We start from the raw sequence: 57,487 nt of genomic DNA, 5'->3' as shown, positions 1-57,487 counted from the left end.
GGAGAGGTCCTGCTTGCCCGTCGGGTCGAGCCCGTACATCGCCTCGTAGATCTTGCGGACCGCCGGCCCGGACGCCCCGGAGCCGGTGCCGCCCTGGGAGATCGTCATGACGATGGCGTAGTCCTCGGTGTACGAGGCGAACCACGAGGTGGTCTGCTTGCCCTGGACCTCGGCGGTGCCCGTCTTGGCGTGCATCGGGATCTGCTTCTGCGGCCAGCCGCCGAAGCGCCAGGCGGCGCTGCCGGTGGTGGCGACGGAGGCGAGGGCCTCGTCTATGTCGTCGCGGGTCTTCTCGTCCATGGGCAGCTTGCCCCGCACCTTCGGCGCGATCTCCCGGACGGAGGTGCCGTCGGCGCTCACGACCGCCTTGCCGATGCTGGGCTGGTGCAGTGTGCCGCCGTTGGCGATGGCCGCGTAGACGGAGGCCATCTGGATCGGCGTGACGAGCGTGTCGCCCTGACCGATCGAGTAGTTGATGGCGTCACCCTCGCGCAGCTGGTTGCCCTGGCGGCAGTTCTCGTAGGCGATCTTCTCGGCGAAGGTGCCGTTCTTCTTGCCGTCCCGGCACCAGGCGGCCTTGTTCGCCTCGAAGAAGTCCTGCTTCCACTTGCGGTCGGGGACCCGGCCGCTCACCTCGTTGGGCAGGTCGATGCCGGTGGGCTTGCCGAGCCCGAACTCGTGGGCGGTCTTGAAGAACCAGTCGTTCGGGGTCTTCTTGGGGTTGATCCCGCCGTCCTTCTTCCACTCCTGGTCGGCGATGGAGTAGTAGACGGTGTCGCAGGAGACCTCCAGGGCGCGGCCGATGGTGATGTCGCCGTAGCCCTGGGACTCGAAGTTGGTGAAGGTCTGGCTGCCGACCGAGTAGGAGCTGGGGCAGGGGTAGCGGCCGTTGAAGGGGTATCCGGCGTTCACCGCGGCCGTGGACGAGACGACCTTGAAGACGGAGCCCGGTGCCGCCTGGGCCTGGATGGCCCGGTTCAGCAGCGGGTAGTTCGACTCCTTGTCGGTCAGCCCGGCGTAGTCCTTGGCCGAGATGCCGCCGACCCAGGCGTTGGGGTCGTAGGTCGGGTTGGAGGCCATCGCCACGACGCGGCCGGTCTTGGCCTCCATGACCACCACGGCGCCCGAGTCCGCCTCGTAGTTCCGGCGGGTGTTCTTGTCGTACGTCTTGCGGGCCTCGATCATCGCGTTGTTCAGCTCGCGCTCGGCGACGGCCTGCACGCGCGAGTCGATGGAGGTGACGATGTTCGAGCCGGGCTGCGCCTTGTCGGTCTGGCCCTGGCCGGTGACGCGGCCGAGGTTGTCCACCTCGTAGCGGGTGATGCCGGCCTTGCCGCGCAGCTCCTTGTCGTACGTGCGCTCCAGGCCGGAGCGGCCGACCTGGTCGGAGCGCAGGTAGGGCGAGTCGGAGTTCTTCGCCTTGGCGATCTCCTCGTCGGTGACGGGCGAGAGGTAGCCGAGCACCTGGGAGGTGTTGGCCTCGTCCGGTGCGGCGTAGCGGCGCATGGCGGTGGGCTCGGCGGTGATGCCGGGGAAGTCCTCGGCGTGCTCGTGGATCTGGAGGGCCTGTTCGGTGGTGGCCTCGTCGCTGACCGGGATGGGCTGGTAGGGCGAGCCGTTCCAGCAGGGCTTGGGGGTCTTGGCGTCGCAGAGCCGGACCTTGTCGATGACCTCTTGGGGGTCCGTGCCGAGGACGCCGGCGAGGCGGGTGAGGACGGCCTTGCCCTTGTCCTTCATCTTGAGCAGCTCGGTGCGGTTGGCCGAGACCACGAGGTGGGTGGCGTTGTCGGCGAGGGGGACGCCGCGCGAGTCCAGGATGGAGCCGCGCACGGCGGGCTGGACCACGCGCTGGACGTGGTTGTTCTTGGCCTCGTCCGTGTACCCCTGGCCATTGCGTATCTGGAGGTACCAGAGCCGGCCGCCCAGGGTGAGCAGCAGCGAGAAGACCACGATCTGGATGACGACGAGCCGGTTCTGGACCCGAGGGGTCCGGCCGGTCTCCGGTATGTTGCTCAACTCGATCTCCCCCGGACGCATGCCGTACGCCCGGATGAGTCTAGGGGGTGGCTCACGGATCGGGCCGGGGGTCGCGGCCCGGCGGACCCTCGCGGTCCCCTAGGGCCTGTCGTCACACTCCCGTCGTCGCCCGGAGGGCGGCCACGCGGCGTCTGGTGCGTGCTCTCGGCGTGCCGGGGGGAAGCCCTCGTACTGGACGTACCCGGGATTCCGCCCGGTGCGGCGAGAGCGCGTGCCAGGCGTCGCGGGGCAGACGGGAGTTTGACGACAGGCCCTAGAAGGGGAAGCGGCTCCGGCCGTGCTGTACCGAGATCCACTTCTGCGTGGTGAAGGCCTCGACGGTGGCTTCGCCGTTGAGGCGGCCCAGGCCGGAGGCCTTCTCGCCGCCGAAGGCGGCCAGCGGCTCGTCCCCGATCGTGGAGTCGTTGACGTGGATCATCCCCGTCTCGATCCGCTGCGCGAAACGGACGCCGCGTTCCACGTCCCGCGTGTGCACGGCCCCGCTCAGCCCGTACGGGGTCGCGTTGGTCAGCCGTACGGCCTCGTCCTCGCCGTCGAAGACCACCAGCAGCGCCACCGGGCCGAAGATCTCCTGGCCGAGCAGGGGGGAGTCCTCGGGGAGCCCGGCCAGTACGGTGGGCTCGACCAGGTTGCCGCGCGTAGATCCCCGTACGAGCGCGGTCGCGCCCGATTCCAGGGCTTTGTCGACGAGCGCGGTCAGGGCGTCGGCCTGGAAGGAGTTGATCAGCGGGCCGATCTGGGTGTCGGCCTCGTGCGGGTCGCCCGTCTTCAGGCCCCGTACGCGGGCGGTGAACTTCTCGGTGAACTCCTCCGCGACCGCCGCGTCGACGAGGATCCGGTTGGCTGCCATGCAGACCTGGCCCTGGTAGACGAACCTGCTGAAGACGGCCGCGTCCACCGCGTAGTCGAGGTCGGCGTCATCGAGGACGACCAGCGCGCTGTTGCCGCTGAGTTCCAGGACGGTCCGCTTGAAGTGGCGGGCGGCGACCGCCCCGACGTGCCGGCCGACCCGGTCCGATCCGGCGAAGGAGATCACCTTGGGGACGGGGTGCGTCAGGAGCGCGTCGCCAATCTCGGCTATGTCGGTGACCAGGACGTTCAGCAGGCCCGCCGGGAGCCCCGCGTCCTCGAAGATCTTGGCGATGACCCCGCCGCCGACCACGGGGGCGTTCTGGTTCGGCTTGATCACCACTGCGTTGCCCAGCGCGAGCGCCGGGGCGACCGACTTCAGGGTGACGAGGAAGGGGAAGTTGAACGGGCTGATCACGGTGACGACGCCGACGGGCAGGCGCTGGACCCGGTTCTCCTTGCCCTCCACCGGCGAGGCCAGGATCCGGCCCTCGGGGCGCACGGCCAGCTGGAGCGACTCGCGGATGAACTCCTTGGCCAGGTGGACCTCGTACTCGGCCTTGGGACGGGTCCCGCCGAGCTCGTCGATCATCGCCTCGACGATCTCCTTCTCGCGCTCCTCGGTGATCCGCAGGGCGCGCTCCAGGACCGCGCGTCTGATGTACGGGCTGGTGGCGGCCCATTCCTTCTGCGCGCGCTCGGCGCCGAGGTAGGCCTGGTCCACCTGCTCGACGGTGGCCACGGTGATGGCGGCGAGCTTCTCACCGTTGTACGGGTTGACGTCGATGATGTCCCACGAACCGTTGCCGGCCAGCCATTCGCCGTCGATGTACTGGTGAGCGAGGTCGCTGAATATGGACATGCCATCCCTTACTGCGAGCGCGCACCCGTGCGCTGCACCGGAGACCGATCGGTCGTCATGCACTGATCAGACGTCATACTACGTGCGAATCAAGACAGTTGAAGGAGGCCACGGAGAAGATCCCTGGTCCGGTCGGGGTCGGGGCAGTCGGCCTGAAGTCGCTGCATCGCCCGCTCGTACTGCCCCACTTCCTCGTCCTTGTCCAGGTAGAGGGCACTGGTGAGCTGTTCCAGATAGACGATGTCCTGGAGGTCGGACTCGGGGAAGCGCAGCAGGGTGAAGGCTCCGCTCTCGCCCGCGTGGCCGCCGAAGGAGAACGGCATCACCTGCAGCTGGACGTTGGGCCGCTGGGAGACCTCGATGAGGTGCTCCAGCTGGCCGCGCATGACGTCGCGGTCGCCGTAGGGGCGGCGCAGCGCGGCCTCGTCGAGGACGGCGTGGAAGACCGGGGCGTTCTCGGAGACCAGGACCTTCTGGCGCTCCAGGCGCAGCGCGACGCGGCGGTCGATCTCGGCGCGGGTGGCACCGGGCATGCCGCGGCTGACGACGGCGTGGGCGTAGGCCTCGGTCTGCAACAGGCCGTGCACGAACTGCACTTCGTAGATGCGGATGAGGGAGGCGGCGCCCTCCAGGCCGATGTAGGTCTGGAACCATCCGGGCAGCACGTCGCCGTAACTGTGCCACCAGCCGGTGGCGTTGGCCTCGCGGACCAGGCCGAGGAGGGACTCGCGCTCCGTGCTGTCCGTGACTCCGTAGAGCGTGAGGAGGTCCTCGACGTCTCTGGCCTTGAAGCTCACCCTTCCCAACTCCAAGCGGCTGATCTTCGATTCGGATGCGCGGATCGAGTAGCCGGCCGCCTCACGGGTGATGCCGCGGGATTCTCGGAGTCGCCTGAGCTGGGAGCCCAGGAGGATGCGGCGCACCACAGAACCGCTTGCTTCTGCGGTCACTAGTACTGCCCTCCCCATCGCATTGGCGTGCGCGTGGTGTGCGCGTGCGTCGCGGGGCCCCCGTACCCCAGGGGCCGCAGTCTGCCACCAAAACGCATCGGCCCGTACTCGTTCTGTAACGGAATTCGGCGTCCCGGAAAAGAAGTCCGTAAGTATGCGTAGGAAGAAATGAGCAAGAACCGTCACGGGAGCGGACAGGTCCGGCGCGTGCACGTGCATCTGCCCTTGCATCCGGCTCCGCCATTCGGAACGATGGTCCCCGCGCACCTGCGTGCACTTCGCGCCGGCGCACGGACCCACCCCGCAGTTCTTTCTGGACGGACACGACCGCTCCGTCCGCGAATCCCGGGAGTGCCTCGCATGGGGACGAATGGATCGACCATGCTCGAGCCGTTACGGCAGGGGCTGCCCCCGGTCGACCCCACGGCTGTCTCCGGGTCCGCTTCCTGCGCTCTGCCCGCCCGGTTCGAGGCGGTGCGGGGCGCCCGTACGTTCACCCGTTCCACGCTGTCGCAGTGGGGGCTCGACGAGCGCTTCGACGACGTGGCGCTGGTCGTCTCCGAGCTGGTCACCAACGCGCTGCGCCATGCCCTGCCCGAGGACTCGCGGCGGACGGCCGCCGAGGCGGAGCCGCCGGTACGGCTGCACCTGATGCGGTGGAGCACCCGGCTGGTGTGCGCGGTGCGCGACCCCAGCGAGGACCGGCCGGGCGGGGCCTTCTCGCCGGAGCGGACGGACGAGAACGTCGACCTGGAGTCCGGGCGGGGGCTGTTCCTGGTGGACTCGTACAGCGACAGCTGGGGTTGGCACCCGCTCGCGGGACGGCTGACCGGCAAGGTGGTCTGGGCGCTGTTCCTGCTCCAGGACTGAACCCGGCCCGCGCCTACGGCTTTCGGCCGTACGGGCGGGAGCCGCACGGCAATCGGCCGGGAATGATCGTTGCGATCATTCCCGGCCGCTGCACGTGCATGGCTTGATGGGTGCGCCGTTCCGTCAGCCGATCAGGTGATCGAACTCGCCGTCCTTCACGCCCAGGAGCAGGGCCTCTATCTCGGCCGGCGTGTACACGAGCGCCGGTCCGTCCGGGAAGCGCGAGTTGCGCATGGCGACGTCGCCGCCGGGCAGTTTGGCGAACTCCACACAGGAACCCTGTGAGTTGCTGTGCCTGCTCTTCTGCCAGGTCACTCCGTCGAGTTCTGCAGCTGCCATCCCGTTGTACGCGTGGTCCACAGGAAGCCCCCGATAGTGCAGATGTCAACTGCACCGGATCATAGCTGTGTTCATGAGCGCATGCATGGGCAGATGCACGTGCACGCGGGGTGCTCCCGCGATCACACACAGGCCCGGACGAGGGCCGGCCGGGGTCCGGTTGCAGCTCACCCTCACGGGCGAACTCAGGGCCTGACGGGGCATTTCAGGGGCGGAGGGCTTCCGACACCTCGTCCAGCGAGCCCAGGAGCTGGTCGGCGGCTCCGCGCAGCACCCCCGACGCGGGGGCGTCCCAGTCCGCCAGCACGGCCCGCACCCCGTCCCAGCACGGGACCCTGCGCTCGCGTACCGCCTGCGCGCCCGCCTCGGTGGCGGTGCGCAGCGCCTCGGCGAGGGCGGCCGCGCCCGGGACCGGGTCGTGCGCGCGGTCCGGCAGGTGGGCCTCCAGCAGCATGGCACCCCGGCCCAGGGCGGCCAGGGCGTCCCCCGCGTCGTCGGCGGCCGCGTGGGAGAGCCCCCGGTGGCGCACCGGTTCGCCGGCTGCCCGGGCGACCGCCTCCTGCCAGGCCAGCCGGGCGTCGCGGGCGGCCAGCAGGGCCTCGCGCACCTCGGCGCGGCGGGCGCCCGCCGGGTCGGCGTACTGACCGAGGACGGCCGCCGCGTACCGCCCGTCGGCGGCGATCCAGTCCGCGAGGCGGGTCCGCAGCCGCGGGGTCTCCCAGGCCGGGTACAGGGCGTACGCCACCATCGCGAGCAGCCCGCCGACCAGGGTGAGGGCCACCCGGTCGGGCACGGTCTGGTCCCAGCGGACCCCGCCCATGCCGAGCAGGAAGACCACGTACGCGGAGACGAAGGCCTGCGCCACGGCGTACCCGGTGCGCATCAGCACGTACATCAGGCCCGCGCTGACGACCGCGAGGAGGCCGGACAGGTACATGCCGGGCTGCGCCAGCTGCACGATGCCGGTGGCGACGGTGACCCCGACGAGGGTGCCGCCGAAACGGGCGACGGCGCGCGAGTACGTCTGGGTGAAGTCGGGCCGCATGACCATCACCGAGGTCATCGGGGCCCAGTAGGCGTGCCCGAGCGGCAGCGCGTGGCCGATCAGGTAGCCCGCGCAGGCCACGGCCGTCACGCGCAGGGCGTGCCGCAGGACCGGGGACCCGGGGCGCAGTTCGGCCCGTACCGACTTCAGGACCAGCGGCACCAGGGCGGGCATCGTGGGCCGCAGCATCGACTCCCCGGGATCGGCCGTGCGCCCGGACCGCGGCTGGGCCGTCTCCAGTACGTCGTCCAGCAGGGCGGCGAGCCGGCGTGCGGCCCGCAGGGGCGCGCCGGTGAGGAGGTCCGCCGTGTCGGGGGACTTGAGGACCGCCAGGGCCGGCGCGGGGAGGCGTACGGGATCGCCGTGCCGGATCGCGTGCGCGGCGCAGTCCAGCACCGCGGCGGCCGCGGCGAGCAGTTCGCGCACCCGGTCCCGCGCCGGACCCTCGGCGGGCGCCCCGACCGCCGGGTCGGCGAGCGAGGCCAGCACCGGCCGGATCCGCTCCGCGAGCCCCCGCGCGCCGTGCAGCTCGGCGGGACGCCGCCGGGCCTGCCGGGGCGTGACCGTGGCGGCCGCCCGCGCCCGCATCAGCGGCTCCGGGTCGAAGGGGGCGACCGGATCCTGCCGCAGCCGGCGGGCGTAGTCGGCCTCGGCGGCGAGCGCATCGGCGAGGGCGTCGCGCTGGGCGCCCCAGCGGCGGACGGGGAACAGCACGATGAGCAGCGCCTGGACCACCCCGCCGGCGGCGATCATCGCGGCGTGCCCGGCGGCCTGCGGGACGGAGGTGGGCAGGGTGACGGTGATCAGCATGATCGCGACGTTGCCGGAGGCGATGATCCCGGCGGTGGGGCCGGCCGCCCAGAGCAGGCTCGCCAGGAAGGTCCAGGCGGCGAGCAGCGCGAGGAAGAGGACGGTGTGCGAGGAGCCGACGAGGTACCCGACGAAGGTGGAGACGGCCAGGGTCAGGCCGGAGGCGAGCGCGAGGACGGGGCGCGGGCGCCAGCTCTGCTGGAAGGTGGCGATGGCGGCCATGAACGCGCCGAAGGCGGAACTGGCCGCCGAACCGGGGCCGAGGAGGGCGAGCCCGGCGCCGATGACGAGGGCGAGCCCGGCCGCCGCGCGGAGCGCGACGAGGGGTTCGAGCCGGGCCCGCTCGACGGCCATGCCCGAGCGGGCGGAGGCCTTCAGCGCCCGAAACCAGCCCATGCCGCCGAGCGTACCGTTTCTTCCTGATTGATCCGCTTCTGAGCGGATCGGTGTCGATCACCGCATGGGCAGACGACGGAACCCGCCACGGTGGTGTGGCGGGTTCCGTCGTCTGGGTGGTCAGCGCGGGGGCGTGGGGAGCCCCGCGGTAGAGGTCACGATTACTCCTGGTTCAGGTTGGACTGGTTGGTGTCGCCGTCGCCCTGGTTGACGTTGGCCTGGTTGGTGTCGCCGTCACCCTGGTTGACGTTGGCCTGGTTGGTGTCGCCGTCACCCTGGTTCACGTTCGCCTGGTTGGTGTCACCGTCACCCTGGTTCACGTTGGCCTGGTTGGTGTCGCCATCGCCCTGGTTCACGTTCGCCTGGTTGGTGTCACCGTCACCCTGGTTGACGTTGGCCTGGTTGGTCTTGCCACCGCCCTGGTTCACGTTGGCCTGGTTGGTCTTGCCGCCACCCTGGTTCACGTTCGCCTGGTTGGTCTTGCCACCGCCCTGGTTCACGTTGGCCTGGTTGGTCTTGCCACCGCCCTGGTTCACGTTGGCCTGGTTGGTCTTGCCGCCACCCTGGTTCAGGTTGGCCTGGTTGGTCTTGCCGCCACCCTGGTTCACGTTGGCCTGGTTGGTCTTGCCGCCGCCCTGGTTCACATTCGCCTGGTTGGTCTTCTTACCGCCCTGGTTCACATTCGCCTGGTTGGTCTTCCCACCACCCTGGTTCACATTCGCCTGGTTGGTCTTCTTACCGCCCTGGTTCACATTCGCCTGGTTGGTCTTCCCACCACCCTGGTTCACATTCGCCTGGTTGGTCTTCTTACCGCCCTGGTTCACATTCGCCTGGTTGGTCTTCCCACCACCCTGGTTCACATTCGCCTGGTTAGCGCCGCCGTCACCCTGGTTCAGGTTCGTCTGATTGACGTCCCTCACCACGCTCGGCGCAGTCTTGGCTGCCTGGGGAGCCGCCTGGGCGCCCGCCACTCCTGCGGTTCCGGCGAGCACTGCAGCAATGAAAGAGGCGCCGATAATGCGGGGGATCTGAATGCGGATGTTGACAGACATGTTATTTCTCCTTGAGTGGGGCCGAGATTTCCATTCACCTTCGGTGCGGCGACTCGGCGGTTTATCTGTAATCAGATTGGCCCACCACGAGAAGCGAGAAAAGCGACGCACATTCGGGGCTTGACAGGCTCCACAGGAGAACTAAAATCCCGCGGCCTCCGGGCATCGGCCGGGAGTCGGAAAGGCGGCCCAGAGCCGGAACACGCCGCTGCCCGGCAGGTCGTAGGCGGGATCTGACCTGCGCGATAACGTCTGCGCCCGTCAGGTCCCAGCCATACCGGTCCGTATGCACCACGGGCGCAACCGGCCGGCCGCACACCGCCACCCGCCAGGCCGTGTGCCCACTTCGCACCACATGCCGGAGGATCCTCGATGAATCAGCGTTCCTGGACTCACGCCCTCGTTCTGGCCGCGGCAAGCGCGGCGCTGACCGGCGGCCTCGCACTCCCCGCCTACGCAGCCGCCCAGCCCACCGACTGCACCGGCCTGTGCAGCACCACCGCCCACGCCCCCGGGGAAAGCGGCGCTCTGAGCCAGACGCTCCGCACCACCCGCAGCCGCGCCGTCACCCAGGCACTCCGCGCACCCCTCAGGCAGGTGGCCCTGGACCAGAAGCTCCGCACCCTCAGCCACGATTCCGTGGCCCGGACGCTGCGCACGGCCGGAGCGGGCTCCGCCGCGCCCGGCAGCCGTGCCGGGGCCGGCGGCGGCAGCGCCGTCGCCGGCAACGCCGCCACCGGCTATTTCGGCGACTGCGCAGGCATCTGCACCATCACCACCGGCAACGTCCAGAGCGGCGAAGCCCACGCCGACACGATCAGCCTCAACCAGGGCGGCAACGCCGCCAACGCCCAGAACGCCACCGGCGGCAGCGCCACCACCGGCCACGCCACCACCGGCTTCGTCGGCGACTGCCTCGGCATCTGCACCATCACCACCGGCAACGCCCAGAGCGGCGACGCCCACGCCGACACCATCAGCCTCAACCAGACCGGCGGCAAGGACAGCGTCAACCAGGCCAACATCAACCAGAACGGCGACAACGTCACCCAGACCAACACCAACCAGGACGGCTAGTCACGGTACGAAGGCCGAGGGCCCGTCCCGGCGCGGTGCCGAGCGGGCCCCCGACCGGCCGAACCACCGGTTCGGCCGCGATACGCGGGTGTCCAGGGGACCCGGGGCGGCCGTGGCGCCGCCCCGGCTACCGCCGGATCGGCTTGCGCCCGCCGCCCACCTGGGCGGCGTCGGCCGCCGCCGTGCCGTCCTCCCAGCCGGCGAGGTCCGTCGCGCCCCGCAGGCGGGTCGTCGTGGTCTGCGGGAACATCTCCTCCGCCCGGGAGGTGACCGCCACCTCGCGGGCCACCAGGGCCGGCAGGTTGTCCGGCGCCTCGCTCGCCGTGTGCTCGGCGGTCTCGGCCAGCCGCTGTCCGAGCCGGCTGGCGTAGGCGAGCAGGAAGGACTGCCTGAAGGTCTTCGTCCGCTTGCGCCCGCCCGACCGCTGCGCGGCCTCCGCCCGCGTCATGGCGGCCGTCCCCTGGACGAGCAGCGACGTGTAGAGCAGCTCGACCGCCTCCAGGTCGCTCTCGAACCCCACCACCGTGGAGAACTCGAAGGCGCCGTTCCACACCGCCCGGCAGCGGTTCGCGGTGGCCACCGCGTCGAGCAGTACCGCCTTGGCCTCCTCGTACGGCGGCTCGACACCGATCCGGCACGCCGCCGGGACCTGGGCCGGCCCCCTGCCGCTCGCCGCGAGCAGGGCCTCGTCCACGGTGTGCCGGGCCATCAGCTCCTGGGCCTTGGCGCTGAGCGCCTCCGCCTCCTCCGGGAAGGTGGTGGCCTCGGCCTTGGCCAGCAGGGCCCTGATGCGGCCGAGCATCCGCGGCTCGATGTGCGCGTGCGCCGCCAGATCGCCGGCCGGATCCCCGGGAACCGGACCCACCGGTTCGATGGACGGGAGCCGGATCAGCAGCCGGAACACCTCCAGGACGGCGGTGGCCAGCGTGAACCGGTCCGCCCTCTCCCGCCGCGCGAGCTCCTCGGCGTAGGTGTCGTCGCCCGTCCACCACACCTCGGCGTCGGTCCACCGCTCGGGGAGCCGGGCGTAGCGCCGCGCCTCGGCGGCGATCAGGTCGCCGGTGATCCGCAGGTGCCGTTCCTCAAGATCCCGCCGCACCAGCCGGAGCACGTCGGCCGGCCGCCAGCCCCGCTCCCAGGCCTGCCGTACGAACCCCTCCCCGCGCACCAGCAGCTCCCGGCCGACCCCGGCCCACCGGCCCGGCTCGGCGGCGAGCACCGAGGCGCCGGTGTCCAGCCCGGTGTCGTCCTGGGCGTACAGCGCTGCGGCGAAGGCTCGGTCGACGGTTTCGGCAAGGTCTCTCACCCCCTCAGCTTGGCATGTCCCCGCACCGCCGACTCAGGGCATGTCCCCGCACCGCCGACTCCGGCCACGGCCCGGCACCGCCGGACTGTCAGACCCCGGTGGGACACTCGCAAGCGTGAGCGATACCCCTGTCCGGTGGGCCCTCGCCGAGGAGGGCGACGGCGACAGCCGGTGGCACGCCGCCCCCGTGCCTCCCGCCACCGGCCCCCGGATCACCGTGCGCGACCCCGCCGACGCCGTCCGGGCCGCCCCCGCCGGCACGCGCTGGGTGTGGCCGTCCACGGCAGCGGTGTACCCCCGCCTGCTCGCCGCGGGCGCCCGCGTCGAGCGGTGCCACGACATCGAGGCCGCCGAGCTCCTCCTGCTCGGCCATGAGGGCCGCCTCGGGGAGCCCCGCTCAGCGGCGGCCGCCTGGGCCCGGCTCACCGGCGCCCCGGTCCCGCCCGACCCCCCGCAGCGCGCCGCCGAACCAGGCACGCAGGACTCCCTGTTCGACCCCCGCCCGGCGCCGCTCCCCCTCGACGCGCTGCTCGCCGTCCACGCCGACCAGGCGAGACGCATCGAGGCCACCGCCCACCCCGACCGGATGCGGCTGCTCGTCGCCGCCGAGTCCGCGGCCTTCCTCGTGGCCGCCGAGATGAACCGCGCCGGCCTGCCCTGGCGGGCCGACGTACACCGCGCCGTCCTCACCGAACTGCTCGGCGAGCGCTACGCGGGCGGCGGCGAACCCCGTCGTCTGGCCGAACTGGCCGACCGCGTCTCCACCGCCTTCGGCAGACGCGTGCGCCCGGACCTGCCCGCCGACGTCATCAAGGCCTTCGCCGAGGCCGGCATCAAGCTCACGTCCACCCGCCGCTGGGCCATCCAGGAGCTTGACCACCCCGCCGTCGAGCCGCTGCTCGAGTACAAGAAGCTGTACCGGATCTACACCGCCCACGGCTGGAGCTGGCTCGCCGACTGGGTCCACGACGGCCGCTTCCGCCCGGAGTTCATCCCCGGCGGCACCCTCACCGGCCGCTGGGTCACCAACGGCGGCGGGGCCCTGCAGATCCCCAAGGTCATCCGCCGGGCCGTCGTCGCCGACCCGGGCTGGCGGCTCGTCGTCGCCGACGCCGACCAGATGGAACCCCGCGTGCTCGCCGCGATCTCCCGCGACCCCGCCTTCATGGAGGTCGCCGGCCGCCCCGAGGACCTCTACACCGCCGTCTCCCGCCAGGGCTTCTCCGGCGACCGCGACAAGGCCAAGATCGCCGTCCTCGGCGCCGTCTACGGGCAGACCTCCGGCGACGGCCTCAAGAACCTCGCCGCGCTGCGCCGCCGCTTCCCCCGGGCCGTGGCCTACGTGGACGACGCGGCCCGGGCCGGCGAGGAGGGCCGGCTCGTACGGACCTGGCTGGGCCGCACCTCCCCGCCACCGGCCGGATCCGGATCCGGCTCCGGCTCCGGCGAGGAGGACGCGGGCGAGGCCGGGATCCCGCAGGACCGGGACGACGGGTGGACGCCGAGCTACGCCTCGACCAACAGCCGGGCCCGCGGCCGGTTCACCCGCAACTTCGTCGTCCAGGGCAGCGCCGCCGACTGGGCCCTGCTGCTGCTCGCGGCCCTGCGGCAGGCGACCGCCCCGATGCGGGCCGAGCTGGTGTTCTTCCAGCACGACGAGGTGATCGTGCACTGCCCCGCCGAGGAAGCCGGGGCCGTCGCCGAGGCGATCCGCGCCGCCTCCGACCTGGCCGGCCGGATCGCCTTCGGCGACACCCCCGTCCGGTTCCCGTTCACGACGGCGGTCGTGCAGTGCTACGCCGACGCGAAATGACCGCCGCCGCGAGCCCCCGTACGGGCGCGGGACGGGCGCGGTCCCCGTCGGCGGCCGGCGCGACAGACCCGCCGGAATCTTTCCCGAATACGGTCAACCGATGAACACGCAAGTGTCACCATTGAGCCATGTCGGGTATGCGGGGGGCGAACCCCGCGCCTTTGGGGCGCCTTGTACTGGACCGGTACGAGTTACTTGAGCACTTCCCGGGAGGCATGGCAGAAGTCTGGAAAGCCCACGACCTGCGGCTGGACCGCACGGTCGTCGCCAAGTTCCTCCGCGTCGCGGACCGCGGCACCCATGCGGCCCGCCGCTTCCTGCGCGAGGCCCGGATCCTCGCGGCCATCGACGATCCGCACGTCGTCCGCATCCACGACGTGGACGAGACCGAAATAGCCGGATCCTGGCACCTCTACCTGATCACCCAGTTCATCGAGGGCCGCACCCTGCGCGCCGCCGTCCCCAAGGGGCACCGGCTGCCCGTGGCCCACGCCCTGGCCTGGGCCGCCCAGCTCTGCGACGCGCTGGTCCCCGTACACGCCCGCAACCTCGTCCACCGCGACGTCAAACCGGGCAACGTCATGGTCCGGGAGCCCGCCGACCGGCTGATCCTGCTCGACTTCGGCATCGCCCGCTCCTACACCGCCGTCGGCGAGCTGGGATACGCCGCCGGCGTGACCGCCACCGGCCAACTCCTGGGGACGCCCGAGTACATGGCCCCCGAGCGGTTCCTCCTGGAGCCCGTCACCCCCGCCACCGACCTCTACTCCGTCGGCTGCGTCCTGTTCGAGATGCTCACCGGCCGCCAGCCCTACGTCTCCCACGGCGACTACGGCGCCCTGGCCAAGCAGCACTGTCACGCCGTGGTGCCCTCCGTACGCGAACTGCGCCCGGAGGTGCAGCCCGCCGTGGACGTCCTGGTGACCCGGCTCCTCGCCAAGAACCCGGGCCACCGCCCGGCCGATTCGAGGGAGATGGCCGCGCTGTTCCGCGCCCTGAGCGCAGCGGCCACCCCGCCGCCCACGGTGGTCTCCACACCGCACACCCCGCCGCCCCCGCCACCGCCGCCCGGCCCCCCGGCCGACCCGGCGGCCGAGGTCGAAGCCCGGTGCAACGCCGTGCTGGAGGCGGAGTCCGACCCGGCCGAGCGGGTCAGACGGCTCGGTGAGGTCCTCGACCACGCCTCCCGTGTGCTGCCCTCCGACCACCGCAGCGGCTGGCTGGTCGTCCTGCACCTCGCCCAGGCCCTCGCCCGGGCCGGCCAGCCCTCCAAGGCGGCCGACCGGCTCGCCCCGGTGGCCGCGCGGGCCCGCCAGGTCCTCGGCTCCGACGACGAGCTGGCCCTCGTCTGCTCGCTCAACCTCGCCCGCTACCTGGGCGAGGCCGGGCACGCCGCACTGGCCGCGCAGCACCTGCTGGAGCTGCTCACCGCGGTCTCCGGGGTCCTCTCCGCCACCGACCCGCGCATGTCGGAGATCCGCTTCGACCGCGCCCACTGGCTGGCCGCCGCCGGCGAACAGGCGCTCGCGGCCGCCGAGTTCGAATCCCTCTACCAGGACCATCTGACGGCGCACGGCCCCGACGACCCGAGGACCATCCGGGTGTGGGAGCTGATCACCCGCGACCCGGCGTGAGGGACGGCGCGAGCCGCCTCGGACCTCCACACCTCACCGCACCACACCGCACCGCCACCGTTCCCCTGGGGAGGGATGACGAACATGGCTGACATGTACGACCTCAACGCGATCCGGGACAGCTTCTTCGCCAGCCAGTCCAAGAAGCCGACGGGCCAGCAGGAGGTCTACGTCGACCGCGACGGCAAAGTTCGCCTCGGCACCGGCGGCGAGGACGACGCCCCGCTGTCGCGAGTTCCGCAGAGCACCTTCGCCGCCCTCAGCGCCGAAGCCCGGCTGGCCCGCGAGTACGAGGTCGTACGGAGCAAACTGCCCGCCAACACCTACTACGAGGACGCTCCCGGCGCCGAGGGCTGGGTCTACGAGATCACCACGATGTTCAACCGGACGTACGTGATGTGCGCCCACTTCAACGGCACGGAGTACCAGGTACGGCTCATCGAGCCCGAGCTGGAATCCCTCCCCAGCCACGACGCGCACGGCGTGCACCTCTACGGCAGCGGGCTGATCTGCCTGTCCGAGCGGCCCGGTTCGGGCCAGCCCACCCTCCAGGACGCCTACGCCCGCTCGGCCGCCTGGGCCCTGGGCGTGGACTTCGTCCAGATGGGCCACCCCTTCCCCTTCAACCACAAGCAGTAACAGCCCCGCCCGGAGCGGAAGGGACCGATGCCGTGCTGCCCGTACATGTCTTCGACTACGTGATCGACCAGGTGGGGAAGGACATCGGGCGGACCAGGCCCGAGCAGGGCGGCGCTCTGCTCGGGCTGCGCGGCCGCGACGTGCTGACCGGCTTCGTGCACGACGCCCACGCGCAGGTCACGCGGGTGGAGTACAGCAACACCGGCTGGCTGCTGGAGGAGATCGGCCGCCAGGAGGCGGCCGGTCCGATCCGGTTCAAGGGCATCGTCCACTCGCACCCGCTCGGCATGCCGCACCCCTCCCAGCAGGACCACCGCGAATACGGCCGCACCCTGGAGGCCGTGCCCGACCTCGGGCGGTACATCGCCCCGATCGTCACCCACGACCTCACCACCCCGCTCAGCCGGCACGAACTCGCCCTGGACAGCGCGCGGATGTCCTTCTTCGGGGCCATGTGGACCGCCCGCGGGGTGCAGCTCCAGCCGCTGCGCCCGGTGGTCGTGCCCCTGGCCGCCGCCCTCCGGGAGGCCGGGATCTCCTGGTCCGACGCCTATCCGCTGACCTGCGTCGTCGGCGGGGTGGCGGGCGTACGGGTCCCGCTGCCGCGGAACCGGTCCGGGGCGCGGCGGTACCTCTTCGCCACACCCGACTTCCCGGTGACGGCGCCGCTGCTGCTGGAGGAGGCCGGGGCCGACGGGCGCCATCCGGAGCTGCTCGTCAGCGAGTTGCCGTGGGACCACCGGGTGCCGGAGCGGGAACGGCTCCGGGAAGCGCTGCGGAACACGGGCGGAGGTGCGGGCGGGGGAGGTGCGGGCGGCGGATCCGGGGCCGACGCGCCGCCGGGGATCGGGGAGTCCTTCGCCGCCGGCCCCGTACGCCAGGAGGGGTTCGCGGCCGGCCGGTCCGGCCCGGCCCCCGCTCCGGCGGGTCCGGCCTCTCCGGCCTCTCCTGTGCCGCTGCCCGACCCGCGCGGATCGGCCGGCGTGCCCGTACCCGTGCCGCCGCCCGGTCCCGCCCTCTCACCGGTCTCGCCCGACGCGGCGGCCCGTCCCGCCGAGCGGCCCCCGGGGCGGATCCGCCGGCTCACCATGCGGGTGGGGATCGGCCGGACCAGGGCGGCCCGCGCCGGGCTGTTCGCCCGTACCGGCGGGCTGCTGTCGCCCGCCCTCGCCGACAGCCACGTCCTGCTCGTCGGCGTCGGCTCGGTCGGCAGCTATCTGGCCGAGGTCCTGGTCCGCTCGGGCGTCGGCCGAATCACCCTGGTCGACCCCGACCGCGTCGAGCCGGCCAATCTGGGGCGCTCGATGTACGACACCCGGGACATCGGCCGGAACAAGGCCAAGGCCACCGCCCGGCGCCTGAAGCGGGTGAACCGCCGGCTGAAGATCACCGTCGTCAAGCGCGAAGTCGCGGCGCTGGACAACCACACCTGGCAGCAGCGGATCTCCGACGCCCAGTTGGTGATCGCCGCGACCGACGACAACCACGCCCAGCAGCGCCTCAACCACCTCGCCTACTTCGTCGGCCGCCCGGCCCTCTTCGTCGGGCTGTACGAGGGCGCGGCGGGCGGTGAGGTCGTGTTCACCACCCCCGGCTCCCCGTGCTGGGACTGCGCCACCGGCGGGGTCCGCGAGTCCCTGGGGGAGCTGGGCCACCAGCCGCGTACGGACTACGGGACCGGCCGGACGTTCGCCGTACCGGGCCTGCTGACCGACATCCACCACCTGACCGCGGCCGCCGCGAAGATCGCACTGGCCCTGATGCACCCGACGGGCGGCCACGAGCGGATCGGCGGCTTCCTGGCCACTCCGCTCCACAAGGACCTCTCCCTGGCGCTGTTCGCCATGGAACCGGACCACTGGTTCTTCCCCCGGGTCCTCGGCGAGGTTCCCGGGCAGTACGCCTTCCAGAGCATCTGGCCCCGTACCCACCGGCGGCCCGACTGCCCGGTCTGCGGTGACCTCTCGCTGCGCAGTGACCCGCGGGAGCACAGCGGCCGGGGCGACGACGCGGAGATCACGCGACGGCAGAAACGGGCCTACGAGGAACGGCAGCGCGCCCGGAACGCCGGAGCCGGCGGGGGCCGCCACCGCTGAACCCGGCCGACGGCGCGTGCACTGGGCGCGGGCACGGGGCGCGGGCACAGGGCGGGGAACAGGGCGGGGAACAGAGGGCAGGGCACCAGGAAACAGGGACCGGGCACAGGGCACCAGGGACAGGTAGAGGGGACATGGCCGACGACACGACCGAGGCGATGCGCCGGGCCCGCGAGGCCCGGCTCAAGTACGGCAAGCCCTCGGGCCCACCCGTGCCTCCGAAGCCTCCGGTTACTCCCCCGCCGCGCCAGGAACCCCCCACTCCCCCGCCTGCGCCGCCACCCCCACGCCCGCAGCCGCGGCCGCGGCCCCGGCCGGCGCCCGAACCGGAACCGGTCCGTGCCCCGGACCCGGTCTACGTGCCCCCCACGCCGCTCCCGCCCCGGTCCCGGGCCGGGCTGGGGGGCCTCGCCGGAGCGGGCCAGGCCGGCGCGCTGACCATGCTCCTGTGGCAGCTGCTCCTCCTCACGGACTGGACCCTCCCGTTCCAGAAGGCGGCGGAGCTGGCACCGCGCTGGCGGCCGCCGTTCGAACTGGCCGCACGCGAGAGGGCCTGGTCCGCTTTCCCCGACATCCGCGACATGGTGCTGCTCCAGGGCCCCGCCCGGGACCACCCGTGGCTGTACCCGGCGTGCGCCGTCCTGCTGCTGCTCATCGTGCGGGCGGCCAGGACACCGGTCGCGCTCCAGGGCCTGCTGGGCTCCGCCGTCGCGCTCTACGGATTCGCGGCGCTGGTCGCGAGCGGCCCGGTCCTGCTCGGCCTGTGGCCGGTGACCGCCGCGCTCCTGCTGCTCAGCGCGTGCTTCCTGTACTGGATCCGCATCAGGGAGTGAGCCGGGTCGCCGTGCGGGACGTACTCAGCCCAGGTCGTGGAAGTAGACGTGGAACTCCTCGCGGACGAAGCCCTCCGCCTCGTACAGCCCCTGTGCGATGTGGTTGTCGTACGCCGTCTCCAGCTGCACCCCGGCCACCCCGGCCTCGCGGGCCCGGCGCAGCACCTCGCGCAGCAGGGCGCGCCCCGCGCCGGTCCGCCGGCCGGCGGGCGAGACGTACAGGTCGTTGAGCACCCAGGCGCGCCGCAGGGTGAGCGACGAGAACGTGCGGTAGACCTGCGCGAAGCCGACCGTCCCGGCCTCCGGGGCGTCTGCGAGCAGCACCAGGGACTCGTCGTTGGCGATCCGCTCCGCCAGGAAGGCGCGCGGCCCGTCCGGGTCCTCCACCTTCACCTCGTAGAAGTCCAGGTAGCCGCGGAACAGCCCGGCCGCCACCTCGACATCATCCGCGCCCGCGGCGCGTACGACGACCCCGGACTCCGCGGGCGGGGCCTGGTGCCCGTCCGCCTGCACGATCTGACCGTCCACGTCCATCTCCCTAGTCCACAGTGCGTGTTCTGCTCCCGCGCGCCGCGACCCATTGTGCGCGGGAGCCCGCCCGGGCACGCGGGGAGGGGGGTTCAGGGGGAGGAGACGGGCTGGGCGGGCAGCGAGAAGACGTGGTCGGGGGTGACGATCTTGGTGATCGCCTCACCGAACAGCGTGCTGGGCTCGGATCCCTGGTAGTTGATGTCGGTGTTGAGCATCACCACGAGCGTGGCCTGCGTCTGCGGCATGTACACGGCCAGCGCCTCGTAGCCGGGCAGTGAGCCGTTGTGGCCGACCCAGCCCTGGACGTCGAAGATGCCCAGGCCGTACCGCGCGCCCGGAAGCGCCGGTTCCGCCTCCAGCCGCTGGGCCTGGGTGGCGGGGGTGAGCAGGGTTCCGGTGGCCAGGGTCTTGGCCCAGGACCTGAGGTCGGCGAGGTACGAGATCATCGCGCCGGCCGCCCAGCCCCAGGAGGGGTTCCAGTCGGTGGCGTCCTGGGTCTTCCCGGTGGCGGTGTCGTCCGTGTAGCCGTGGGCGTGCGGACGGGGGAACTCCGCGCCGGTGGGGAACAGCGTGTGCTTCAGTCCGGCGGGCTTGACGACCTTCTGGTCGATGTAGTCGGCGAGCTTGGCGCCGGTCACCTTCTCCACCACGAGCCCGAGCAGGATCAGGTTGGTGTTGCAGTAGAAGAACTTCTCGCCGGGCTGGAACAGCACCGGGTGCCGGAAGGAGAACGCGAGCAGCTCCTGCGGGGTGAACGCCCGACGGGGATCGCTGGTGAGGGCCTTGAAGAACCCTTCGTCCTCGGAGTAGTTGAACAACCCGCTCCGCATCCCGGCCAGCTCGCGCAGAGTGATCCGCTCGCCGTTGGGCACCCCGTCGACGTACTTCCCGATCGGGTCGTCCAGCCCCACCTTCTTCTCGTCCACCAGCTGGAGCAGGGCGGTCACGGTGAAGGTCTTGGTGACGCTGCCGATCCGCATGTTCATGTCGGTGGCGATCGGCGCACCCGTCGCCTTGTCGGCGACTCCGAAGGCGCGCACGTACTCGCCCTTCCCGGGCGCCGACAGGGACACCGTCACCCCGGGCACCTTCGCCTGGGCCAGCACCTTCTTCACGGCCACGTCGAGCTGCGCCGCGACGGCAGGGGTCAGCTGCGGGAACTCCTCGGCTCCGGGCGTCGGGTCCACGGCCCCCACCGGCGGCGCCGCCGCCACGGCGGATGCGCCGCCCGCGGCGTCCCACGCGTAACCGGCCCCCACTCCCATGGGAACCACCACGAGCCCGACCGCGGCCACCCCTACGGCGGCCTTCCGCCAGCGCGTCGTCATGCCCGGCCTCCTACCACCCCGAGCCAAGCCCCCACCCCTCCAACGTAGCCCGCCCCCATGCCCCCAGCGAGCCGGGGCGAAGCGGCGAGACCGGTCATCATTGAGCGAGTCGATCCGAACGCGGTTCACCCGCCCCTCGAACCGGACTACAGGAGAGGCCGCAGCACGTGCGCAGCGGGAAGTGCAAGTCAAGATGACGACGATCGAACGCCTATGGGAAGATTTTCAGCTTCCCATCAGAGATGCCCTGCATTATGCAGACGGGAGGTCCTGTGATGTTGACCTCGACTCCGACGCGTCGAGCGGTTTGAGGGTGCTCGCCCCGTTCGATCTCGATGAAATGTTGGAGAGCGATCCCTCTCGGGTCTCTTCGGTTGATGGGCTGGTCGCAGTAGACCTGGGAAGTAGGGGGCTGCTGTGGGCCGGTGAGGGTTCGTACGGGTCGGAGGGGTTCATTGCGCGGTTGACTGTTGACCGTGCGCTCATCTGGGCAATTTTCTTCGCCGAATCCAATCCATTTGATCGGATCCAGCTGTTTGGAACCGAGGCCACCTTCAGCTCAACCTCGGGGTTCGAGATCACAGTTGACATCGACGATCCAGGAACTTCGGCCTCCGGACGGCTTGGTTCCAGGAACGGGTGACGAGGACGTCGGGAGTCCGGCGGGCGCGCGAGCCATAGTGCGAGGGTGATGGCGACGGCGGCTGCTCAGCCGTACGGCCGGCAGCCCGTGCGCGTGCCCCCGCGTCGCACGACGCGCGGGGTAGGCGGCCCGGAGTGGTCAGGGGCGGCGGCCCGGAAGGAGGGCTGCGGGGATCAGGGCCAGGGCGAGGAGGGCTGCCGCGGCCGCGTACGCGAGGCGGAAGCCCGCCGGGTCGGCGCCGGCCGAGCCGAGGAGTACGGAGATGAGCGCCGTCCCCACCGATGCCCAGACCTGTGCGTTGATGCTCAGGGCCGTGCCGGCCGCCGCCATGCGGTCGTTCGGCAGGCCGCGGCTCGCCGTCGTCATCGTGGGCATCAGGACCATTCCCGAACCGACCCCCATCACCATCGCCGAGCCCACGACCCGCCAGGCCGCCACGTCCTCCACGCCGACCTGGAACGCCGACAGCGCCATCCCCAGCGCTCCCAGCGCGATCCCGGCGGGGATCAGGCGCCGCGGCGACATCCGGTCGACGCGCCGCGCGGCGAACTGCATCGCCGTACCGACCGCGAGACCCACCGGCGCGCCCAGCAGGCCCGCGGTCTTCGCGTCCATGCCGTGGACCTGCTGCCAGTACATCGGCGCCAGCAGCATCGAACCGAAGTAGCCGCAGGTGAACAGCGCGAGCGTGCCGATCCCGGCGGCGAAGGTGCGGTCGCGCAGCAGCCGCAGGTCCAGCAGCGGTTCACGGGCCGTCAGGGCCCTCCGTACGAAGCCGGCCACGAGCACGGCCCCGGCCACCGTGGGCCCGAGCACCCCGGCCGCGGAGAAGCCGCCGGTCTCCCCTCCCCGTGCCAGGCCGAACAGCAGCACCGCCAGCCCCGGCGAGAGCATCAGCAACCCCGGCACGTCCAGCCGCGGGGCCGGCCCCCCGTCCGTACGCGGCGCGTCGGGCCGCAGCAGTTTGGCGGCGAGCGCCAGTGCGAGCACCCCCATGGGCAGGTTGACGAGGAAGATCCAGCGCCAGGACGCGGTGTCGACCAGCCAGCCCCCCAGCGTCGGCCCGATCACCGGCCCGATGATGACGGGCAGCCCGCTCAGCGCCATCGCCCGGCCGAGCCGCTCGCGGTCCGCGGCCCGCATCACCATCGTCATGCCGACCGGCATGAGCAGACCGCCGCCCAGACCCTGCACCGCGCGGAAGGCGATCAGGCTGCCCGCGTCCCAGGCCGCCGCGGCGAGCAGCGAGCCGAGCGTGAACAGGACGAGGGCGGTCAGGTAGGTCCGCTTGGCACCGATCCGCGCCATCGCCCATGCGGCGGTCGGAATGACGGCGGCGAGCGCGAGCGTGTAGGCGCTGGCGGCCCACTGGATCGTCTCCAGGGGTGCGTGGAAGGCCTCCGAGAGGCGGCGCAGCGCGACGTTGACGATCGTCATGTCGAGCACCGACATCACGGAGCCGATGATCACGACGACGATGGTCCGGTTGAACACCGCGTTCGAGGCCGCGGCCGCGTCCCGGGCGGGCTCCGCAGCCGCGGCCGCTGCCCCGACGGCCCGGCCGCCGTTCTTGGTCGTTGTCATGTCCCCCCGCCGCCCTCAGCCCTCGTACGGCTGGGTCGCGCGGGCCGCCCGCAGGGCCCGCCCCCACCAGACCAGCTGGCCGAGCATCCCCTTGGCCGCGCTCTCGGACACGGCCGTGTCGCGCGGCACGCCGTCCTCTCCGAGCCCCGACCACGGCCCGTGCAGGCTGACGGAGTCGCGCATCGTCACCGCGTGCAGCTCGGCGAAGACCAGCCGCAGCTGCTCGACGGCGCGCAGGCCGCCGCTGAGCCCGCCGTACGAGACGAAGCCGGCGGGCTTGGCGCGCCACTGCACGTGGTGCCAGTCGATGAGGTTCTTCAGGGCGGCCGGGAAGCTGTGGTTGTACTCGGGCGTGACGATGACGTAGGCGTCGGCGGCGACCAGCCGCGGCGTCACGTCGGCCAGCGCGGCGGCGGCCTCCGGGCTCGGCGTGCCTCCCCAGCCCGGCATGGCCAGCGGCAGCGGGACGTCCGCGAGGTCGATGACGTCCAGCTCCAGCCCGCCGTGCGTTTCGGCGGTACCGAGGAACCAATCGGTGACGGCGCGTCCGGCCCGCCCCTCGCGGACGCTGCCGACGATGACGGCGACGCGCAGGGGCGCGTCCTCATGAGCGCCCTTGGAGCCGGTGGAGGTGGTGGTGGAAGTGGAGGCGGTGGATACGGCTTCGGCGGCGGCAGACATGGCGGTCCCCTCATCGAGCGGGTCGGCCACCCGGTGCGGCCTCCCCTCCCGTAAACTACAACGACCGTTGTAAAAATTACAACGGTCGTTGTAGTTCGTGAGGAGCCGAGTGTGGGCAGCAGCAACGAAGCCTGGATGGACGAGGCGCGGCGGAACGTCCCGCCCCGCAAGCTCGAGAAGCAGATCGCCGTGGTCGGCGCGTGCTGCGGGGTCTTCGGGCGCGAGGGTTACGCCCGCGCCTCGGTCGACGCGCTCGCCGCCGCGGCCGGCATCTCGACGCGCACGCTCTACAACCACTTCCCGGGCGGCAAGGCGGACCTCTTCCGCACCGTCGTCACCTGGACCTCCAACGAGGTCAAGGACGCCCAGATCTCACGGATCAAGGCCCTGCTGCCCCCCGAGCGCCCGCCCCACCCGGACGATCTGGAACGCGACCTCGTCGCGCTGGCCTTCGCGTTCGTCGACCTCATGGCCGACTACCGGGACCACTTCGCGCTCGTCCGCCACATCCACGCCGAGGCCGACCACGTACCGGCCGAGGTGCTCGAGGCCTGGAAGAGCGCCGGCCCCGAGCCGGTCGCCCGCGCGTTCGCCGACACCATGACCGGCCTCGCCGAGGCCGGCCTGATCGACACCCACGGGGACCCGGCCCTGGCGGGCGCCCACTTCACGGCGCTGACCTCACACTCGATCACGCAGCTCTCCCACTACGGCGTCCGGCCGCTGCCGAAGGAGCGCACCGAGCAGTTGATCAGGGGCGGCGTCGCCGCCTTCCTGCGGGCCTACCGGGCCGCCTGAAACACCGGACAGTGCGGCCGGGCCCTGCCGATGATCAGGGCTACGGCCAGCAACGACTACGTCACGTGACCGGCCGTTCCGCCCATTGGATCTTCCTTTTCGGGTGCACCGGTCCGGTGCTAGCTTGCCCCCCACACACACGGGGAGCGTCGCCGGGACCGGCGGCGACGATGACCCGTGGCCGGAGGGAGACACCTGTGGGTCATCAGGCGGCTGCTCAGCAGCTCCGTGCTGCCGCACCCGAGATCATCGAGGCCTACCGGGCCGCACTGGGAAGCTTCGGCAGTCCCCTGGTGTCCCGCGAGGACATCTGGCGACAGTGCCGTCATCAGGCTCAGAACATCGTGGCCGAGTGCGCGCAGGCGCTGGAGGCCGGCCACCACTCCGAACTCCCGGGTGCCGGGGAGTACTCGCGGCTGCTCGGCGCCCACCGCGTCGTCCAACGGGTCCCCGTTTCCGAGTCCGTACGGGCGGCGGAGGTGCTCTGGCAGGCCATGCAGCCCTCGGTCGCGCAAGCCGTCGAGCACGTGGAGGCCGGTGAACGGCACGCGGCGGCGCGGACGGTGAGCACCGCCTTCCGGGCCGCTGCCGGAAGCCGTCTGTACCAGGGGATCCGGGGCTACGAGGAGGCCCAGCAGCCCTCCGCCCCCGCGGTGCGGGAGCAGGACGCCGGGGCGCCCGCGGATGCCGCGGACTCCGCGGATACTTCGGACGCGCAGGCCCTGGATCTGCTGACGCTGCGGGAGCGGCAGATCCTCGAGGCGGTGCGGGCGGGACTGACGAACCGTCTGATAGGCCGCCGGTTCGAGATCAGCGAGGCGACCGTCAAGCGCCATCTGCACAACGCCTACCGCAAGCTCGGGGCCACCTCCCGGGTGCAGGCGCTGAACAAGGCGTTCCCCGGACAGGGTTGACCTCGCCGCGGCGCACCGCGGTCGCGCCCTGCGCGGCCGCGGTTCACCCGGTGGCGACCAGAACGCCCAGTACGAGCAGGTTCGCGGCGTACTGCGTGACCATGAAGGCCCGGTAGGCGCCGCGCCGTTGCCGGCGGTCCGCGCTCTGCCGCCGGGCGTCGCGCACCACCTGGGCGACGACCCACACCGCTCCGGCCGCCACGGCCACCGCCCCCACCAGGGCCGGCGGGGCCCACAGGGCGGCCGCCGCCGTTCCGGCCGCGCCGACCAGTACGGCACCCGCCACGGCCAGGGCCCGCGCCGCCGCAACTCCGCGGACGACCGCCACGGTACGCCGTCCTCCGGCCGCGTCCCCGCCGACGTCCCCCAGGTCCTTGACCAGGGAGCCGACCAGCGCCATCCAGGCCGCCATCACGCCGCCGAACACCGCGCCCGTCGCGGTCCAACCGGACCCGGCTGCCGCGACACCGGCCGCGTACGAGGTCGCGCCCAGACCGAACACCACCACCGCGCAGGCCACGCTCGAATCCTTCGCCCGCACCGGAGCGCACGAGTACGCCCAGCCGAGCAGCAGGAAGCCGGCCACCCACCCGAGCACGCCGTTCCCCGCCAGCGCTCCGAGCACCAGCGCAGCGACCCCCAGCAGGACCGTGACCGCCATGGCGGTGTGGACCGGGAGGTCGCCCCGGGCGATCGGACGCCGGGACCCGTTCGCCCGGTCCTCGCGGACGTCCGTCACGCCGTTGAGCAGGTACGCGCAGGCCACCGCGCACCACCAGGACGCCAGGCCGAGCCCGGCCGGCCCCAGAGCCGGCGGAAGCTGCCCGGCGGACACCGTCCCCACCGCGAAGCGCAGCAGGAACACCAGCTGTACCGACGGGCGCGCCTCGGCCCAGCACAGACGCGCCGCATGTGCCGCGGTGCGCCATCGGAGATCCAGAGCGCGAGCCGAAACGGGGGCGCTCAGGTAGCCAGCGGAATTAATCACGATCACAACCTAGGAATGGCCTCGGGATCATCGCCATACAACCATCGGCGTAAGGGGGTGTACACCCCTAATGAACCCTTAGTGGCAATGCGTTGTGGCGACGGAATTGATGGGTGACGATGAGTGAGGCCGCGGCCCGGTGAAACGAATCCGACGCCACGGTGGGGACATGAACGGCACCCTTTCCGGCTCCCCGATTCCGCGAATTTCCACAGAACGCGGAGCGGTCCGGGACGGAAACGCCGACCCTCTCACCCCCTCATTCGAAACGGCAGGGACCCGTAGAAATGGATGCTCAGGTGGAAAGGTCGCAGCAGACCACGACGCTGATCTCCCAGGCGCACGTCCTCGAAGGCGGAGTGGGATGGCACCGACTCGCCATCGGAGAGATCGCTTCACGTCTCACCGATCCGGACTTCCCGTGCGTCTTCTCCCGGAATGCCTTCCGGAAGCAGCTCCTGCGGTTCGTCTTCGTGGAGGACGCCGGCAGCGACGGCATGCGCCACCTGGCGGAGGCCCTCACCGAGTACGTCGAGCTGTCCAGGGCCTGGGACGGCCAGCTGGACACCGCGTATCCGCTGGTCGTGATGTTCTCGCCGGAAGCGGTGAGCGCGCGCAGCGTCGAGGGCTACCACTCCTTCGGCTGGCAGGTGCTGCAGGGACTGCACCGGCTCGATCCCGCGCCCTGGCCGGACGAGGTCGGGCAGGACCCGGATTCCGAATCCTGGTCCATGTGCTTCAACGGAATGCCGTTGTTCTGCAACATGAGCAATCCCGCACACCGGAACCGCCGCAGCAGGAATCTCGGCGAATATTTCGCCATCGTCATCAATCCCCGCGAACGGTTCGACGTGTTCGCCGGCGATACACCGAGCGGCCGCAAGGTCCGCGCGAACATCCGTAGGCGCATACACGGTTACGACGGAATTCAGCATTCCCCGCAGTTGGGCTCTTATGGCGCCGGAGCACTCGAATGGCTCCAGTACGGGCTCATCGACGAGAACGCCGAGCGAAGCGGCGTCTGCCCCTTCCGGCCCCAGACGGTCGCTGAAACGAATTAGGAGATCCTGACCAATGATCGAGCTCATCGTGTCCCAGGGCCGGGTGGCCGACCGGGAACCCCGGATGATCGAGGGCGCCGCCCGCATCGCGCGGGCCCTGGAGCACCGCTACGGACTCACCGGCCGCTTCATCGGGGAGCCCGCGCCGCCCGCCGACGACGACTGGACCGTCAGCCTTCCGCAGGCCGGCGAGACGCTGACCGGGCTGCGCCAGGCCGTCACCGACAGCATCGGGAACGGCAGCCGGACGGTCATGATCTCCAACACCTGCTCGGCGAGCCTCGCCACTCTCCCGGTCGTGGCCCGGGAGCACCCGGACGCCGTGGTGCTCTACATCGACGGGCACGGCGACTTCAACACCCCCGACACGACCGGCACCGGGTACCTGGGCGGCATGGTCCTCTCCGGCGCGTGCGGGCTCTGGGACAGCGGCCACGGCTCGGGCCTGCGCCCCGGGCAGGCGGTTCTGGTCGGGTCACGCGACATCGACGAGGCCGAGGCCGAACTGATCGCGAAGCACGGCGTCCGCGTCATCCCCCCGTCGGAGACGACGGCCGAGAACATCCTGGCGGTCATCGGCGACTCGCCGGTGTGGGTGCACATCGACTGGGACGTGATGGAACCGGGACACGTGCCGGCCGACTACACGGTGCCGGACGGCCTGCTCCCCGAGCAGATCCGGATGATCTTCGACACGATCCCGCCCTCCCAGCTCCGCGGCGTCGAACTGGCCGAGTTCAACGCCCCGCTGGACGAGCAGCTCAGTGACCGGGCGGTGGAAACGATCCTCGCCATGGTCGCCCCCGCCTTCGAAAACGCCCCCGCCGCCTAGCCCGGCCGCGGGCCCTCTCCCGCCCCCGCCGAACCGAGCGACGCCGCACCGAGCGACGCCGCACCCAGCGCCGCCGAACCCGGCGCCGCCGGACCGAGCCGCCGAGCCCCGCCGATCCCCGCAACCGGCACCGCCGGTACCGCCTTGCCAAGGAGTACTTTCCGATGCCTCTCCACGACAGCATCCTCGACACCATCGGCCGCACCCCGATCGTCAAGCTGCACCGCATGGCCCCCGCCCACACCACGGTCTACGTGAAGGTGGAGTCGTTCAACCCCGGCGGCTCGGTGAAGGACCGCCTCGCGCTCTCCGTCGTCCTCGACGCCGAGGCGAAGGGGCTGCTCAAGCCGGGCGACACCATCGTCGAGTGCACCTCCGGAAACGTCGGGATCGCCCTGGCGATGGTGGCCGCCGCCCGCGGCTACCGGTTCGTGGCGGTGATGGGCGACACGTACTCGGCGGAACGCCGCAAGCTGATCCGGGCCTACGGCGGCAAGGTGCTCCTCTTCCCGGGCCACCTCGGCAGCAGCGGCGGCAACCGGATCGCGGACGAACTCGCCGCCAAGCACGGCTGGTTCCGCGCCAACCAGTTCGACAACCCCGCCAACCCCGCCTACCACCGCGAGACCACCGCCTCCGAGATCCTCGGCGACTTCGCGGGCAAGCGCCTCGACTACTTCGTCACCGGGTTCGGCACGAGCGGCACGCTGACCGGCGTCGGACAGATGCTGAAGGCCGCCCGCCCCGCCGTACGGATCATCGCCGCGGAGCCGGACAACGCCGCCGTGCTCGCCGGCCAGGAGTGGAACGTCCACCGGATCCAGGGCTGGGCACCGAACTTCGTGCCGGGCGTGATGGACCGGAGCGTCATCGACGAACTGGTGACCATCGACGAGGTGGAAGGACGCGACACCGCGCGCCGGCTCGCCGCGGAGGAAGGCATCTTCACCGGCATCTCGGCCGGCGCCACCCTGGCGACCGCGCTGCGCGTCGCCGAGACCGCGCCGGCGGGCTCCGTACTCCTCGCCATGCTCCCGGACACCGGCGAGCGCTACCTCTCCACGTTCCTCATGGAAGGGATGGTCGAGGGCTCGGACGACGAGTGGCTCGCCTCCCTGGAGACCGGTGACGGCGAGGCCTGACCTCGGCATCCGGTACCCGGCACCCGGCGCCCCCGCCTCGCGGCACACCAACACCTGGCAGGAACCAGACACATGAGGGAATTCATCCCCCCCGCGGCCCGTTTCGTCGACTTCCCCGCAGCATTCGCCCTGCGAGAGGGCGGAACCCTGACCGGCGCGCGCATCGCGTACGAGACCGTCGGACGGCTGGCTCCGGAACGCGACAACGCGATCCTGATCCTCACCGGCCTCTCGCCCGACGCGCACGCGGCCTCCCACCCGGAGGACACCGCCGCCGGCTGGTGGGAGGCGATGGTGGGCCCCGGAAAGCCCGTCGACACCGATCGCTGGTACGTGATCTGCCTGAACTCACTGGGCAGTTGCAAGGGATCGACCGGACCGGCCTCGATCGACCCCGGCACCGGCGAGCCCTACGGTCCGGACTTCCCCGACCTGTCGATGGAGGACATCGCCGACGCCGCGGCCCACACGGTGCGCGCGCTGGGCGTCGACCGGCTGGCGTGCGTGATCGGCACGTCCATGGGGGGCATGAGCTCGCTGTCCCTGCTGGCCCGCCATCCCGGACTGGCCCGCGGCCACATCAACATCTGCGGCGCGGCGCGCGCACTGCCGTTCTCGATAGCGATCCGCTCCCTGCAGCGCGAGGCGATCCGGTGCGACCCGCACTGGAACCAGGGCCGGTACGACGACGGGAACTACCCGCAGCGCGGCATGTTCACCGCGCGCAAGCTCGGCATGATGACCTACCGGTCGGCCCAGGAGTGGGACAGCCGGTTCGGCCGTGCGCGCATCGCGCCGGAGGACCTCGCGCACGACGGCTCCTGCGACCACGAGTTCCAGGTGGAGAGCTATCTGGAGCGGCACGCCCGGCGCTTCGCGCGTCGCTTCGACCCCAACAGCTATCTCTGCCTCAGCCGCTGCATGGACCGGTTCGACCTCGGCGAGTCCTGCGGCGCCACCACCGACGAGGCCCTCTCCCGTATTCGGCTGGAGAAGGCCCTGGTCATCGGCGTGGAAACCGACATCCTCTTCCCGCTGCGGCAGCAGCAGCAGATCGCCGACGGTCTTGCCGCCGGCGGCACGGACGTCGCGTTCCTGGCGATGGATTCGCCCGAGGGACACGACGCCTTCCTGATCGACACCGCTCGTTTCGGAACCCCCGTGGCGAAGTTCCTGACCACGCTCTAGCGGGTGTCTCACGGAGACACCCCCAGCCGCACCCCGGCCGCAGTCCGGTCCCCCCTCCCCCTCCCTTGGAGCACCGCAATGCCCGACCCCTCCTCCAGACTCGCCCTCGTCACCGGCGCCAACCGGGGCATCGGCTTCGAAACCGCGCGGCAGCTGGCCGCCGCCGGCATCCGGGTGCTCCTCGCGGGCCGCGACCGCGAAGCGGTCACCGAAGCCGCGGACACGCTGCGCGCCGACGGCCTCGCCGCCGACGCCCTCGTACTCGACGTCACGGACCCGGAGAGCATCCGGGCCGCGGCGTCCGAGGTCGGCAGCGTCCACGGCCGCCTCGACATCCTGGTCAACAACGCGGCCATCCGCATCGAGGAGTACGGCAAACAGCCCTCCGAGCAGCCGATCCGGCAGTGGCGCGAGACCTTCGACACCAACCTGTTCGGCGTCGTGGAGGTGACCACGGCCTTCCTCCCGCTGCTCGCCGGGTCCCCGGCCGGACGCATCGTCAACGTCTCCAGCCTGCTCGGCTCGCTGACCACGCACAGCGACCCGGACTCCTACGCGTACAGCCCCATGTTCAAGTCCCTTCCGGCCTACAGCGCGTCCAAGAGCGCCGTGAACTCCTGGACGGTCCACCTGGCCTACGAACTGCGCGACACCCCGATCAAGGTGAATGCCGTGCACCCGGGCTACACCAAGACCGCAATGAACGACGGCGCGGGCGATCTGCACGTCACGGACGGAGCCAGGACGAGCGTCGCGATGGCCCTGCTCGACGCCGACGGCCCGACCGGCACCTACACCCACAGCGGCCAGACCATCCCCTGGTAGCCGCCCCCGAACGGCAGTTCTTCCCCCTTGCCGTCCTTCCCGTATTGGAGTCACCCGATGGGCAACCATCTGGCCTTGGTCACCGATGAGACCAGCCTCGTCATCGACTACGACATGCCGTTGCTGCTCGAGGCCTGCCAGGCCATCGGCATCAGGGCCGAAATCTGTTCCTGGCGAGACCCGGACATCGAATGGGACCGCTTCGACGCCGTCCTCCTGCGCTCCCCGTGGAGCTACGTCGAGAGCCTCAAGGACTTCCTGGAATGGTGCGAGTACGTCACCGACGTGACGTACCTCTTCAACCCGCTCCCGGTGGTGCGGTGGAACCTCGACAAGCGCTACCTGGCCGATCTGGCCGAAGCCGGCGTACCGGTCGTACCGAGCGGCTTCGTGGCCCCCGGCACGGATGCGGCGCAGGCCCTGCGCACGTTCCTCGACCGGCATGCCACGGCCCGGGAGATCGTGGTCAAGCCGACCGTGGGCGCCTACTCCAAGGACGTGCAGCGCTTCGCCCGGTCCGCGCAGACCGAGGCCGCCGCGTACGTGGCCCAGCTGCTCGACCAGGGCAACCATGTCATCCTGCAGCCCTACATGGACTCGATCGACACGTACGGCGAGACCGACCTCATCCTCTTCGGCGGGGTCTACAGCCACGCCATCCGCAAGCGCGCGCTGCTCCTGCCGGACGGCACGGTCGACGAGCCGACGCAGGACGCCCGTACGGTGCGGGACGCCGCCGAGGACGAACGCGCCGTCGCCGTGGCCGCGCTGGACGCCGCGGCCGCCCACCTCGAGCTGCAAGAACCCCTCCTCTACAGCCGCGTCGACCTCATCCGCGACGCCGACGGACAGCCCCTGGTCCTCGAACTGGAGCTCTGCGAACCGTCGCTTAGCATGCCGTTCTCGGAAGCCTCCGCCACGCGCTTCGCGCAGGTCATCTCCGCACGGCTGGAAGAAATCTCCCGAACGCGAAAGAACGGACGGTCATGACCGCGCAACAGGGTTCCCTCGCCCCCCTCACCGCACCGGCGGTCTCCAGCGGCACCCTCTACGCCGCGCTCGGCGTGGTCAGCTTCTCCTTCAGCTTCCCGGGAACGGTGTGGGCGCTCGACGGGTTCGGGCCGTGGAGCGCCATCGGAGTGCGCGGCGTCCTGGCCGCCGTCATCGCCGTCGTCGCGCTCCTCATCACCCGGGCACCGCTGCCGGCCCGCGGGGACTGGCCCGCACTGGCCGTCGTCGCCGGCGGCTGCGCGGTCGGCTTCCCGCTGCTCACCACGCTCGCCCTGCAGACCTCGTCCACCGCGAACTCGGCGGTCGTGATCGGGGTCCTGCCGATGGCCACGGCCGTGTTCTCCGCCGTCCTGACCCGGCGCAGTCCTTCGAAGGTCTTCTGGGCCGCGGCCGGCGTCGGCGCGGCGGCCGTCCTCGTGTTCACCCTGGCGCAGAGCCACGGCCGTCCGACCGTCGCGGACCTCTTCCTCTTCGGCGCCCTGCTCGTCTGCGCGGCGGGCTACGCCTTCGGCGGACGGCTCTCCGCGGCGGGCATGCCGGGCTGGCGCGTCATCGCCTGGGGCGTGGTACTCGCCGCCCCCGTCAACCTCGCCGTGACCCTGTGGGCGCTCCCGCACGAGCCCGTCCACTTCACCGCGAAGGCCCTGCTCGGCATGGCCTACATCGCCGGTATCTCGCAGTTCGGCGGATTCGTCGTCTGGTACAAGGGCATGGGCCTCATCGGCGTGGCGAGGGCGAGCCAGCTCCAGCTGGCACAGCCGCTGCTGACGCTGGTGTGGGCGGTGCTCCTGCTCGGCGAGCACCTCACCGCCGCCGTCCCGCTCACCGCCGCCATCGTGCTCACCTGCATCGTGGTCACCCAGCGAGCCAGGACATCCTGAAACCCCGGCGGGGGACGAACCCGGCGGCAGCCGCCACCCTCCTCCCCCGCCCCGCCAGGACAAGCAAAAGCCCCAGGTCACGGCGAGTGAGTCCTGGGGCTTCCACAGAGCCGCCTTCGGGATTCGAACCCGAGACCTACGCATTACCAGTCTCGACAAGATCATCTCGATTGGTGCGGTCGTGCCACCGAACCCGTTTCCCCAGTTGAGAGACCTATCGCCCGAAACCCCACGTAGCACCCGTCATCACTCGGCATCCAGTCGGCTCACGCAGCAGACCCTGCCCGAGTAGCTCGAACAGGCCAGTCAGCTACAAATCGACTGATCACTCTTCGTAGTGGATCAGGCGCCGCAGGAGAGCCGAAAGCCCCGTCAAAGGAGTTCCTTCTCCGCAAGGACACTCCTTCGGAAAGGCGCCACATGGCCGGCCACCTCGCGCTCCGCGTCACGACTGCCATCGCCGCAGCTACCGCACTCGCATTCTTAACCCCGGCACAAGCACACGCCGGCGCCATCGGCTCAACCCCCGTGGCCACCTTCGACTACCAGGTCGGAGGAGTCACCATGAAGGTCCCCACAGGCTGCATGTTCACCCACGTCATCCGCGGCGACGGCAAGAAGATCACCTACCAGAACGCCGGCGTCGACTGCGGTTTCGTCGGCGCCCTCAATGCCGGCTTCTGCAATTGGCGCATCGACTTCACTTACGCCGACACCAACAACAAGGACTACAAGACCTCACGCGGCAAGACCCACACCGAGTGCAAGATCAACCCCATGCGGGACAACGCACCCCAGACACTCCCTCGCTACGGCAAAGCATGCGCCCACCTCAACATCAACGGCGTCCGCCGGGTCAGCCAGTGCCACCACATCACGAAGTGAGCAGCACATGACCACCCAGCCCACCCCCGAAGACCGCATCTGGGCAGCCAAACGCCGTCGCGCCGGCGTCGCCGCCTTCCTTGTCGGTGCCGCAGCCTCCTTGGCCTTCTTCGCTTTCTTCCCCGGCCTCCCCCATGTGATCGACTGGGGCGCCATCATCGTGTCCCTCTCCGTCGGCGGCCTCGCCCGCTGGGCGTGGCAGTCCCACATCACGAAGAAACACGCCGCTCTGCGGTAGGGCTCACGAACCCAGCGCGCCGCCCTCACCTCGGCCTAACGGACCCTCACCAAGATCGTCGTTGAGTCACGATGGGCATGAAGCCGGACGGCGGCCGTGATCGCCGGCACCGCCGAGCCAAGACCGAGACGGAGGTCACCAAGAAGCTCCGCGAGCTGGAGAAACTGCGTGACGAAGGCCGGGCCACGAAGGCCGGGCGAAAGCCGACCGTCGCGGAGTGGATGGACACGTACCTGCCCACGATCGGAGCTTGAAGCTCAAGCCGCGGTCCCTGGACGACTACTGGTCGAAGACCCGCAACGACATCATCCCAACGCACTTGCCACAGCGGTGGGCGAGGTCACCAATGGCACCGGGGTGACCATCACCGAGGCGATGAAGGCCGGTACCTCCATCGACTTCACCCGGGCGGGGAGTACGTTCCACGGCACCCTCGTCGAACCGACCAAGTACGACGGCGACGGCAATGACGGCGAAGGAAAAGGCTCTCACCGGGCGGGACGCCTGGGAGGGGGCAGCTGAGACGCTGGCCGCCAAGATGCGTCAAAACTGACACGGTCGGTCAAACAAACCGACGCCGTCGCTGAGTGGGACCCCCGGAATTGAGGTCCGGGGCCCCACGGTCTGTTTGCATCACACTCATGTCGGCCGACACAAGGCGGCCCGGTTCGGGCACTGCTGGCACTGGCAGCCCTACTCAACCCCGCGGCCGCACGGGGCCGCGTCTGAGACCAGAACTGAGACCGAGCACCCGTGCGGCGCGAGGACGGCGCCGTAGCAAGATCCAGCGAAAAGCAAAAGCCCCAGGTCACGGCGAGTGAGTCCTGGGGCTTCCACAGAGCCGCCTTCGGGATTCGAACCCGAGACCTACGCATTACGAGTGCGTTGCTCTGGCCAACTGAGCTAAGGCGGCACCGCTGGTCAGACAAGTGTTCCCTCGGAAGGGAGTGCTCATCAGCAGCGGCGCTAAGTCTACAGGGTGCGGAGAGTGCCCCGGACCACGGTGGGAATCGGGGGTCTGCCGGGGGGCTAGCCGGCTGCCGGGCCGCATTTCTTGCCGGGTTCCGGGGCCTTGCCCTCCAGCAGGTAGCGGTTGATCGCCGTGTCGATGCAGTCGCTGCCGCGGCCGTAGGCCGTGTGGCCGTCGCCCTCGTACGTCAGGAGGGTGCCCGACTCGAGCTGGTCCGCCAGGGCCTGCGCCCACTGGTACGGGGTCGCGGGATCGCGGGTCGTGCCGACCACCACGATCGGCGGGGCGCCCTTCGCGGTCAGCGGCTTCGCCGTGCCCGTCGCCTTCACCGGCCAGTACGTGCAGTTCAGCGAGGCCCACGCCAGGCCCGCGCCGAAGACCGGAGAGGCCTTCTCGAAGGAGGGCAGGGCGGCCCGCACCGCCTCCGGGCCGCTGAAGGCCGGCGGCTGGTCCAGGCAGTTGACGGCCGCGTTCGCGTACATCAGGTTGGCGTACTTGCCGTCCGGCTCGCGCTCGTAATAGCTGTCGGCGAGGGCCAGCAGGGGCGCCCCGTCACCCTGCATGGCCTCGGTGAGCGCCTCGCGCAGCTGCGGCCATGCGCTCTCGTCGTACAGCGCGGCGATCACCCCGGTCGTCGCGAGGGCCTCGCCCAGCGGGCGGTCCCGGTCACCCGTCGGCAGGGGCTGGGCGTCGACCTTGCGGAAGAACTCCTTCAGGCGCGCCCCCACCGCCTCCGGGCCGCCCTTGCCGAGCGGGCAGTCGGACTGCTTCGCGCAGTCCTTCGCGAAGGAGGTGAAGGCCGTCTCGAAGCCCGCGGTCTGGTCCCGGTTCAGGTCGAGCGCCGAGCGGGAGGGGTCCATCGCGCCGTCCAGGACCAGCCGGCCGACCCGGTCCGGGAAGAGGTCCGCGTACATCGCTCCCAGGAAGGTGCCGTAGGAGGCCCCGACGTACGTGAGTTTCTTGTCGCCGAGCACCCCGCGCAGCAGGTCCATGTCCCGGGCGGCCTCGACGGTGGAGACGTGGGACAGGACCCGCTGCGAGCGCTCCTGGCAGCCCGCGGCGAACTCCTTGAACGCGGTCACCAGGCGGGCCTGCTCGGCCGCGTCGTCCGGTGTCTGGTCCACCTGCGTGTACTTGTCCATCGCCGGGCCGGTCAGGCACTCGACGGGGCTGCTGCGGTCCACCCCGCGCGGGTCAAAGGAGACCATGTCGTACCGGGCGCGCACGGGCGCGGGGTAGCCGATGCCCGCGTACGCCTGGAGGTATCCGATGCCGGAGCCGCCCGGGCCGCCCGGGTTGACCACCAGCGAGCCGAGCCGCTTGCCCGGGCCGGTGGCCGGGCGGCGGGCCACCGCGATGTCGACGTCCTGGCCGGAGCCGGGGTTCGCGTAGTCCAGCGGGGCCTTCATGGTGGAGCACTGGAATCCGGGGACACCGCAGTCGCGCCAGCTCAGCTTCTGCTCGTAGTACGGGCGCAGCGCGGCCTGGTCCGGGGACGGCTGTGCCGAGGGCGTACCGGACGAGGCGGCGGCCCGCGGTTCCGCCGATCCGCCCGAGGTGCATCCGGAGAGCAGCAGCCCGGCGGCGGCGATCACGGTCCCGGTGGTACGCAGCAGGCTCCTGGTGTCCATCCTCGGAGCCTACGTCCTGCCGGCGAGGGCCAGCGGGCGGACCTGCACCGGGCGGCCGCCCCGGGTTCGGGACCCGTGCCGGGCGGGGCACGGGCCGGGCCCGTGCCGACCCCGGCGGCCGGTCCGCCCGTACGGGTGAGCCGGTCAACCGGGCGTTGCCGCTCAGCCCGCGCGCAGCGACATCGTCATCGCCTCGACCGCGAGGAGGGGGGCCACATTGCGGTCGAGGGCGTCCCGGCAGGCGATGATCGCCTCGATCCGGCGCAGGGTCCGCTCGGGGCCCGAGGCCCGCGCGATCCGGTCCAGGTCCGGCCGTATCTCCTCGTTGGCGATGGCCACGGACGAGCCGAGCTGGAGGGCCAGCACATCGCGGTAGAAGCCGGTGAGGTCGGTCAGCGCCAGGTCGAGGCTGTCGCGCTGGGTGCGGGTGCGGCGGCGCTTCTGCCGGTCCTCCAGCTCCTTCATCACGCCCGCCGTGCCGCGTGGCATCCGGCCGCCGGTCCCCGCCGCGGCGCCGAGCGCGGCCCGCAGCTCCTCGGTCTCCTTGGTGTCGACCTCCTCCGCGACCTGCTTGGCGTCCTCGGCGGCCGCGTCGACCAGCTCCTGCGCGGCCTTCAGGCAGCCGCCGACGTCGTCGATGCGGAGCGGTAGCTTCAGCACGGTGGCCCGTCGGGAGCGGGCGGCCTCGTCGGTGGCGAGCCGGCGGGCCCGGCCGATGTGCCCCTGGGTCGCGCGGGCGGCGACCGCGGCGACGGCGGGCTCGATGCCGTCACGCCGCACGAGCACCTCGGCGACGGCCTCGACGGGCGGGGTCCGCAGCGTCAGGTGCCGGCAGCGGGAGCGGATCGTCGGCAGCACGTCCTCCAGGGAGGGCGCGCACAGTAGCCACACCGTCCGGGGGGCGGGCTCCTCCACGGCCTTGAGGAGCACGTTGCCCGCGCCCTCGGTGAGCCGGTCCGCGTCCTCCAGGACGATGACCTGCCAGCGGCCGACGGCCGGGGAGAGCTGCGCCCGGCGGACCAGGTCGCGGGTCTCCTTCACGCCGATGGACAGCAGGTCCGTCCGGACGATCTCCACATCGGCGTGCGTGCCGACCAGGGTGGTGTGGCAGCCGTCGCAGAAGCCGCAGCCGGGCTCGGCGCCGAGGGCGCGGTCGGGGCTGGTGCACTGCAGGGCGGCCGCGAAGGCCCGGGCGGCGGTGGACCGTCCGGAGCCGGGCGGTCCGGTGAAGAGCCAGGCGTGGGTCATCTTGGACGCGGCGGGCGGTGGGGTCCCGTCCGAGACGGCCGTGACCAGGGCGTCGGCATCACGGGCGGCGGCGGCCAGCTGCGTCTGGACGCGCTCCTGTCCCACCAGGTCGTCCCATACGGGCATCCCGCCCACCACCTTTCACTCTCCGTACACCCATTGTGGCGGGCGCCACTGACAATCCGGACCGGCCGGCCCGGGCCCCGCCCCCGCCGGGGTCAGCGGCGGCGGCGCGTGCCCCGGCCGCCGTCCTCGTCGCCCTCGTCGTGCTCGTCGTGGCGGCCCAGCAGTTCGTCCGCCAGCGTCGGCAGATCGTCCAGCGGGGTCTCCTCCGCCCAGTCCGGTCGCGGCCGGCGCGGGCGGCCGTCGTCGCCGACGACCGGGAGCTCACGCGTCCGGTCGTTGCCCGACTCCCGGAAGATGTCCGGCGGCACCCGGTCGGCCGGGTTCTCCTCAGGACGCCGGGCGGTGGGCCGCGAGGCGGAACGAGCGGGCCCGGTCCCCCCGGACGGCGCGGCCGGTCGTACGGGAGGCAGCACGGCCGTCTCGTCAGCCGGGCGGACGGGGGGCAGCACGGCCGTCTCGTCGGTCGAGCGGACCGGTGGCAGCACCGACGTCTCCGCGGCGGAGGTCTCCTGCGCCGGGTCGGCCTTCGGCACCGGGACGGTCTGCGTGACGTCGTCCGGCCGCAGGACCCGCTTGGGCGCCGGGGTCTCGACCGTCACGGCGTCGTCCGCCTCCGGGGCCTTCCTCATGGCGACCTTGGGGGCCGGTGCGGATTCGGGTTCCGGTGCCGGCGCAGGCTGGGCGGCCGACGCGGCAGTCGCGGCCGCAGCCCTCGCCGCCTGCTCGGCCGCCGCGGCCGCCGCCGCCCGGCGCGCCTCCTCGGCCTTCAGCAGGGCCTCCTCCGCCCGCCGCTGCTTCTCCAGCCGCCGCTCCTCGGCCTCGGCCCGCAGCCGGGCCTCCTCCTCGGCCTGCTTGCGCAGCCGCTCAAGCTCGGCGGCCCGCGCCTTCTCCTCGGCCTCCACCCGCAGCCGCTCGGCCTCGGCCCGGGCCCGGGCCTCCTCCTCGGCGCGCTGCCGCTCCTCCGCCGCCTTGCGGGCGGCCTCCGCCTCTGCCTTGATGCGCGCCTCTTCGGCCTCGCGGGCCCGGCGGGCCTCTTCCTCGGCGCGCAGCCGCGCCTCTTCCGCCTTGCGGGCGGCCTCTTCCTCGGCCTTGCGCCGGGCCTCCTCCTCGGCGAGGCGCCGGGCCTCCGCCTGGGCGGCCACCTCGGCCTCCGAGAGCGGGAGCATCCGGTCCAGGCGGTGGCGTACGACGGTGGTCACGGAATCCGGGTCCTGTCCCGCGTCGACCACCAGGTAGCGCCCCGGGTCGGACGCGGCCAGCGTCAGGAATCCGGACCGCACCCTCTGGTGGAACTCCGCCGGCTCCGACTCCAGCCGGTCCGGAGCCTCCGTGAACCGCTCGCGCGCCGCCTCCGGCGATACGTCGAGCAGCACGGTCAGGTTCGGGACGAGCCCGTCGGTGGCCCAGCGCGAGATCCGGGCGATCTCGGTCGGGGAGAGGTCGCGGCCGGCGCCCTGGTAGGCCACCGAGGAGTCGATGTAGCGGTCGGAGATGACCACCGCGCCGCGCTCGAGGGCGGGACGCACGACCGTGTCCACGTGTTCCGCCCGGTCGGCGGCGTACAGCAGCGCCTCGGCGCGGTTCGACAGCCCGGCCGAGGAGACGTCGAGCAGGATCGAGCGGAGCCGCTTGCCGACCGGGGTGGCTCCCGGCTCGCGGGTCACGACGACCTCGTGGCCCTTGCCCCGTATCCACTCGGCCAGGGCCTCCACCTGGGTGGACTTCCCGGCTCCGTCGCCGCCCTCCAGGGCGATGAAGAACCCGGTGGCGGACGGCGCCTGCACCGGCTCCCCGCCGCGCAGCGCCTCGCGCAGGTCGCGCCGCAGGGGTACGCCGCTGCGGTCGTCGGCCTTGGTGAGGACCACGACGGCGACGGGCAGCAGCAGGGCGCCGACCAGCATCAGGGTGAAGGCCGCGCCGCCGTGCGCAAGGACGATCTCGCCGCCGCCGAGCCGGTGCGGGCCGATGAGCGCGGCCAGTGCCGGAGCGGCGACCGCCCCGAGGGCCACGGCCACCCGTACGACCGCCTGCAGGTGCTCGGTGACCCGGGCCCGGCGGAACTCCTCGGTCTCCTGGTCCAGCAGGGTGTGGCCGGTGTTGGCCGCGACGCCCGCGGCGGCGCCGGCGAGCAGCGACAGGAAGAGCACGGTCGCCGTGTCCGGAACCAGCCCGGTCAGCAGCAGCGCCAGCCCGGCCACCGCTATGGCGAGGGCGAGCAGGCGGCGCCGGGACAGCGCGGGCAGCACCTTGCCGGCCTGCGTGGCGCGGATGCCGAGGGCGGTGCCGCCGACGAGGGCGAGGACGGCCAGGGCGAAGGCGGCCGGTCCGCCGCCCAGGTCGAAGGCCTGCAGTACGGACACGGCAACGGCGCAGGACACCGCTCCGGCGACCGCGGCGCAGGCCAGGACCAGCAGCGGGATCGCGCCCGTACGGCCCTTGTCCGGCCGGTCGCCCGCCTTGGGGGCGCGCAGGCCCTCCAGCGGGGAACGGGGACGCGGGGTCTTCGTCCCGGGCAGGACGAGCGGGAGCAGCAGGGAGACCGACGCCGCGAAGAGGCCGGAGGCCACGTACGAGCCGAGGGCGGCCTGGTTCTCGGCGAACCAGTCCACGCCGAGGCCGAGGGCCCGCCCGATCAGGGTGGCGGCGAGCAGCACGGCCGCGGCGACCGGGATCGCCGCGAACGCCGTACGCAGGGTCAGCCGGCGCAGGGCGTCGAGGTGATCCGGCAGCGGCCGTACGGTCGCCCCCTCCGGCGGCGGCGCGGGCAGCAGGGCGGGAGCGGCGCTCTCCTTGGCCAGGGTCCACATCCGCTCGGCGGCGCCGGCGACGAAGACGGTGGCCAGCAGGACGGTGAGCGCGTGGGCCGGAATCCAGTCGAGCCACAGCGGCGCGACGACGAAGAGCCCGAGGCGGATCCCGTCGGCGCCGATCATCGTCCAGCGGCGGTCCAGCGTGCCGCCGGGGCCGACGAGCGCGGCCAGCGGGCCCAGCAGGACCGCGCCGAAGAGGAGGGTGGCGAGGATCCGGACCCCGAACACGGCGGCGACCGCGAGGGCCGCACCCCGGTAGCCGCCGCCGAAGGCGCCGTCCGAGACCGCGGCCTGAAGGGCCAGCAGCACCAGCACCAGCAGCGCGAGGGCATCGCCGATGCCGCTCACCAGCTGGGCGCTCCACAGCCGGCGCAGCCTGGGGGTGCGCAGCAGTGCGCGCACCGCTCGCTCGCGGGAATCCGCGGCTAGGGCTTCGTCGTAGGTGGGGTTCGCCGGGGCGGTCACGACCGTTGGCTGCTCGGCTCGCGTCATCCGCCCAGCCTATCCGCTGCGCTTGGCCGCTGCGGAGGCCTGTGGACAAGGTCCGGTGTGACCCCGCCCCCATCTCCCCGGGCTCCGGCCCGGGACCCCGGCCGACGGCGGTCCGGTGGACGGGCACCGGCTGCGCCGGGCCCCCGGGGCTCTGCCCCGGACCCCGCGCCTCAAACGCCGGCGAGGCTGAAGTTGCCGACGGCAGGAGCCCCCATCCAGCCCCTCCGGCGTTTGAGGAGCGGGGTCCGGGGCAGAGCCCCGCGCGGCGGAGCCGCCGGACGAGCTCGGCTGGAACGACGCGGGCCCCCGTGCCGGTGCGTGCACAGGGGCCCGTGGTCAGGAGGCGGACGGAGGTCAGTCCTCCGTCGGGGCCGCGGCCGCCTTCTTGGCCGGGGCCTTCTTCGCCACGGCCTTCTTGGCCGGGGCCTTCTTCGCCACGGCCTTCTTCGCCGTCGTCTTCTTGGCCGCCGCCGTCGTCTTCTTCGCGGCTGCGGTCGTCTTCTTCGCCGGGGCCTTCTTGGCAGTGGCCTTCTTCGCCGTCTTCTTCGCCGGGCCCTTCGCCCGCTTCTCCGCGAGCAGCTCGTAGCCCCGCTCCGGCGTGATCGTCTCGACGTCGTCGTCCCGCCGCAGCGTCGCGTTCGTCTCGCCGTCCGTCACGTACGGACCGAAGCGCCCGTCCTTCACGACCACCGGCTTCTCGCTCACCGGGTCGGTCCCCAGCTCCTTCAGCGGCGGCTTGGCCGCCGCCCGGCCCCGCTGCTTCGGCTGCGCGTAGATCGCGAGCGCCTCGTCCAGCGTGATCGAGAAGAGCTGCTCCTCCGTCTCCAGCGACCGCGAGTCCGTGCCCTTCTTCAGGTACGGGCCGTAGCGGCCGTTCTGGGCGGTGATCTCCACGCCCTCCGCGTCCGTGCCCACGACGCGCGGCAGCGACATCAGGCGCAGGGCGTCGTCCAGCGTCACCGTGTCCAGGCTCATCGACTTGAACAGCGAGGCGGTCCGCGGCTTGACCGCGTTCTTGCCCGTCTTGGGCGTGCCCTCGGGCAGGATCTCCGTCACGTACGGCCCGTAGCGGCCGTCCTTGGCGACGATCTCGTTCCCGCTGACCGGGTCCTTGCCGAGCGCGAACTCGCCGCTCGGCTTCGCGAACAGCTCCTCCGCGTACTCGACCGTCAGCTCGTCCGGAGCCATGTCGTCCGGTACGTCGGCCCGCTGGTGGCCCTCCGCGTCCTTCTCGCCCCGCTCCACGTACGGCCCGTAGCGGCCGACCCGCAGCACGATGCCCTCGCCGACCGGGAAGGAGGAGATCTCCCGGGCGTCGATCGCGCCCAGGTCCGTGACCAGCTCCTTCAGGCCGCCGAGCGCGTCACCGTCGGCCGGCACGACCTCGGTCGCGTCCTCCGAGCCGAAGTAGAAGCGCTTCAGCCACGGCACGGACTGGGCCTCGCCCCGCGCGATGCGGTCGAGGTCGTCCTCCATCTTCGCCGTGAAGTCGTAGTCCACGAGGCGCCCGAAGTGCGTCTCCAGCAGGTTGACCACGGCGAAGGAGAGGAAGGACGGAACGAGCGCCGTGCCCTTCTTGAACACGTAGCCGCGGTCGAGGATCGTGCCGATGATCGACGCGTACGTCGACGGGCGGCCGATCTCCCGCTCCTCCAGCTCCTTGACCAGCGAGGCCTCGGTGTAGCGGGCCGGCGGCTTGGTGGAGTGGCCGTCTGCGGTGATCTCCTCGGCGGCGAGCGCGTCGCCTTCCGCGACCTGCGGGAGGCGCTTCTCGCGGTCGTCGAGCTCGGCGTTCGGGTCGTCCGCGCCCTCGACGTACGCCTTCATGAAGCCGTGGAAGGTGATCGTCTTGCCGGAGGCCGTGAACTCGGCGTCCCGGCCGTCCGACGCCCGGCCGCCGATCTTGACGGTGACCGAGTTGCCGACCGCGTCCTTCATCTGGGAGGCGACGGTCCGCTTCCAGATGAGCTCGTACAGGCGGAACTGGTCGCCGGTCAGACCGGTCTCGGCCGGAGTGCGGAAACGATCACCCGAAGGCCGGATCGCCTCGTGCGCCTCCTGCGCGTTCTTGACCTTGCCGGCGTAGACACGCGGCTTCTCCGGCAGGTAGTCGGCCCCGTAGAGCTGCGTGACCTGCGCCCGCGCGGCCGCCACGGCCGTGTCGGACAGCGTCGTGGAGTCCGTACGCATGTAGGTGATGAAGCCGTTCTCGTACAGCTTCTGCGCGACCTGCATGGTCGCCTTCGCACCGAAGCCGAGCTTGCGCGAGGCCTCCTGCTGGAGCGTCGTCGTACGGAACGGGGCGTACGGGGAGCGGCGATACGGCTTGGACTCGACCGAGCGGACGGCGAACGAGGTCTGCGCCAGCGCGGCGGCCAGCGCCCGCGCGTTCGCCTCGTCGAGGTGCAGCACCTCGCTCTTGAGCTGCCCGTTCGCGCCGAAGTCGCGGCCCTGCGCGATGCGCTTGCCGTCGACCGTGTTCAGGCGGGCGACCAGCGACGACGGGTCCGACGGGTCCCCGGCCCGGCCGGTGGAGAAGGTTCCGGTCAGGTCCCAGTACTCGGCGGAGCGGAAGGCGATGCGCTCGCGCTCCCGCTCGACGACGAGGCGGGTGGCCACGGACTGGACACGGCCGGCCGACAGGCGCGGCATGACCTTCTTCCACAGGACCGGCGAGACCTCGTAGCCGTAGAGGCGGTCGAGGATGCGGCGGGTCTCCTGTGCGTCGACCATGCGCTGGTTCAGCTCGCGCGGGTTGGCGACGGCGTCGCGGATCGCGTCCTTGGTGATCTCGTGGAAGACCATCCGGTGGACGGGGACCTTGGGCTTGAGGACTTCCTGCAGATGCCACGCGATGGCTTCGCCCTCGCGGTCCTCATCGGTGGCGAGGAAGAGTTCGTCGGACTCGGCCAGCAGCTCCTTGAGCTTGCGGACCTGTGCCTTCTTGTCGGCATTCACGACGTAGATCGGCTGGAAGTCGTGCTCGACGTCCACGCCGAGACGGCGGACCTCGCCTGTGTACTTGTCGGGAACCTCGGCGGCCCCGTTCGGGAGGTCGCGGATGTGCCCGACGCTCGCCTCGACGACGTATCCCGGGCCGAGGTAGCCCTTGATCGTCTTCGCCTTGGCAGGGGACTCGACGATGACGAGTCGGCGGCCGCCCTTTGCGGTCTCGCTAGTCGGGGACAACTTGGCTCTTCTCTCCGGTCGGCACTCGGTCGCGGTACGGCGACGCTGCGGAGTGTGACGGTACAACCCGCCCCCGTGTCAAACGGCACAAGCCCGCAACGGCCACTCGAACGGTAACCCGACAAGTGCCGTTTCTGCCGCCCGGATGCCGCGCCGGACCCTTGGCGATCACCGGGCCGAGTGTCCGGAGGGCCGTCTGGCCCCGCCTCCGCACCCGGTCCCGCGTCCCCCTTCGGGACCGTTCGGCGCCGCTCCCGCGGTCCCCTCCACGTGGGCTTTCCCACCGGACGCACCCCCGTCGCGGCCCTGCGTCAGAGCCGCGCGAGGCACCACGCGCCGAGGGCCGCCGACCCCGCGCCGGCGAGCAGGGCCAGGGGCACGGCCACGGCGGCGCGCACGCCCTCCGCCACCGGCGCGCGGTGCAGGACGCGCGCCCCCGTCCAGGTCAGCAGAGCGGCCCCGAACAGCAGAAACACGGTCGCCGCGAAGATCCCCGGCCCGTCTTCCACGCCGCTCCCCTTACCCCTGGGCCGCTCTCGGGATCCCCCCGGATCCCGTGGTGCATGACCCTGACAGCCCAGGGGAAACGAAGAGCGAACCCCGGGTTACATTCCGGTTCCGGCTAGTGCCGGGGGCCCGCCACGGGCTCCAGGAAGCCCTGCTCGACCAGCATCCGGATGGCGTCGGGCGTCCGGTCCCGCAGCAGGACGGGGTCCTCCTGCACCAGCTGCGCGATCGCGTCCAGGATCCGGCCGGCGGTCAGTGAGCCGTCACACACTCCGGCGAAGCCCGCCCCGACCGTGTCGACCTTGGTCGCGCGCCGCATGCCGCGGTTCTGCCGGAGCACCACGTGCTCCGGGTCCTCCGCGCCGGGCGCGCCGACCTGCTCCTGGACCACTTCCGCGGTGAGGGCGAAGTACCCCTCCAGCAGCGCCGCGTCATCGTGTTCCCGCAGGTAGTCCTGGCGGGCGAAGTGGGCCAGGACGGTCTCGCCCAGCGGCTGCTCCACCGAGTGCGGCCACTCCTCGATCACGATCGAGGGCTCGGCCGCGTCCGACCGGCGCAGGGTGATCCAGCCGAAGCCGACCGACTTGGTCTTGCGCGCCTCGAACTCGTCCAGCCAGTCCTCGTAGCGCCGCGCGTACTCGTCCGGATCGGCGCGGTGGTCCCCCGCGTCACGCAGCCACAGCTCCGCGTACTGCGTCACGTCCTGTACGTCACGCTGCACGATCCACGCGTCGCAGCCGCGCGGCACCCAGGAGCGCAGCCGGTCCTGCCAGTCCTCGCCCTCCACGTGCTGCCAGTTGCCGAGGAACTGCGCGTACCCGCCCGGATTCAGCCGCGCGCCGGCCTGCTGCACCAGGCTGCGGCACAGGTCGTCGCCACCCATCCCGCCGTCCCGGTAGGTCAGCCGGGCCCCGGGGGAGATCACGAAGGGCGGGTTCGACACGATCAGGTCGTACGTCGCCTCGCCGACCGGCTCGAAGAGCGACCCGGCGAGCAGCTCGGCCTCCGGGGCGCCGGACAGCGCCAGCGTCAGACGGGTGAACTCCAGGGCCCGGGGGTTGACGTCGGTGGCCGTGACCCGGGTGGCGTGCTGGGCGGCGTGCAGCGCCTGGATGCCCGATCCGGTGCCGACGTCGAGGGCCGAGCCGACCGGGATGCGCACGGTGATTCCGGCCAGCGTGGTGGAGGCGCCACCGACTCCGAGGACCACGCCTTCCTCGCGGCTGCCGATCCCCCCGGCCCCGCCGACGGAGCAGCCGAGGTCGGAGACGATGAACCAGTCCTCGCCGTCGGGACCGCCGTAGGGACGTACGTCGACGGTGGCGTGCACCTCGTCGCCCTCGCGCCGCAGCCAGCCGTCGGCCAGCGCCACGTCGACGGGCAGCGCGGCCGCGGCGTGCACGTGCGGTACGGGCTGCTGGAGCAGGAACAGCCGGACCAGGCAGGCGAGCGGGCCGTCGCCACGCGTGGCGCGCAGGGCCGGGACCGTCTCGCTACGGGCCAGTGCGGCGTAGGCGGGGGCGCCGAGCAGTTCGAGCATCCCGTCGGCGGTGAAGCCGGTGGCGAGGAACGCGGCGCGCAGCTCGGCGGCGTGGTCGGACGAGGGAAGGCTGGTGGTACTCACCCGACCATTGTGTCCGCTGCGGCGCCTCTTGCCGATCAGCCGGGCCCGGCCGCGCGGGGCGGCCGGCTCCGAGCGGGGGCCCGAACCGCGACAGGGCGGCCGCGGCCCCTCCCGGGACCCCGGCCGCCCTGATGGCGCAACGCCCCGGCGGCGACTCGGCCCGCTGCTCGGGTGACTGCTTCGGTGAGTCGGCCGGCAGTTCGGGTGACTGCTTCGGCGGCGAGTCGGCCGGCTACTTGGGCGTCGGCGAAGGCGCCGCGACCTGGCAGCCCTTCTGGCTGTTCATCGCCTTGTCCAGACCGCCCGCGTTGAGCTCGGCGAGCGCGTCCTTGCCGCCCTTCGTCGCGGCCTCCAGTCCGCCCGCCACTTCCTTCAGGCCCTCGGCGAACTTCGTCTGGTCCTTGGGGTCCAGGCCGTCCATCTTGGTCTTCAGGTCGGCGTAGCCCTTGGAGGTGTCCTGGAAGCCCTTGACCGAAGCCTCCAGGGTGGTCTGGCCGTTCTTGACGGGCGGCACTCCCGCGCTCTGCAGCGCCGTCCCCATCGATTTGTACGACTCGGACATCGTCCCGAAGGCCGCCGAGTCGGTCTTCTGGACCTCTTCGGGCTTGCTGCTCTCCGTCGCCACGCGCTTGATGTCGGCGTTGGCCGCCTCGATCTTCCTGAGCTCGGGCTGCCACTGGTCGCAGACCTTCTTGGCCCAGTCGTTGGCCTTCTTGTCGCTGTCGTCGCCACCGCAACCGGACAGCACGAGCATCAGTACCGCACCGCCCGACAACGCGGCCGCAAGCTTCTTGTTCACCGGATTGGTCCCTTCGAAGGCTCTCGGCCCGGAAGATACACGGCTGCCATCCGGCCACGCACAAAGGCGGACAGACGACGCGTCAGTCCGCGCCGCCTGTCCGCCGTTCGGGCCTACGGCCGGCTCTGCCCGGCCCTGCCCCGTACTGCTGCCGTGCCTGGGGTCAGGAGACCGTCGCGGGGTCGGCCGGCTGGCCCACCCGCTCGGCGGTTCCGCCCTCGCCCTCCTCGCCGACCGCGATGCCGCGGCGCTTGGAGACGTACACCGCGCCGACGATGACGGCGATCGCCAAGGCCGCCACGATCGCCCGTACGGTCGCGCTGGTGTCCTCGCCGAAGCTGAACTGCACGACGGCGGGGGCGATCAGCAGTGCCACGAGGTTCATGACCTTGAGCAGCGGGTTGATCGCAGGACCGGCGGTGTCCTTGAACGGGTCGCCGACCGTGTCGCCGATGACGACCGCGGCGTGGGCCTCGCTGCCCTTGCCGCCGTGGTGGCCGTCCTCGACGAGCTTCTTCGCGTTGTCCCAGGCGCCACCGGAGTTGGCCAGGAAGACCGCCATCAGGGTGCCGGTGCCGATGGCGCCCGCCAGGAAGGACCCGAGCGCGCCGACTCCCAGGGAGAAGCCCACGGCGATCGGCGTGAGGACGGCGAGCAGGCCGGGCGTGGCGAGCTCGCGCAGCGCGTCCTTGGTGCAGATGTCCACGACGCGGCCGTACTCGGGCTTCTCGGAGTAGTCCATGATCCCGGGGTGCTCGCGGAACTGGCGGCGCACCTCGTAGACCACCGAGCCCGCGGAGCGGGACACCGCGTTGATGGCGAGGCCGGAGAACAGGAACACGACGGCCGCGCCCAGGATCAGCCCGACGAGGTTGTTGGGCTGGGCGATGTCCAGGCTGAGGTTCATCTCCCCGGCCTTCGCGCCGACTTCCTTGACCGCGGTGGCGATCGCGTCGTTGTACGAGCCGAAGAGCGCGGCCGCGGCCAGCACGGCCGTGGCGATGGCGATGCCCTTGGTGATGGCCTTGGTGGTGTTGCCCACGGCGTCCAGGTCGGTCAGGACCTGCGCACCGGCGCCCTCGACGTCGCCGGACATCTCGGCGATGCCCTGGGCGTTGTCGGAGACGGGCCCGAAGGTGTCCATGGCGACGATGACGCCGACGGTGGTGAGCAGGCCGGTGCCGGCCAGGGCGACCGCGAAGAGCGCGAGCATGATCGAGGTGCCGCCGAGCAGGAACGCCCCGTAGACGCCGAGGCCGATGAGCAGCGCCGTGTAGACGGCGGACTCCAGACCGACGGAGATGCCGGCGAGGACGACGGTGGCCGCGCCGGTCAGGGAGGACTTGCCGATGTCCCGGACGGGACGGCGGTTGGTCTCGGTGAAGTAGCCGGTCAGCTGCTGGATCAGCGCCGCGAGCACGATGCCGATCGCGACGGCGACGACGGCCAGGATGCGCGGGTCGCCGGTGTGGTTGGTGATCGCGGCGTTCTCGACGCCGACGAGCTCCTTGTAGGTGGCCGGCAGGTAGGCGTAGACCGCGATCGCGACCAGCACCAGGGAGATCACGGCGGAGATGAAGAAGCCGCGGTTGATGGCGGTCATGCCGCTGCGGTCGCTGCGGCGCGGGGAGACCGCGAAGATGCCGATCATCGCGGTGATGACGCCGATGGCGGGCACGATCAGCGGGAAGGCGAGGCCCAGGTCGCCGAAGGCGGCCTTGCCGAGGATGAGCGCGGCCACCAGGGTGACGGCGTACGACTCGAAGAGGTCGGCCGCCATTCCGGCGCAGTCTCCGACGTTGTCGCCCACGTTGTCGGCGATGGTCGCGGCATTGCGCGGGTCGTCCTCCGGAATGCCCTGCTCGACCTTGCCGACCAGGTCGGCGCCGACGTCGGCGGCCTTGGTGAAGATGCCGCCGCCCACGCGCATGAACATCGCGATCAGGGCGGCGCCGAGACCGAAGCCCTCCAGGACCTTGGGGGCGTCGGCGGCGTAGACCAGGACGACGCAAGAGGCGCCGAGCAGGCCGAGGCCGACGGTGAACATGCCGACCACGCCGCCCGTGCGGAAGGCGATCCTCATCGCCTTGTGGGCGACCTCGGTCAGGTCCCTGGCGGGCTCGCCCTCGGCGGGGGTGGCCTCGCGTGCGGCGGCGGCGACGCGGACGTTGGCGCGGACCGCGAGGCGCATGCCGATGTAGCCGGTGGCCGCCGAGAAGAGGGCGCCCACGAGGAAGAACGCGGAACGTCCCGCCCGCTGCGACCAGCTGTCGGCGGGGAGCAGGAAGAGCAGGAAGAAGACCACGACGGCGAAGACGCCGAGGGTGCGCAGCTGCCGGCCGAGGTAGGCGTTGGCGCCTTCCTGGACGGCTGCGGCGATCTTCTTCATGCTGTCGGTTCCCTCGTCGGCGGAGAGGACCTGGCGGACCAGGATCTGCGCGACGACGAGGGCGGCCAGTGCCACGGCCGCGATGACGATCACGATAAGGCGATTGTCATCGGTGAGTACTGCGGCTGCCAGATCAGTGGTGGCATCCGGCGCGATAGGGGTGAAGAGCCCCGTCATTCGTCCTCCTTGACGTGATGAGCTCAAGATGTGGACGGATTGTAGGGAGCGCGCTGCGATCAAAACAGTGGGCAGGAAACGCAATTGGCGTGCTCTTGCTCCTCAGCAATAGATCGCGTCACTCCATTACCCCCGAAAGTGCTAATGGTTCAAAGGCATTGACGGCACATCAATGATCTAGGAAATGCGTTCAGGCATGAAAAAGGCCCTGCTCAGCAGGGCCTTGATAAAGATCGGAAGATACGACGTAATGCGGACGCGGTGGATCTACGGCAGCTCGGGAGCGCCCGACACGGGCCAGCTCATCCGGATGGTCCCGCCCGATTCCCCACTGGTCACCTCGACGTCGTCGACGAGCCCGCTGATCACGGCGAGGCCCATCTCGTCCTCGCCCTCGGTGTCCGGGTCCAGGACGGCGTCGATGCCGGACACGGCATCACCCGGGCCGCCGCCCGGTCCGGGAACCTCGTCGCCGACCTCGATGGAGAACTGCTTCTCCTCCTCGATCAGCACGACCCGGACCGGCGCGGTCAGCCCGTTGCTGCGGTGGAGCCCGACGGCGCGCGAACAGGCCTCGCCCACGGCGAGGCGGACCTCGTCGAGGACGGCTTCCTCCACCCCCGCCCGGCGCGCCACGGCGGCCGCGACCAGGCGGGCCGTCCGGACGTGTTCGGGCTGGGCGCTGAAGCGCAGTTCAACGGTGGCCATGCGCGTCCCCCTCGGACTACGGGCGTGCCTTGACAGGGGCCCGGGCCAACCGCGGCCCGGTGCCCCCGCTCTCCTCGTCGGCTCCCTGCTTCAGGGAGCCGTCAGTCGGTGGCGTTGACGGCATCTTCCACAGTGGTGTGGATCGGGAACACCTTGGTCAGACCGGTGATGCGGAAGATCTTCAGGATGCGCTCCTGATTGCAGACCAGACGCAGCGAACCCTCGTGCGCGCGGACGCGCTTGAGGCCTCCCACGAGCACACCAAGTCCGGTGGAGTCGAGGAAGTCCACTCGCTCCATGTCGACAACCAGGTGGTAGCTGCCGTCGTTCACCAACTCGACCAACTGCTCGCGCAGCTTGGGCGCGGTATACACATCAATCTCGCCACCGACCTCCACGACCGTACGGTCGCCGACAGTGCGAGTCGACAGGGACAGGTCCACGGATCCTCCAGCACCTTGCTATCGAGCGGCGCCCCCCAGGGGCCTCCCCACCCGAAGGTAGGTGAGGGATTGGCTGCCGCGATGGCATTCAATCACTTACCGGCAGGCGCGCACGACGCCTTCGGACCATTGTCCCGCACGCCGGTGACACACTCGGTTCCAATGGCCCATACTCACCGCCCCGGTCGGCCCACGCCACCCGCGGACCCTCGACCCACCCCCGGCACGGTCCTGCACCGCCTGTCACGGGGGCCTTCTCGAGCTGCGCGCATCACTCATACGGAGCACTTGCCCCCTCGGGAGGGCCGTCATGCAGTCTGGCCCGACCGCATCCGAACGGATGTCGTAGCCGCCATTGAGGCCGCCGGGATCGGCCATCCGTGGGAACACCAGGCCGCGGCCGCCGAGCACGCCCTGGACGGCGAGTCCGTGGTCGTGGCCACCGGCACCGCCTCCGGCAAGTCGCTGGCCTACCTCGCGCCCGTGCTCTCGGCGCTGGCGGACGGCGCCGAGGCCCCGAACGGGCGGGGTGCCACCGCCCTCTACCTGGCCCCGACCAAGGCCCTGGTGGCCGATCAGCGGCGCGCCGTACGGGAACTGGCCGCTCCCCTCGGCAACGCGGTCCGCCCCGCCGTCTACGACGGCGACACGCCGGTGGAGGAACGCGAATGGGTGCGCCAGTACGCCAACTACGTCCTCACCAACCCCGACATGCTGCACCGCGGCATCCTCCCGGCCCACCCGCGATGGGCCTCCTACCTGCGGGCCCTGCGCTACGTGGTGATCGACGAGTGCCACACCTACCGGGGGGTATTCGGCTCCCACGTGGCCCAGGTACTGCGCCGGCTGCGGCGGCTGTGCGCCCGCTACGGCTCCGATCCGGTCTTCCTGCTGGCCTCCGCCACCGCCAGCGACCCGGCGGCGGCCGCCTCCCGGCTGACCGGCGTCCCCGTCATCGAGATCACCGACGACGCCTCGCCGCGCGGCGAGGTGGTCTTCGCCCTCTGGGAGCCGCCGCTCCTCACGGACCTGCGGGGCGAAAGGGGCGCGCCGGTACGCCGCACGGCCACGGCCGAGACCGCCGACCTGCTGACAGACCTGGTCGTCCAGGGCGTCCGTACGGTCGCCTTCGTCCGCTCCCGGCGCGGCGCGGAGCTGATCTCCGTGATCGCCCAGGAACGGCTCACCGAGGTGGACCGCTCGCTGGCCCGGCGGGTCGCCGCCTACCGGGGCGGCTACCTGCCCGAGGAGCGCCGGGCCCTGGAGCGGGCCCTGCACTCCGGCGAGCTGCTGGGCCTGGCCGCCACGACGGCCCTGGAGCTGGGCGTGGACGTCGCGGGCCTGGACGCCGTCCTGATCACCGGCTACCCGGGCACCCGGGCCTCCCTGTGGCAGCAGGCGGGCCGCGCCGGGCGGGCGGGCCAGGGCGCCCTGGCCGTTCTGGTCGCCCGTGACGACCCCCTGGACACCTACCTCGTCCACCACCCGGAGGCGCTGTTCCGCCGGCCGGTGGAGGCCACGGTCCTGGACCCCGACAACCCGTACGTCCTCGCCCCCCACCTCTGCGCGGCGGCGGCCGAGCTGCCCCTGACCGACGCCGACCTGGAACTCTTCGGCCCGGCCACCCACGACCTCCTCCCCCAGCTCGAAGCGGCGAAGCTGCTGCGCCGCCGCGCGACGGCCTGGCACTGGACCCGCCGGGAGCGGGCCTCGGACCTGACCGACATCCGGGGCGGCGGCGGCCGCCCGGTCCAGATCGTCGAGGCGTCGACCGGCCGGCTGCTGGGCACGGTCGACGAATCCGCCGCCCACACCGCCGTCCACGACGGGGCCGTCCACCTGCACCAGGGCCGCACGTACCTCGTGAAGCACCTGGACCTGGAGGACTCGGTGGCCCTCGTGGAGGAGGCGAACCCGCCCTTCTCCACCACCGCCCGCGACACCACCTCCATCTCCATCCTCGAAACCGACACGGAGATCCCCTGGGGGGCGGCCCGGCTCTGTTACGGCTCGGTCGAGGTCACCAACCAGGTCGTCTCCTATCTGCGCCGCAAGCTGATCACCGGCGAGGTCATGGGCGAGGCCAAGCTGGACCTGCCGCCCCGGACCCTGCGCACCAGGGCCGTCTGGTGGACGGTCACCGAGGACCAGCTCGACGAGGCCCGGATCAACCCGGAGATCCTCGGCGGCGCCCTGCACGCCGCCGAGCACGCCTCCATCGGCCTGCTCCCGCTCTTCGCCACCTGCGACCGCTGGGACATCGGCGGCGTCTCAGTGCCGCTGCATCCCGACACCCTCCTCCCCACGGTCTTCGTCTACGACGGCCACCCGGGCGGCGCCGGCTTCGCCGAGCGGGCCTTCCACACCGCCCGCGCCTGGCTGACGGCGACCCGCGACGCGATCGCGTCCTGCGAGTGCGAGGCCGGCTGCCCCTCCTGCATCCAGTCCCCCAAGTGCGGCAACGGCAACGACCCCCTCCACAAACGCGGCGCCATCCGCCTCCTCACCCGCCTCCTCTCCGAACCCCCACCCCCTGACCAACCCGCTCCCCCACACCCCTGACCTCGCAGACCCGCCGAGTCCTGCCGGTCGCCGCGCGCCCAGACCCGGGGATCCGGGGATCCGGGGATCCGGGGATCCGCCAAGTGGCCGCACCCGTGGCCGGCACCTTCACCGCTCGCCCACGCCAGGTGGCCGGGCCTGTGGGTCCGGCATCTCTGCGGACAGGACCGCGCCTGGCCGCGGAGCATGCGAACCCGGCAGCTCTACGGACAAGCCCGCCCCTGGTGGCGGGGCCTGCGAACCCGGCACCTCTCCGGGCTGGCCCGCCCCTGGTGGCGGGGCCTGCGAACCCGGCAGCTCTACGGACAAGCCCGCCCCTGATGGCGGGGCCTGTGGGCCCGGCACCTCTGCGGGCGGGCCCGCGCGGGCCCGGATCGCGGGGGTGAACGGGCCCGTCGCCGGTTCGGCCGTGACCTCGGCGACCTCGCCGGACACCCGGCACGCTGCCAGCGCGGCGCCCTGCGCCCGGGCCACCCGCCGGGCCGTGCCGCAGGCGGCGTCCGGGCCGTGGGCCCAGCTGGCCGCCGCCGCGAGGGCCGCCAGGTCGGCGGCGGCCGCCGCCCGGTGCCGGGCCACGACGGCCTGCCCGAGCAGCAGCACACCGCCGAACACCGCCCCCAGCACGGTGGCCACCAGTGCGGCCCACACCGTGGCCGATCCCCGGTCCCGGCTCACGGCGGCGGCCCCACGCTGTCCTCCGCCAGGGCCACGGCCTGTGCCCCGAGCCGTACGGGCAACCCGCCGGGGCCCGGTGCGGGGGCCGCAACCCGGACCCGCCACAGGTCCCCGGCCCGCTCGACCTCCACCTCCGCCCCCGAAGGAGCGGCCGCCCGGGCAGCAGCCACCGCGACCTCCGCGGGCTCAGACCGGGAGGCCGCCCGGGCGCCGGCCCGGGCCGCGTCCACACACTGGATCTGCGCTGCCGCCGCCATCAGCGCCCAGACGAGCAGGGCCGCGAACAACACCAGCGCCGGAATCACCAGGGCTGCCTCCGCCGTCACATATCCCCGGTCTCCGCGGTCTCCCCGGTCTCCCCGGTGCCCGATTCCCCGGCTCCGCCCGGCCGCCTTTTCCTCAGAACGGCACATCGAGCGCCTTCCCGATGGTCGACTGAAGGGCCGTCGCGACCACTTCGCTCGTGACCACCTTGTACAGAACGGCCGCGAATGCACAGGCAGCGATCGTGCCCATGGCGTATTCCGAGGTCGACATCCCGCTATCGCTCCCGCGGGCCCGCAGTGCAGCCCGTACCCGAAACCAGATGATCCTCATGACAACCTCCTGTTGATTTCCATTGGTGATCTGAGTGGGTTATGTGAGTTGTTGATGTGGCTTCAGGTGTGGGAGAGGAGACCGGATGCCATACCGATCACCACCGGAGCCACCCCGATCGCGAGAAATGCGGGGAGAAAGCAGAGCCCCACCGGAGCGGTCACGAGGACCGACGCCCGCTGCGCCCTGGCGCCCGCCTGCCGGGTCCGGTCCTCCCGGAGGGCTGACGCGAGCCGGGAGACCGGTTCCGCCGCGGGAGCCCCCGTCCGGGCAGCCCGTTCCAGGCATTCCGCGAGCTCCCGGGCACCCGGTATCTCCGCCAACCTCCCCCACGCGGCCCCCGGTTCACCGCCGAGCCGCAGCTCCGCACCGGCCCGGGCCAGCCGTTCGCCCACCGGGCCGCCCAGCGACTCCCCCACCACCTCGGCGGCCTCCACCGGGCCCGCTCCCGCCGCAAGGCAGGCCGCCAACAGATCCGCGGCGAACGGCAACTGACGCCCCGCCTCCTTGGGGTCCACCCCGGCCGGCAACCGTGCCCGTGACCGCAGTCGCCGCACCCCGAACGCGGCCAGTCCCCCGACGGCCACACCGGCCACTCCCCCGACGAGCAGCCAGCCCGCCAGCAGCGCCCCGACCGGCGCCGCCCACGCCTCCACCGCGCCGCGCACCCGGATACCCGGCGCCGGGCCCTGCGGGCCCGGTCTCACCCCCAGCAGGACCGCGCACCTGCGCCGGGCCGCCCGCGACCGCACCCGCGCCATGACCGCCGACCCCGCGCACAGCGCCGCCACCGCCAGGCACAGCGCCATCCCCAGCCTGTGGACACCGAAGCCCCCGAAGCCGCCCATCACCGCGCCCCCGTCCGTACGATCCGCCGACACCACAGCAATCCCAGTGCCTCCAGCAACCCGCCCACGAGCAGGCACCCCCACCCCATCGGGGTGTGCAGCAGCACCCGCAGCGGATCCGCCCCGAGGCCGGTACCGATCAACAAGCCCACCAGGGGCAGCAGGGCGAGCACCACCGCCGTGGACCGCGCCCCGGCGAGCTGGGCCCTCAGCGACTCCTCACGGTCCCGCTCGGCCCGCAGGGCGCCCTCCAGCCGGTCCAGGCCGGCGGCCAGGCCCGCCCCACCGTCCACCGACACCCGCCAGCAGGCGGCCATCCCGGCCAGTCCCTCCGCGCCGGGTTCGCGCCCCGCCTGGCGCAGCGCCGCGGGCACGTCCCCGGCGAACGCCGCGGCGGCCAGCACCCCCGCCTCCGCCGGACCCGGGCCGCCGGGACCCACGGCAATGCGCCGTATCGCCGCGGTCAGCGCCTGACCGGGCTGGGCGCCCGACCTCAGCTCCCCCACCACCGCCCCGCACAGGGCCACCACCCCGGCGGCCCGCGCCGTCCGGGCCCGCTCCCGCGTCCGGCTCCGCAACTAGCGCCGCACCAGCGGCACCGCGGCCGCCCCGGCAAGGAGCGGGATCACCGACCCGCCCAGCACCGCGACCACCAGTCCGGCACCGAGGCACACCCACTCCCGCCACCGCGCCGCCCGCAGCCGTACGGAGGCCACCAGCCGCTCCAGGAGCACCGGCCCGCCCGGAACCACCGGACCGCCCCCGGCCGCCAGCACCCGCGCCCGCCGGGAGACCCGGTCTCCGCAGGCCAGCACCCAGGCGGCGGCTCCCGCGCACAGCACGCCGACGAACACCGGTACCGGCAGCGCTGCCCCGGCGCTCACCGGGCACCCCGCAGCAGCGGACGCAGCCGCTCCCAGCCGCGCTCCCGTACGAAGCCGCGCGCGGACCAGCGCAGCGCCGGAACGGTGACCACCAGCCCGGCGGCGTCCCGCTCCAGCACATGCACCTCGGCCACCCGTCGGCGCCCCTCCCGGTCCCGGACCAGGTGGACGACCAGGGTCAGCGCTGCGGCCAGCTGGCTGTGCAGGGCGGCCCGGTCGAGCCCGGCGGCCGTCCCCAGCGCCTCCAGCCGGGCCGGGACATGGGCTGCGGCATTGGCATGGACCGTGCCGCAGCCTCCTTCATGGCCCGTATTCAGAGCCGCGAGCAGGTCGGCCACCTCGGGGCCCCGGACCTCACCGACCACCAGCCGGTCGGGCCTCATCCGCAGGGCCTGCCGGACCAGGTCCGCCAGGGTGACCAGGCCCGCACCCTCCTGGTTGGCCGGTCGCGTCTCCAGCCGCACCACGTGCGGATGGTCCGGGCGCAGTTCGGCGGAATCCTCGGCGAGCACGATCCGCTCGCCGGGGCCGACCAGCCCCAACAGGGCGCTGAGCAGGGTGGTCTTGCCGGTTCCGGTCCCGCCGGAGACGAGGAAGGACAGCCGGGCCTCGATCATCTCGCGCAGCAGCCGGTGTCCGCCGGGCGGCAGTGTCCCCGCCGCGACCAGCT

Annotated in this window: 48 protein-coding genes, 1 tRNA gene and 2 pseudogenes (2 of these 51 cut by a window edge); 22 read left to right on the top strand and 29 right to left on the bottom strand. The window is 72.0% G+C overall.

Annotated elements, in window-relative coordinates:
• The 3 genes from mrdA to ACIP5M_RS04410 all read right to left on the bottom strand — a co-directional run.
• Positions 1–2,016, bottom strand: partial view of a penicillin-binding protein 2 gene (mrdA, locus tag ACIP5M_RS04420; RefSeq protein WP_401191657.1) — the 5' portion only. 72 nt of this gene lie to the left of the window's left edge; only the first 2,016 of its 2,088 coding nucleotides appear in the window; the start codon lies at positions 2,014–2,016; its stop codon lies beyond the left edge, outside the window.
• Positions 2,017–2,290: 274 nt separating this feature from the next.
• A complete protein-coding gene (locus ACIP5M_RS04415) occupies positions 2,291–3,748 on the bottom strand; it encodes an aldehyde dehydrogenase family protein (protein WP_401191654.1) in 1,458 nt (485 codons plus the stop codon).
• A gap of 89 nt (positions 3,749–3,837) precedes the next feature.
• Positions 3,838–4,716: a helix-turn-helix domain-containing protein gene (locus ACIP5M_RS04410; RefSeq protein WP_401191652.1), complete on the bottom strand. Its 879-nt coding sequence runs from the start codon at positions 4,714–4,716 to the stop codon at positions 3,838–3,840.
• A gap of 363 nt (positions 4,717–5,079) precedes the next feature.
• Between ACIP5M_RS04410 and ACIP5M_RS04405 the strand changes: the two genes are divergently transcribed.
• Entirely contained in the window at positions 5,080–5,568 is a 489-nt protein-coding gene (locus ACIP5M_RS04405) for an ATP-binding protein (protein ID WP_401191650.1), read from the top strand.
• Positions 5,569–5,691: 123 nt separating this feature from the next.
• Here the strand turns inward: ACIP5M_RS04405 and ACIP5M_RS04400 are convergent, their stop codons facing one another.
• The 3 genes from ACIP5M_RS04400 to ACIP5M_RS04390 all read right to left on the bottom strand — a co-directional run bounded on the left by ACIP5M_RS04400 (position 5,692) and on the right by ACIP5M_RS04390 (position 9,210).
• Complete coding sequence (locus tag ACIP5M_RS04400; protein ID WP_215011402.1) at positions 5,692–5,928, bottom strand: DUF397 domain-containing protein; 237 nt, start codon at positions 5,926–5,928, stop codon at positions 5,692–5,694.
• 184 nt (positions 5,929–6,112) lie between these two features.
• The gene (locus ACIP5M_RS04395; RefSeq protein WP_401191647.1) at positions 6,113–8,158 is read right to left on the bottom strand and encodes an FUSC family protein; all 2,046 of its coding nucleotides are present in this window, start codon (positions 8,156–8,158) and stop codon (positions 6,113–6,115) included.
• 161 nt (positions 8,159–8,319) lie between these two features.
• Positions 8,320–9,210: a hypothetical protein gene (locus ACIP5M_RS04390; protein ID WP_401191645.1), complete on the bottom strand. Its 891-nt coding sequence runs from the start codon at positions 9,208–9,210 to the stop codon at positions 8,320–8,322.
• A 372-nt stretch (positions 9,211–9,582) separates the two neighbouring features.
• Here ACIP5M_RS04390 and ACIP5M_RS04385 point away from each other — a divergent pair, with 372 nt between their 5' ends.
• The gene (locus ACIP5M_RS04385) at positions 9,583–10,287 is read left to right on the top strand and encodes a hypothetical protein (protein WP_401191642.1); all 705 of its coding nucleotides are present in this window, start codon (positions 9,583–9,585) and stop codon (positions 10,285–10,287) included.
• A 127-nt stretch (positions 10,288–10,414) separates the two neighbouring features.
• Here the strand turns inward: ACIP5M_RS04385 and ACIP5M_RS04380 are convergent, their stop codons facing one another.
• Positions 10,415–11,593, bottom strand: coding sequence for a DUF2786 domain-containing protein (locus ACIP5M_RS04380; RefSeq protein WP_401191639.1), 1,179 nt, complete (start codon positions 11,591–11,593; stop codon positions 10,415–10,417).
• A 40-nt stretch (positions 11,594–11,633) separates the two neighbouring features.
• Here ACIP5M_RS04380 and ACIP5M_RS04375 point away from each other — a divergent pair, with 40 nt between their 5' ends.
• The 5 genes from ACIP5M_RS04375 (at position 11,634) to ACIP5M_RS04355 (ending at position 18,608) form a co-directional block, all read left to right on the top strand.
• A complete protein-coding gene (locus ACIP5M_RS04375; RefSeq protein WP_401191638.1) occupies positions 11,634–13,406 on the top strand; it encodes a bifunctional 3'-5' exonuclease/DNA polymerase in 1,773 nt (590 codons plus the stop codon).
• A gap of 215 nt (positions 13,407–13,621) precedes the next feature.
• The gene (locus ACIP5M_RS04370; RefSeq protein ID WP_401191635.1) at positions 13,622–15,040 is read left to right on the top strand and encodes a protein kinase; all 1,419 of its coding nucleotides are present in this window, start codon (positions 13,622–13,624) and stop codon (positions 15,038–15,040) included.
• 84 nt (positions 15,041–15,124) lie between these two features.
• Positions 15,125–15,679 carry a hypothetical protein gene (locus tag ACIP5M_RS04365; RefSeq protein WP_401191633.1) on the top strand — a complete coding sequence of 185 codons (555 nt, stop codon included), beginning with the start codon at positions 15,125–15,127 and terminating at the stop codon, positions 15,677–15,679.
• A gap of 32 nt (positions 15,680–15,711) precedes the next feature.
• Positions 15,712–17,775, top strand: a complete 2,064-nt coding sequence (locus ACIP5M_RS04360) for a HesA/MoeB/ThiF family protein (RefSeq protein ID WP_401191631.1) — start codon at positions 15,712–15,714, stop codon at positions 17,773–17,775.
• Positions 17,776–18,134: 359 nt separating this feature from the next.
• Positions 18,135–18,608 carry a hypothetical protein gene (locus ACIP5M_RS04355; protein ID WP_401191628.1) on the top strand — a complete coding sequence of 158 codons (474 nt, stop codon included), beginning with the start codon at positions 18,135–18,137 and terminating at the stop codon, positions 18,606–18,608.
• A 24-nt stretch (positions 18,609–18,632) separates the two neighbouring features.
• Here the strand turns inward: ACIP5M_RS04355 and ACIP5M_RS04350 are convergent, their stop codons facing one another.
• Both ACIP5M_RS04350 and ACIP5M_RS04345 read right to left on the bottom strand, forming a co-directional pair.
• Positions 18,633–19,136, bottom strand: coding sequence for a GNAT family N-acetyltransferase (locus tag ACIP5M_RS04350; protein ID WP_401191625.1), 504 nt, complete (start codon positions 19,134–19,136; stop codon positions 18,633–18,635).
• Positions 19,137–19,228: 92 nt separating this feature from the next.
• Positions 19,229–20,467 (bottom strand): serine hydrolase domain-containing protein, encoded by a 1,239-nt coding sequence (locus ACIP5M_RS04345; protein ID WP_401191623.1) that lies wholly within the window; start codon positions 20,465–20,467, stop codon positions 19,229–19,231.
• Between the two features lie 193 nt (positions 20,468–20,660).
• Between ACIP5M_RS04345 and ACIP5M_RS04340 the strand changes: the two genes are divergently transcribed.
• On the top strand, positions 20,661–21,110 hold the full coding sequence (locus ACIP5M_RS04340) for a hypothetical protein (protein ID WP_401191621.1): 450 nt from the start codon (positions 20,661–20,663) through the stop codon (positions 21,108–21,110).
• A gap of 138 nt (positions 21,111–21,248) precedes the next feature.
• On the opposite strand, the gene ACIP5M_RS04335 is transcribed toward ACIP5M_RS04340, so the two are convergent.
• Together ACIP5M_RS04335 and ACIP5M_RS04330 are read right to left on the bottom strand one after the other, a co-directional pair.
• Complete coding sequence (locus tag ACIP5M_RS04335; protein ID WP_401191619.1) at positions 21,249–22,694, bottom strand: DHA2 family efflux MFS transporter permease subunit; 1,446 nt, start codon at positions 22,692–22,694, stop codon at positions 21,249–21,251.
• 15 nt (positions 22,695–22,709) lie between these two features.
• A complete protein-coding gene (locus tag ACIP5M_RS04330; protein ID WP_401191616.1) occupies positions 22,710–23,375 on the bottom strand; it encodes an NADPH-dependent FMN reductase in 666 nt (221 codons plus the stop codon).
• A 111-nt stretch (positions 23,376–23,486) separates the two neighbouring features.
• On the opposite strand from ACIP5M_RS04330, the gene ACIP5M_RS04325 reads away from it, so the two are divergent.
• A complete protein-coding gene (locus ACIP5M_RS04325) occupies positions 23,487–24,173 on the top strand; it encodes a TetR/AcrR family transcriptional regulator (protein ID WP_401191614.1) in 687 nt (228 codons plus the stop codon).
• Between the two features lie 197 nt (positions 24,174–24,370).
• On the top strand, positions 24,371–25,087 hold the full coding sequence (locus tag ACIP5M_RS04320; protein WP_401191611.1) for a response regulator transcription factor: 717 nt from the start codon (positions 24,371–24,373) through the stop codon (positions 25,085–25,087).
• Positions 25,088–25,130: 43 nt separating this feature from the next.
• Here ACIP5M_RS04320 and ACIP5M_RS04315 read toward each other — a convergent pair whose 3' ends face one another.
• A complete protein-coding gene (locus ACIP5M_RS04315; RefSeq protein WP_401191609.1) occupies positions 25,131–26,075 on the bottom strand; it encodes a UbiA family prenyltransferase in 945 nt (314 codons plus the stop codon).
• 287 nt (positions 26,076–26,362) lie between these two features.
• Between ACIP5M_RS04315 and ACIP5M_RS04310 the strand changes: the two genes are divergently transcribed.
• From ACIP5M_RS04310 to ACIP5M_RS04260, 11 genes and pseudogenes are all read left to right on the top strand, one after another.
• The gene (locus ACIP5M_RS04310) at positions 26,363–27,136 is read left to right on the top strand and encodes a YqcI/YcgG family protein (RefSeq protein WP_401191606.1); all 774 of its coding nucleotides are present in this window, start codon (positions 26,363–26,365) and stop codon (positions 27,134–27,136) included.
• 13 nt (positions 27,137–27,149) lie between these two features.
• Entirely contained in the window at positions 27,150–27,968 is an 819-nt protein-coding gene (locus tag ACIP5M_RS04305; protein WP_401191603.1) for an arginase family protein, read from the top strand.
• A 164-nt stretch (positions 27,969–28,132) separates the two neighbouring features.
• Positions 28,133–29,110 carry a cysteine synthase A gene (gene cysK, locus ACIP5M_RS04300; RefSeq protein WP_401191601.1) on the top strand — a complete coding sequence of 326 codons (978 nt, stop codon included), beginning with the start codon at positions 28,133–28,135 and terminating at the stop codon, positions 29,108–29,110.
• Positions 29,111–29,182: 72 nt separating this feature from the next.
• A complete protein-coding gene (locus ACIP5M_RS04295) occupies positions 29,183–30,298 on the top strand; it encodes a homoserine O-acetyltransferase (protein ID WP_401191599.1) in 1,116 nt (371 codons plus the stop codon).
• A gap of 78 nt (positions 30,299–30,376) precedes the next feature.
• Complete coding sequence (locus tag ACIP5M_RS04290; RefSeq protein ID WP_401191597.1) at positions 30,377–31,123, top strand: SDR family oxidoreductase; 747 nt, start codon at positions 30,377–30,379, stop codon at positions 31,121–31,123.
• A 57-nt stretch (positions 31,124–31,180) separates the two neighbouring features.
• Positions 31,181–32,113 carry a RimK family alpha-L-glutamate ligase gene (locus ACIP5M_RS04285; RefSeq protein ID WP_401191595.1) on the top strand — a complete coding sequence of 311 codons (933 nt, stop codon included), beginning with the start codon at positions 31,181–31,183 and terminating at the stop codon, positions 32,111–32,113.
• Complete coding sequence (locus ACIP5M_RS04280; protein ID WP_401191592.1) at positions 32,110–33,015, top strand: DMT family transporter; 906 nt, start codon at positions 32,110–32,112, stop codon at positions 33,013–33,015. The genes ACIP5M_RS04285 and ACIP5M_RS04280 overlap by 4 nt, the downstream gene beginning before the upstream one ends.
• A gap of 564 nt (positions 33,016–33,579) precedes the next feature.
• Entirely contained in the window at positions 33,580–33,900 is a 321-nt protein-coding gene (locus ACIP5M_RS04275; protein WP_401191591.1) for a hypothetical protein, read from the top strand.
• Positions 33,901–33,907: 7 nt separating this feature from the next.
• Positions 33,908–34,138 (top strand): hypothetical protein, encoded by a 231-nt coding sequence (locus ACIP5M_RS04270; RefSeq protein WP_401191589.1) that lies wholly within the window; start codon positions 33,908–33,910, stop codon positions 34,136–34,138.
• A gap of 71 nt (positions 34,139–34,209) precedes the next feature.
• Positions 34,210–34,451, top strand: a pseudogene (locus tag ACIP5M_RS04265) (integrase); the annotation flags it as partial.
• Between the two features lie 44 nt (positions 34,452–34,495).
• Positions 34,496–34,660, top strand: coding sequence for a hypothetical protein (locus ACIP5M_RS04260; RefSeq protein ID WP_401191586.1), 165 nt, complete (start codon positions 34,496–34,498; stop codon positions 34,658–34,660).
• A 317-nt stretch (positions 34,661–34,977) separates the two neighbouring features.
• Here ACIP5M_RS04260 and ACIP5M_RS04255 read toward each other — a convergent pair.
• The 11 genes from ACIP5M_RS04255 to bldG all read right to left on the bottom strand — a co-directional run bounded on the left by ACIP5M_RS04255 (position 34,978) and on the right by bldG (position 51,251).
• Positions 34,978–35,051, bottom strand: a tRNA-Thr gene (locus ACIP5M_RS04255).
• Positions 35,052–35,167: 116 nt separating this feature from the next.
• The gene (locus tag ACIP5M_RS04250) at positions 35,168–36,739 is read right to left on the bottom strand and encodes an alpha/beta hydrolase (RefSeq protein WP_401191585.1); all 1,572 of its coding nucleotides are present in this window, start codon (positions 36,737–36,739) and stop codon (positions 35,168–35,170) included.
• A gap of 162 nt (positions 36,740–36,901) precedes the next feature.
• Entirely contained in the window at positions 36,902–38,113 is a 1,212-nt protein-coding gene (locus tag ACIP5M_RS04245) for a DNA polymerase III subunit delta' (RefSeq protein WP_401191582.1), read from the bottom strand.
• A gap of 92 nt (positions 38,114–38,205) precedes the next feature.
• Positions 38,206–41,415 (bottom strand): dTMP kinase, encoded by a 3,210-nt coding sequence (gene tmk / locus ACIP5M_RS04240; protein ID WP_401191579.1) that lies wholly within the window; start codon positions 41,413–41,415, stop codon positions 38,206–38,208.
• A 354-nt stretch (positions 41,416–41,769) separates the two neighbouring features.
• A complete protein-coding gene (gene topA, locus ACIP5M_RS04235; RefSeq protein WP_401191577.1) occupies positions 41,770–44,604 on the bottom strand; it encodes a type I DNA topoisomerase in 2,835 nt (944 codons plus the stop codon).
• A gap of 311 nt (positions 44,605–44,915) precedes the next feature.
• Positions 44,916–45,113, bottom strand: a complete 198-nt coding sequence (locus ACIP5M_RS04230) for a hypothetical protein (protein WP_401191574.1) — start codon at positions 45,111–45,113, stop codon at positions 44,916–44,918.
• 113 nt (positions 45,114–45,226) lie between these two features.
• Positions 45,227–46,735: a methyltransferase gene (locus ACIP5M_RS04225; RefSeq protein WP_401191571.1), complete on the bottom strand. Its 1,509-nt coding sequence runs from the start codon at positions 46,733–46,735 to the stop codon at positions 45,227–45,229.
• A gap of 232 nt (positions 46,736–46,967) precedes the next feature.
• Complete coding sequence (locus ACIP5M_RS04220; RefSeq protein ID WP_401191570.1) at positions 46,968–47,534, bottom strand: small secreted protein; 567 nt, start codon at positions 47,532–47,534, stop codon at positions 46,968–46,970.
• A gap of 163 nt (positions 47,535–47,697) precedes the next feature.
• Positions 47,698–50,100, bottom strand: a complete 2,403-nt coding sequence (locus ACIP5M_RS04215) for a sodium-translocating pyrophosphatase (RefSeq protein ID WP_401191568.1) — start codon at positions 50,098–50,100, stop codon at positions 47,698–47,700.
• 267 nt (positions 50,101–50,367) lie between these two features.
• On the bottom strand, positions 50,368–50,808 hold the full coding sequence (locus ACIP5M_RS04210) for an ATP-binding protein (RefSeq protein WP_401191566.1): 441 nt from the start codon (positions 50,806–50,808) through the stop codon (positions 50,368–50,370).
• 101 nt (positions 50,809–50,909) lie between these two features.
• Positions 50,910–51,251 (bottom strand): anti-sigma factor antagonist BldG, encoded by a 342-nt coding sequence (bldG, locus tag ACIP5M_RS04205; RefSeq protein ID WP_008743037.1) that lies wholly within the window; start codon positions 51,249–51,251, stop codon positions 50,910–50,912.
• 81 nt (positions 51,252–51,332) lie between these two features.
• Here bldG and ACIP5M_RS04200 point away from each other — a divergent pair, with 81 nt between their 5' ends.
• A complete protein-coding gene (locus tag ACIP5M_RS04200; protein WP_401191563.1) occupies positions 51,333–53,813 on the top strand; it encodes a DEAD/DEAH box helicase in 2,481 nt (826 codons plus the stop codon).
• A gap of 108 nt (positions 53,814–53,921) precedes the next feature.
• Here ACIP5M_RS04200 and ACIP5M_RS04195 read toward each other — a convergent pair whose 3' ends face one another.
• From ACIP5M_RS04195 to ACIP5M_RS04170, 6 genes and pseudogenes are all read right to left on the bottom strand, one after another.
• Positions 53,922–54,488 carry an Rv3654c family TadE-like protein gene (locus ACIP5M_RS04195; RefSeq protein WP_401191560.1) on the bottom strand — a complete coding sequence of 189 codons (567 nt, stop codon included), beginning with the start codon at positions 54,486–54,488 and terminating at the stop codon, positions 53,922–53,924.
• The gene (locus ACIP5M_RS04190) at positions 54,485–54,901 is read right to left on the bottom strand and encodes a TadE family type IV pilus minor pilin (protein ID WP_401191557.1); all 417 of its coding nucleotides are present in this window, start codon (positions 54,899–54,901) and stop codon (positions 54,485–54,487) included. Before ACIP5M_RS04190 ends, ACIP5M_RS04195 begins: the two co-directional genes overlap by 4 nt.
• Entirely contained in the window at positions 54,888–55,085 is a 198-nt protein-coding gene (locus ACIP5M_RS04185) for a DUF4244 domain-containing protein (RefSeq protein ID WP_401191554.1), read from the bottom strand. The genes ACIP5M_RS04190 and ACIP5M_RS04185 overlap by 14 nt, the downstream gene beginning before the upstream one ends.
• A 62-nt stretch (positions 55,086–55,147) precedes the next feature.
• Entirely contained in the window at positions 55,148–55,933 is a 786-nt protein-coding gene (locus ACIP5M_RS04180; RefSeq protein ID WP_401191886.1) for a type II secretion system F family protein, read from the bottom strand.
• Positions 55,933–56,799 (bottom strand): annotated as a pseudogene (locus ACIP5M_RS04175) (type II secretion system F family protein). Before ACIP5M_RS04175 ends, ACIP5M_RS04180 begins: the two are co-directional and overlap by 1 nt.
• Before the next feature lie 14 nt (positions 56,800–56,813).
• Positions 56,814–57,487, bottom strand: partial view of a TadA family conjugal transfer-associated ATPase gene (locus ACIP5M_RS04170; protein WP_401191552.1) — the 3' portion only. 475 nt of this gene lie beyond the right edge of the window; only the last 674 of its 1,149 coding nucleotides appear in the window; the start codon falls outside the window, past its right edge; it ends in the stop codon at positions 56,814–56,816.

Source organism: Streptomyces sp. NPDC088762 (assembly GCF_044750905.1).
GTDB lineage: Bacteria > Actinomycetota > Actinomycetes > Streptomycetales > Streptomycetaceae > Streptomyces.
This window is presented reverse-complemented; position numbering and strand designations above follow the sequence as displayed.

Coding starts and splice junctions, on each gene's coding strand:
- ACIP5M_RS04305 (WP_401191603.1), top strand. CDS start 27,150: ATGATCGAGCTCATCGTGTCCCAGGGCCGGGTGGCCGACCGGGAACCC.
- ACIP5M_RS04335 (WP_401191619.1), bottom strand. CDS start 22,694: ATGACAACGACCAAGAACGGCGGCCGGGCCGTCGGGGCAGCGGCCGCG.
- ACIP5M_RS04385 (WP_401191642.1), top strand. CDS start 9,583: ATGAATCAGCGTTCCTGGACTCACGCCCTCGTTCTGGCCGCGGCAAGC.
- ACIP5M_RS04185 (WP_401191554.1), bottom strand. CDS start 55,085: ATGAGGATCATCTGGTTTCGGGTACGGGCTGCACTGCGGGCCCGCGGG.
- ACIP5M_RS04340 (WP_401191621.1), top strand. CDS start 20,661: ATGACGACGATCGAACGCCTATGGGAAGATTTTCAGCTTCCCATCAGA.
- ACIP5M_RS04180 (WP_401191886.1), bottom strand. CDS start 55,933: ATGGGCGGCTTCGGGGGCTTCGGTGTCCACAGGCTGGGGATGGCGCTG.
- tmk (WP_401191579.1), bottom strand. CDS start 41,415: ATGACGCGAGCCGAGCAGCCAACGGTCGTGACCGCCCCGGCGAACCCC.
- ACIP5M_RS04415 (WP_401191654.1), bottom strand. CDS start 3,748: ATGTCCATATTCAGCGACCTCGCTCACCAGTACATCGACGGCGAATGG.
- ACIP5M_RS04330 (WP_401191616.1), bottom strand. CDS start 23,375: ATGTCTGCCGCCGCCGAAGCCGTATCCACCGCCTCCACTTCCACCACC.
- ACIP5M_RS04190 (WP_401191557.1), bottom strand. CDS start 54,901: ATGTGCCGTTCTGAGGAAAAGGCGGCCGGGCGGAGCCGGGGAATCGGG.
- ACIP5M_RS04285 (WP_401191595.1), top strand. CDS start 31,181: ATGGGCAACCATCTGGCCTTGGTCACCGATGAGACCAGCCTCGTCATC.
- ACIP5M_RS04250 (WP_401191585.1), bottom strand. CDS start 36,739: ATGGACACCAGGAGCCTGCTGCGTACCACCGGGACCGTGATCGCCGCC.
- ACIP5M_RS04290 (WP_401191597.1), top strand. CDS start 30,377: ATGCCCGACCCCTCCTCCAGACTCGCCCTCGTCACCGGCGCCAACCGG.
- cysK (WP_401191601.1), top strand. CDS start 28,133: ATGCCTCTCCACGACAGCATCCTCGACACCATCGGCCGCACCCCGATC.
- ACIP5M_RS04295 (WP_401191599.1), top strand. CDS start 29,183: ATGAGGGAATTCATCCCCCCCGCGGCCCGTTTCGTCGACTTCCCCGCA.
- ACIP5M_RS04200 (WP_401191563.1), top strand. CDS start 51,333: ATGGCATTCAATCACTTACCGGCAGGCGCGCACGACGCCTTCGGACCA.
- ACIP5M_RS04280 (WP_401191592.1), top strand. CDS start 32,110: ATGACCGCGCAACAGGGTTCCCTCGCCCCCCTCACCGCACCGGCGGTC.
- ACIP5M_RS04310 (WP_401191606.1), top strand. CDS start 26,363: ATGGATGCTCAGGTGGAAAGGTCGCAGCAGACCACGACGCTGATCTCC.
- ACIP5M_RS04210 (WP_401191566.1), bottom strand. CDS start 50,808: ATGGCCACCGTTGAACTGCGCTTCAGCGCCCAGCCCGAACACGTCCGG.
- ACIP5M_RS04365 (WP_401191633.1), top strand. CDS start 15,125: ATGGCTGACATGTACGACCTCAACGCGATCCGGGACAGCTTCTTCGCC.
- ACIP5M_RS04405 (WP_401191650.1), top strand. CDS start 5,080: ATGCTCGAGCCGTTACGGCAGGGGCTGCCCCCGGTCGACCCCACGGCT.
- ACIP5M_RS04375 (WP_401191638.1), top strand. CDS start 11,634: ATGTCCCCGCACCGCCGACTCCGGCCACGGCCCGGCACCGCCGGACTG.
- ACIP5M_RS04395 (WP_401191647.1), bottom strand. CDS start 8,158: ATGGGCTGGTTTCGGGCGCTGAAGGCCTCCGCCCGCTCGGGCATGGCC.
- ACIP5M_RS04370 (WP_401191635.1), top strand. CDS start 13,622: ATGGCAGAAGTCTGGAAAGCCCACGACCTGCGGCTGGACCGCACGGTC.
- ACIP5M_RS04245 (WP_401191582.1), bottom strand. CDS start 38,113: ATGCCCGTATGGGACGACCTGGTGGGACAGGAGCGCGTCCAGACGCAG.
- ACIP5M_RS04345 (WP_401191623.1), bottom strand. CDS start 20,467: ATGACGACGCGCTGGCGGAAGGCCGCCGTAGGGGTGGCCGCGGTCGGG.
- ACIP5M_RS04410 (WP_401191652.1), bottom strand. CDS start 4,716: ATGGGGAGGGCAGTACTAGTGACCGCAGAAGCAAGCGGTTCTGTGGTG.
- ACIP5M_RS04270 (WP_401191589.1), top strand. CDS start 33,908: ATGACCACCCAGCCCACCCCCGAAGACCGCATCTGGGCAGCCAAACGC.
- ACIP5M_RS04275 (WP_401191591.1), top strand. CDS start 33,580: ATGAAGGTCCCCACAGGCTGCATGTTCACCCACGTCATCCGCGGCGAC.
- ACIP5M_RS04390 (WP_401191645.1), bottom strand. CDS start 9,210: ATGTCTGTCAACATCCGCATTCAGATCCCCCGCATTATCGGCGCCTCT.
- ACIP5M_RS04215 (WP_401191568.1), bottom strand. CDS start 50,100: ATGACGGGGCTCTTCACCCCTATCGCGCCGGATGCCACCACTGATCTG.